Below are 57671 nucleotides of genomic sequence, written 5' to 3'. Positions count from 1 at the left end.
CGACAGGTGATGATAAACATTATGCGCATGGGCGACGTTCGGGCGAAAGCGCTCGATCAGCGCCTTGATGCGGTCGCGCGCTTCCCATGAATAGATGATCTTGCCTGCCTGCGCGACTTTGGTGAGAAGGCCGCTCTCGCGCCCATATTCGATTTCCGACACGAAATAGGACGACCAGTCGGAGGCGAAATTGTCCGGATGCTGCATGGCAAAGGGAGCCGTCTCCCATCCAATCTCGGAAAAGAGCTTGATATGGTCGAGAAAAACCGCTTCGGCCCCGCCGCGACGGTAAAAATAATTATTGATTGCCAGCAGGCGGTGATCCGGATCGGCAGCTTTCATCAGGGAGCACCTTCCTCTGCTCCGATATGAGCCAGCGCATCGCGTATCGACAAAACTTCCGCGCCGCTTTGTGCCGCATGGGAAACCAGCTCTTCGAAGGTTTCCGGCGTGCAACCGAAAGGCGTCGGCCTGTCGCTGATATCATGCGTATAGAAGATCAGCCAGCCGGGATTTGCGACGAGATCGTCGATCCAGCGGGTCAATTGCTCCGCATGCTGCTCCGGCTGCCTTATCTCGACGGCTTCCAGAAAGGCGAGATCAACCGCATCACGATTGATGCGCTCGCCGCCACTGCGGCAGGTGGCGAAGCGGTCGGCAAACAGGCCGCGCGAGCGCATCGACGAGGCGCAATAGGGATAGGCGAAATTGCGCCGCCCGACCCGGTTCGGTTCGAACCCGTGCAGATAAGCGTGGTTGCGGTCAAGATCGGCCGCCAGATCGCGCGCGCCGACCGAAGGCACATTCCAATGTGCGTATGTATGGCAGCCAATGTCGTGCCCGGCCTCGGCCAGCCTGCGGAGCCCGTCTTCGGTGATCAGCCGCCGGTGGGTTTCGACGGAGCCTACCAGACCACCGGCAATATAAAACGTGCCGTGAAAGCCGTGGCGTTCCAATATCTTCGCGCCCGCGCTTTCAGCACTGTCGGGAACATCGTCGAATGTGAAACTGATGATCCGCCGGTCCTTCGGCAGTGGAAAGGGCCGCAACGGAAAACTGCGGCTCAGCGCGTCATGCAGGCGGTTGTTCAGCCGGTCCAGACGTGCCCGCGCCCAGCCCAATCTGTCCTGCTCCCCCAATTTTTCCTGTCCCATTGTCTTTACCAAGCCTTTGCCCCAAAAAGCTTAACTTACAAGTCGCGCCTTCGCCTGAAGGCGCATGCCGAAAACGGCAATCATCAAACAAAACCAGACCGCGCTGCCATTCTGGAAAAACGTGCTTTCCATGCAGGATGCATAGAGGCCGTACAACCACAAACGGCTGAAAAGAAGCGTCAATGCCGGATCGTTCCCCGTCGCTTCGGCTGCTTTGATATAACGTAGCGGCAGGATCATCAGCCAGATCAGCATCAGGATCAGGCCGAAAACGCCCGCATTGATCATCATATCCAGATAGGCATTATGCGCGTTGAAGGCTGCGACTGCCCATGTCGCCCCGCCTCCCCCGGCATAGACCATTTCCGGGGTTTTCCAGAAAGAGTCCAGCCCGTAACCGAATATCGGCTTTTTAGCGACTGCCGAAAAGGCTATGCGCCAAATATCGGCGCGGTTGGTAAATGTCGCGTCAATGCCGATGCTGGTGATCAGCTGGCGGATGGGGTCGGAAACCGCAGCTCCAATGGCGACGAAATTGAACGCCGCCACCCCGCCGATCGAGATCGGAATGCGTGTCCAGCGCCAATGCGTGAAGATCAGCGATATGATGGCAATGAAGGGCAGCATGGCCGTCGATGTCTTGCCGCCCGTGTGCAGCAGGAAGAAGACACAGAGCGCCACGACCAGCCCGCCTGCCTTACGATACCCCATTTGCCAGCCATAAAGGCCGAAGAAGCTGAGCAGCACCAATGCAGCAGCAGCAGCGTTCTTGTGCGGAAAATGTCCGCGCCATGCGCCCGCCAGCATCGGCTCGATGACATTTGTTGCCTGATGGATGGCCCGGCTCGGCATGAAGATAACGCCGAAATAGGCAAAGCCGAGCGTGATGAACGACCCGATCAGCAGGAGCCGCGCCATCTGGGTGGCGGAGCGCGGCAAAAGCAGGAATATGCTGGCATTGAGCGCCATCAATACCGACAGCACCACCTTGCGGCTTGCGATCGAAGGATGCGCCGAGACAAGGGCCGTCACGAACATCCAGATGAACAGCGTTACCAGAAGCGTTCGCGGCTGGAGAATGGTCTGGCGCAAGGGACTGCTCAGGCCGCAAGCGATGAAGCCTGCGGTCAGTCCCAGCGTCAGCAGCTGGTTCAGCAGGTTCGATTGCCCTGCCGAGGCAGCAGTGCCCAGTTCAGCACTGGAACTCGGATAGGGGCTGATCCCCACCCACATGAACAGAAACATGATCAGAAACAGGGCAACGCCCAGCGATGACGATACCGTCGTCAGGTCGCGGGGCGATGCTTTGACTGGGACAGGGGCCGTCACACGCCGATGGGAAGCGAGGTCAGACACGGCTCTCCCGATTTCTCCGCCAGGCGCCAAGATAACCCAGCGCAAGCGCCAGCGCCACGCCGAGACCGAGCCCCACGAAACCACCGGCTGCACCGAGCAACACGGTGCGCGGCGGCCAGCTGCGGCTGACGGGCGGGATCGCCGTTGAGATCACGCGGATATTGGTGGCGTCGAGTTGCTGGCGCTGATGCGTTTCCGTCGAGCGCGTCAGGAAGGTGTTGTAGATGGACACTTTGGCGGTCATGTCGCGTTCGAGATCGGACAGCTGCACCTGCGCATCATTGTCCAGCGCTACCGCAGAGCGCGCCGTCGCGGCCTGCGCATTGAGCGCATTGACAACCGCATTGGCCTGATCGAGATCGACCTTTGCCGATTGCAGGATGCGCGAGCGTTCATTGGCGATCTGCTGTTCCAGCCCGTCGAGCTGGCGCTGCGTGTTGATAAGCTCGGGATAGCGCGGGCCATAGGTCATGGTCAGCGCATCGTAACGCTGCTTCAGCGTCGCATACTGGCTGCGCAGATTGGTCATGGTCGGCGATTGCAGCGTGCTTGCCGGGCCAACCGGGCTACCCGTATCACGGGTCAGCTCGTTATAGCGGGTGCTGGCGTCGGTCTGGCGCGCCTTGGCATCGACCAGCTTCGTGTTGATCTGCGCCATGGACTGCGCGCTAACCAGTTCGCCTCCGGTGGTTTGAAGACCATGTGCGCGGCGAAAAGCGGCGACTTTCTCTTCCGCATCGGTGGCGGCTTTCTGCAAGGAAGTCAGGCGTTCCGACAAGGCCGCAGCAGCGCGACCTGCGCCATCGGCATCCGCCTCGGCCACTTCTTCCTGAAACGACTGCGCCAGAGTATCGGCAACCTTGACCGATTTTTCGGGATTATCAGTCCAGACACCGATGGTCACGAGATAGGACCGCTCCGGCCGGCTCACGACAATGCGTTGCGACAAGGCGCGCACCGCCGTCAGCTTGTCGTCGGATGCACCCTTCGGTTTGCCAAGTCCAACCAGCGCGCGCAGATCGAAACTGGCAGGCGGCGGTACGAATTCCGGATCGCTTTGCAGGTTGAGATCCTGCACGACACGACGCAGCACATTGCCCGAGACCAGCATTTTCATCTTGCTTTCGATGTCGAGAATCTGGCTGTCAGCCTGAAGGCTCTGAGCATAGATATCGTTGGGCAAAAGCTGCAAGCCGGATGGCGGCACCAGCATATCCGTATAGGCCGTATAGCGCGGCTTGGCCGTCATGCCATAGGCAAGGCCCGCCAGTGCACCGGCAAGCGCGAGAATGACGATCCATATCCAGCGGGCGCGCACCCATTCAAGTGCCGCCCAGAGATCGATTTCCGGCAGCATGAGCCCGCCGCCGTAAGACCCCGTCTCCTGCTCCACCGGACGGGATGCAGGTGCATCGGAAACGGACGCTGGCCTTGGATATGACGGCGCATGGTTCTGCGCCAAAGCCTGGTTCCATTGCTCGAGCGTCTCTGCACCGCGCTTTTGAGCAGCCGGTTGCTGAGCCTTCGAAGCAAGGTCACGCAAGGTGTACATTGATCGATCCTATGGTTGGGCCTTTGATCGCCCTCGTGTTGCCCCGTCGCGCAAAAAGCGCCTTTGCCTTGTTTATATGAGAAGATTAAAAAAATTGGTTAATCACAACTATCGGGCAGCAATACGCGATAAAACTGGAAAATACATGACCTGTTCAGTTAGGGTTCATATTTCAACGCTACATGTGCAATAAGCACAATAACCGCAGATCAAGACAATATTGAGTAAGTCGGGAGAGGGAAACAACCTTTCCGCAAAAGCCATGCCGGGCTGGACCGAGGCGCAAAGCCGACATCGGCAGACAATGCCCGACACAGATTACCCCCTAAATCCGCAGTAAGAAATGTTGAAACGCTACTGGCCCACCTTGTTGTCCTATGCCGCATCGAGTGGCAGTCTGTTTGCAGCCAATGTGGCGCAGCTGCTGACTTTTGCCATTCTGGCACGGTATCTCGGATCACACGAGTTCGGGCTTTTCGTGACCGTCATGGCGATCACGGCCATAGCGAATTACATTTGCGGACTTGGCGGAGCCGAATGTCTCGTGCGGCGCGTGGCCCAAAACCGGGCCATCTATCCCGCCATGCTCGGGCACAATATCATCCTGATCGTCACAAGCGGCGTCGTGCTGGTGGTGATCGGCATGATCCTGCTGCCGTTCTGGCTTGAATCCGTCCCGGAATTCGCCAGCAATTATCTCGGCATGTTTTTCCTGCTCGTCACGAATATCGTGCTTGTCCGCGCCATTCTTCTCGTCGAACAGATCTATATCGCCCATACCGACTTCGTATCGGCCAACCTGTCGGTGGTCGGTTTTGCGGTGGCGCGCACGCTGGCCGCAGTCATTGCCTGCCTCGTCTTCGATATTTCAACCGTGGTGCAGTGGGCCTACTGGCAGTTCGGCTGCCATGTGCTGGTGCTGGCGATCTATGTGTGGTTTTTGCGCCGGCTCGGCGCGCCGCAATATCGAATCGTGCGCGAGGAAATCCGGCTCGGCATCATGTTCGCCTCGCAGTTCATTTTTCGCGCTATTCGCCAAAATGCCGACCTTCTCATCCTCGGCGCGCTTGTCGCACCCAGCATCGTCGGCAGCTATGGCGTAACCCGCCGTATCGTGGACAGCAGCATGCTGACCATCGAGGCTATGAACCGTCTCGTCTATCCGCGCCTGTCGCAAGCCAGCGCCAACGGCATTCACCACGCATTGCCGATCACGCTGCGTCTGCTCGGTGCTTCGCTTCTGATCGGAACGCTGACCTCGCTGGTCATCTTCATCGCCGCGCCCTATCTCCCTCTTCTGTTCGGCCAGGAATATACGACGCTGATCGCCTTCTGCCGCACACTGTGCTGGATCACGATCTTCGTCGCTCTGTGGTCGATTGCAGTGGATTTGCTCGGTGCTGCCAGCCAGCACGCCTATCGCACGGCGGTGCTGAATGTCAGTAATATTCTGGGTGCGCCGCTTCTGGCGGCAGCCACCTGGTACGCCCCGATCACCGGCACGTTCACCGCCATTTACTTTATTGAAATATGTATCGTGTTGGCTTCGTGGTGCTGCGTCTTCTATCTCGTCAAAAGAAGCCGCGAGGCTGCTGCAAGGAAAGAGGTTCAAGTTTAAGCCCGGTCCGCCCGGGCAGAGGGGCAGGGTATAGTGGGGTTCACATCTGTCGCGGATACAAGGACACATCGGGTCCGGTCCATGCGTGTCGACGACATACCAGCGGTGCGCGACCTGTTCAGACAGGTCTTCCGACCCGAAGCCACCTCGAACGACGAGAGTTTCGACCGCTATTTCCAGCAAGTTTTCTTCGAAAACCCCTATTACGATGCCGATCTGTGCAGCATCGTGCATGAGGACAGTAAGGGCGAGATCGACAGTACGCTTTGCGTGTTGCCCATCCCCTATCATGTCGACGGCAAGATCGTCATGGGAAGGCTGCTCTGCGCCTATATGATGCGCCCCGGCAGCTCACCACGCGGCGCAGCGGAACTGACGCTGACCTTGCGCTCCCGGCCCAATGATTTCTCCTTCAGCGACAGTGCAGCACCCGTCAGCACCCGCCATTTCAGCGCGGTCGGTGGCATCACGCTCGATACCCATGGCCTTGCCTGGACCCGGATTTTCCGCGCTGCCAGTTATGTGGCCCAGTTCGTCGCCGAACGCCGCGCCGCCTTGCGCGGCTGGCCTGCGGCAAAGGTCGGCCAGCTTCTGGACCCTCTCGTTCCACTGCCCAAATTGCGCAATTCCACCAATGGCAAGCTGGCGGTGCAGGACATTGAGCAAAGCGACGCCATCGGCCTGATCCGTCACTTCCTGCCGACCTATGACGCCTATCCGGCATGGACGGAACAGGACCTGCACTGGGTCTTGAACCTTGCCCGCGACAACCGCGCCGCCGGTGCGCTCCGTTCCTGCTCGGTTTCCGGCACGAGCGGCGAGCCGGTGGGTTTCTTCTGCTATTATGCCCGGCCAAACGGGATTGCCGAAGTGCTCAGCATTCTGGCGCCGAAAAACCGCGAGCAAGCCGTGGTCGAAGTCATGCTGTCCCACTTGCAGGAGGCCGGGCATATCGCGGCGCAAGGCCGTGCAGACCCGCACTTTCTCGGCGCGCTGTCGCAGCAATCGGTGATGTTCTTCCGCCTGAAAGCCAATGTCTGTGTGGTGACCGCCAATCCAGATGTGCTGAACGCCCTCGACCACAACGATATCTTTGTCGGCGGACTCGCGGGAGAAAGCTGGAGCAGGCTTGTAACCGATTTCCAGTGAGGTTCTAGCTAGAGCAGTTCCAGCAAAAGTGCGAAGCGGTTTTGCGCAGGATAATGCGTAAAAACAAATAGATAGATCGGCTCCACGATTCCATTTTAACCGGAAATGCTCTAGCGGCTGAACCGGCGTTCGAGCAGGAAGAATGTCGTCGGCCCATTGGCGCTGGCGCCGTTATCGAGACGAAACTCCACTGCGCCCTCGCCGGTCGCAACGGGCGCATGAAGCTTGCCGTCAAGGCCGATGGCGGACAGTTTCCAGACCGATGCGGCGCCTGCAAGCCGGATATCGACGCGGTTGCGCAGCAGTGTAACGGGCAGACGCCCCCAATCCTCGATCACCTTTTGCGCGCTGTCGCGAAAACGCATATCCGTGTTGCGCGCATCGGTGGCAAAAATCACCAGCATCTTTTCGCTGGTCGCGAGGGGTTGTTCATCGAGCGCCGACACGGAAACGAGGCCGCGCTCTTCGGCATTGCCAAGTGTCACAACCCCGAGCGTCAGACTGTCCTTCAGATCGGCAAAGGCCAGAGCTTCGGTGCGGGGTGTCACCACCCGCATGCGGCTGCGGTCACGTTCCAGAAGGAGTTCCCCGGTCGCGCTGGCGAAGATGCCACGATAGGGATCGGTCGGATTGTCCTGCGAAAGCAAGCCTGCCTGTTTCAAACGCCCCAGAACATTATCCAGCGCGACATTGCGATAATTGATCTCGATGCCCCGCGTTACGGTTTCCGGCCATTGCAGACCGGAGGCGAAAAGTCCGATACCGCCGACCAGCGCCAGCGGTTTCAGCCTTTCCGGCTCACGCGCCTCAAGCGAATCTCCCAAGCTGGTTTCGCCCTGTATCATGAAGGGAACGGTAAAAGGCGCCGTTTTGACATCGCCACGCCGGAACAACAGCGAGGCCAGCGTTTCGCCCGCCCGCGCCACCGGATCGACCGCAAATGTATAGGGCACGATGCGCTGGCGAAGCGGCTCCGCCTCGTCGAAACCAAGCGTGACCGGCCCCTGCCCGTGGCGGCAAATGCCGTCCCAGCCCTGCAAGGCGGCATAGGCCGGAAAGACCAGCCCGGCTTCGTAGCGATAGCGGTTCCAGAACAGATGTTCATATTCGGTAACGAAGAACGGACGCCCGATCCAGCGCCCCGCCGCAAGCTCGCTTACATAGAAAGCGGCCTCACCGATGGAGCTGTTCTGCTTCATCGTCGTTCCCTGTTCCATTGAGCCGGTCCAGTCGTGATAGCTGTTGGCGCTGACCGCTTGTTGCGGCATGCGCGACAGCGCGGTCTGGACCGTGAACCAGTTATTATAGGGTGCGATCAGCCCCTTATAACCCAGCTTCCGATAGGCAGCCTCAAAGCGCGCGGCCAGCGCCTGTTCCCGCTCGACGGCGAAAGCCTGAAAATCATGCAGCCGCCGACCGCCGCCGGAGCGGCTTTGTGGCAGTTGCACCGTTCCCGCTTCAAGGCTTTCGCCAGCGGCAAGACCGCCCCAGGCGCGCGACAATGCAGCCGTGCCGGTATAACGTTTTTTCAAAAACGCATTGAAAGCCGGGGCAAATCCCGGCCAGAACGGCCCGCTCGCTGGCCTGCCATGCAGGAAACTCGTGAATTCAATGCCATTCTCATTGAAGGGAACAATCAGCGCCAGCGCCGGGTCGTGCAGCGGGGCCAGCCCCGTATAGGGATTGACCGTCGCATAGACTTCCTTTTGAAACCGCAACCAGTGGTCGAACGCGGTGTCGTCCACATAGATGCGGCGTTTCAGATTGCCTTCCGGCCCCCAGCGGTTGATATCCTTGCCGCCGAGCGCGCCGCTTTCCGCCGTCAGCCCGTCGATGGTCAAGTAGATGCCTTCGCGTTTCAACGCCGCCATCAGATAGCGAATGCGGTCCAGCGCCTGTGGGTCGAAGTTGAAGTCACCATCCCGACCCAGCATCAGGTCGGTGTCGAGGAAATGCAGCCGCGCAATATTGTAGCCATGGAGACGCAGCTGCCGCACATAACGGTCGATGAAGGCGTGGTCAATTTTCCCGGCTGACGGCAATCGCCAGGAGAGCGACGCGCAAAACAGGCGCTGAGGCTCATCCGGCTTTGCAGCCCGGACCAGACGCCCGGCGGCATTGGCGACGATGCGACCTTGCTCATCGATCGCAGGGTTGGGCAGAAAGGACGAGAAGTCCAGCGGGCTGCCCGGTGCCATTTCCAGCCGGGTTTCGGTGACCGGCATCCACTCTTCCGCGCCAGCCGTTACCGGCCAGCACGCCAAAGCGCCGAGACCGGCAAGGCAGGTTAGGAAAGCGGCGCGCGGCTTTCTCATGTCGTCTCTTTGAGAGGCTCTTTCGATATTTCTTTCACAACTCGGCTTTCGATCCAGTCCTGCGGCTTTCGGCGCGACTGGAAGAAGCCGAGCGGCATGGCGGCTGCGTGGAAAATCCACGCAACAACCGCGTAGACGCCAAGCGAAACGCTGCGCTCGCGGATCGACATCAGCACGAAAGGCAACAGCGCGAAAACGAGGGCTGCGACAGGCCCCCAAGGCGTGACGAAACCCAGCAATAGCGCGGCGAACACCAACAGCCACCAGACATAGACCGCGCCCCAGAGCCGCAATTCCGGCAGTTCTTTTATAACGTTCTTCCAGTGCGGCTGCCCGACTGCCGCGCGCAGCACCTCGCCCGTGCCGCGCAGATATTTGCTTTTCCAGCGGCGTGTCAGAAGCTTGTAGGCATTCATCGAATAGCCGAAATGCTGCACGAATGGCCGGTCGAGACGGTGCAATTTCCAGCCATGGGTACGCAGCCGCACGCCCGCGTCAAACTCCTCATGGCCATGCAGGTTGCGGTCGGAGAAATAGCCTGCCTGTTCGATTGCGGCACGACGGTAGAGCCCGCCGCCATTCATCCGGTCGATGTTACCAGCCTGCTTTTCGGGCGTATGCCTGCGGGCTCGCCGCTGAAATTCAAGGCTTTCCAGAATCTGGTCCACCACATGGCCGGTGACGCCACCGGCTTCGGGGTGGTCGGCCATATATTGCAGGGCTGCCGGAAAAAAATCCGGTTCGATGATCATGTCCCCGTCAATCAGGCCGACGAAAGGTTGCGTGGAATATTGAAAGCCCAGTTGCGGCCCCAGACCGCAGCTCGCCCGCGCAGGCGCTTCGATCTGCACCACCCGCACCGGATAGGCGCTGGCAATCTCCACCGTGCGATCTGTCGAACCGCTATCGGAGACGATGACTTCGACCTGTTCGTCCGGCAAGGCTGCAAGCGCGCTTTCAATCGCGGCGGCGATGCGCTGTTCTTCATTCAAAGTCTTGATGATGATCGAAACTGACATTACCCCGCCTTGCCCGCTACCGGTTGGTTATCGACAGTCATCGCTTGAAGCACATACACTTCTTGGATGTTTTCCAAAGTTTCATAGTTCCGTTTAGTTTCAAATAAACTAAACACCGCTATGCCAATATCGAATCGTCAGTGCATATTGGCGGATAAGCTTATCAACCGGCAAAGCAAACAGATATTTCAAGGCTACTGATGTCGAATGCCAATTTTCAAATAGAAGTACACAGTCGCGTTGATGATATATCCGAAGACTGGCCCGATGCAAATGACAGCAGCGGCAGCGCATTGTTCGTCTTTCAGTCGAAAACGTTTTTGCGCGCCTGGGAAGCGAGTTATGGCCAAGCCCGCAAGGCCCAGCTTTGTCTGGTCGAGGTGCGCGACCAGGACCGGCGCCCGGTCCTTTTTGTCCCCCTTTACATCCAGCAGCAACATGGCGCGCGCGTCCTCGCCTTCACCGATGACGGTGTGGCCGATTACAATGCGCCGATCCTTTTCGACCATGGGCAGACATGGGATGCCGCAAGTGCGGAGGCGCTGCTGCAATCCATTATCGCCGCTCTGCCGCCCTTCGACATAGCGGCTTTCGACAAGATGCCGGAAAGCATCGAGGGCCGCCCCAATCCGTTCTGGTATATTTCCAACCGCGATTGCGATGAGGCAACGCAATGGATCACGCTCGACCGGGCACAGCCCGATATCGAAGCATCGATCCGCGGCCTGCGCACCTTGAAAAAGCGCGCCAAGGCGCTGCGTCAGGCAGGCCGCTATCGCTTTCTCGTCACGCGCACGCCGGAAGAACGCGCCACCATTCTCGACGCCATGTTGCGGCAGAAGCAGCGGCGCTTCGTGGAAACCCGCGTGCCGGGCTTCGACGCTCATCCCGAAAAGCGCCAGTTCTTCGAGCTGGTGACGGAACCGCTCGCCGCCCGCAACGCCCTGCATTTCTCCGCCCTGACCATGGACGACGAGGTGGTCGCCACCATGTGGAGCGTCACGCGCAACGGGCATTATTGTGCAATGATCACCACTTTCGAAGATGGTGTCTGGAACAAATATTCGCCTGGCAAGGTGCTGATCCTGCGCCTGATCGAAGCGCTGAAAACCGACAATTACGCCTGTTTCGATCTCGGCTTCGGCAATGAGCCGTGGAAGCAGGATTTCGCAGATCGCACGATCCCCTTGCGCGATTATGTTGCCGCCCGGACAGCGCGCGGGAAACTGTCTCTGGCAAGCCAGCAACTGTTACGATCGCTGCGCTCCACCCGACTTTATCAGCGGCTTCGCCCGCTCAAATGGGAATTGCTGCGCCGGTTCTCGCGCTGAACGCTCAGCCCTCGCGCTTCGGCAGGCGCACCATGAAGGTGGAGCCTTCGCCAAGCTGCGAGCGGACGACGAGGCGTCCGCGATGGCGGGCCAGAATATGCTTGACGATGGCAAGCCCCAACCCGGTGCCCTTCTGCGCCCGGCTGGTTTCCACATCGATGCGGTAGAACCGCTCGGTCAGACGCGGCAGATGTTCGGCAGAGATGCCCGGCCCAAAATCCTGCACCGAAGCCACGACTTCCGGCGCGCTCCCGGTTTCATCCGTCTCCAGCTTGACGATGACTTTCTTGCCGCCCTGCCCATATTTGCAGGCATTTTCGACAAGGTTCTGGAACACCTGTATCAACTCGTCGCGGGCACCCGTGACCAGCACCGGACGATCCGGCAGATTGCGTTCGATGGCCACGCCCAGATTGGCGGCAAGCGGGGTCAGCGTGTCGGTGACATGGTTGATAACAGCCGTCAGGTCGACGCTTTCATTGACCGCCAGATGCGCCCGCATTTCCAGCCGGGACAGAGACAGGAGATCGTCAATCAGACGCGACATGCGCTCGGCCTGCTTCTGCATGATATCGAGAAAGCGGTCGCGGGCGGCAACGTCATTGCGCGCCGGACCCTGCAAGGTTTCGATGAAACCGCGCAAGGAGGCGAGCGGCGTGCGCAATTCATGGCTGGCATTGGCGATAAAGTCGGACCGCATGCGGTCGATGCGGCGCGTCTCGCTCTGATCGCGGAAGATGAGCACGAAGAGTTCGGGCCGCCCGTCCATATCCGGCAGCGCCTTGACCATGGCCTTGTACCAGCGGTCGATTGGCACACGCTCGAAATATTCGATGCTGCGGGGCTCGCCATCGGCAATAACGCCCTGAATGAGCGCATGCATTTCCGGGGCGCGGAAGCGCAGATAGAGCGCCGTTCCGCTTTCCAGCGATTGAAAGGCTTCAAGCGCCGCCGCGTTGGCGAACAGCACCGTGCCGCCATGGTCGAAAACGATCATCGGATCAGTAAGCAGATCGGCCAGCCGCTCGCCGGAAACACCGGCCATTTCGCTGTGGTCTTCGTCCTTGACCGGAGCCGCTTCGGGTTCACCACTACCGACTTCATTCGCGACCCACACCGCCCCCAGCACCACCAGAGCCAGAAGCGCAGCCCGGAACCAGAATGGCAGTTCCAGAGCCATGACGCAGACCGCCAGAACCATGCTGACGATGAGAACGCCTTTTACCCTGCCTAGCGGCGCAAAAATCGACGATTCCTGAACCTGCGCCGTCTGGGCGGTCTTGGCATCCTCGGTATGGCGGTTGTTTTCACTCATTCTTGTCCCTCAGGCGTGCCGAAGATCTGCCCCAAAATCCACAGCGACGTCTTTACGCAACTTCTTATCTGCCCATATCATGGATTGATATAAACGAAAGGGAATTGCCGTGGGTGACAGTTCGAAGACAGCTAACAAAAAGAACGACAAGAAAAGCGATATCCCAGCTATTGATAAGCCGCTGAAGCTGAAAATCGGCGGCGAAACCCGCAAGTTCGATATCAACGATCCCAAGCTTCCCAACTGGATTGACGATCAGGCGCTGCAGTCCGGTGGCTATCCCTATTCATCCCGCATGAAGAGCGATGAATATGAGGCGACGCTCGAACGCCTGCAGATCGAGCTGGTCAAACTGCAATACTGGCTGCAATCGACCGGCGGACGCGTCATCAGCGTCTTTGAAGGGCGCGATGCGGCTGGCAAGGGCGGCACCATCTTCACCATCCGCGAATTCATGAACCCGCGTACCGCGCGCAACGTCGCCCTGCCAAAACCCACCCCCACCGAAAGCGGGCAGTGGTATTTCCAGCGCTATGTGGCGCATTTCCCCACGGCGGGCGAATTCGTCACCTTCGACCGCTCCTGGTATAACCGGGCTGGCGTGGAAGCGGTGATGGGCTTCTGCACTCCTGCGCAGCTTGAAATCTTCCTCACCGAAACGCCCGATTTCGAACGGATGATCGTGACGGACGGCATTCACCTGTTCAAATTCTGGCTCGATATCGGGCAGGAAATGCAGCTGAAACGCTTTCACGAGCGCCGCCACAGCCCGCTCAAGAGCTGGAAATTCTCGCCGATGGATGTGGCCGGTATTTCGCGCTGGGATGATTATTCCGCAGCACTCCACACCATGCTGGAACGCACCGACAGCGGCTATGCGCCATGGACCATCGTGCGCTCCAACGACAAGCGGCGCGCACGACTGGCCGCCATCCGGCGTATCCTTTTGACCCTCCCCTATGACGGACGAGACCTCGACGCCATCGGCCCGGAAGATCAGTCCATTATCGGGCGCGGTTCGGCATTCATCACGCAGTCGACGGCATCCAAGTAAAAAATACTCGGCCTGTGCGGCGTTTTCTCCCAAAGATGTGGTTTGCGCACCAGCTGCCACAGCGCCCGCCAGGCCGAGAGCGAAATCAGCACCCAATAAATCGGTATTCCCGGCAGATAGGCATAACCGCCGCGTTCTGTCGGCTCCATGGTTTTTGCGCCGAGCAGATAGAAGCTGAGATAGGCCAGCAGAATATTCACCACATCCAGTACCAGCAGCCAGAGACTGGCGGGCGTCAGCGGCTGCGCGAGCAGCTTTACGACCAGGACGATCAGCGTCACCAGCATGAACGGATGCAGCAGCGCCGAAGCAATAATGCCAAGCGTATAAATCTGGTTGATCGCAAAGCGCCAGCCGCCAAGCTGGTGCAAGGCCGTGTAAGGGTCGCGGGCATGCACCAGCCATGTCTGTATCCAGCCCTTGATCCAGCGCGTGCGCTGCTTGCGCCAGACAGCGTAATCCTCAGGCGCATCCTCGATGGTGCCTCGACTGATTATGCCGATACTGTAGCCATAGCGCGCCAGACGAATGCCCAGATCGGCATCTTCGGTTACGTTGAAAGCATCCCAGCCGCCGACCTCTTCGAGACACGACCGGCGGAAATGATTGGACGTGCCGCCAAGCGGAATGACCAACCCCCGGCTGGCCAGCCATGGCAGAAGCCCGCGAAACAGTGCCGCATATTCAAAGGCGAACATGCGCGTCAAAAGATTATGCCGGAAATTGCCGATGATCAGCGGCGCCTGCACGCAGGCAAGCTGCCCGCCGTCGCGCCGGAAAGCCTGCCATGCCTCGCGTAACTGGTCGGGATGCGGGCGGTCCTCGGCGTCGAACACCGCAACAATCTCGCCGCGCACAAATTGCAATGCATAGTTCAGTGCATTCGGCTTGGTGCGCGGCCCACCCGGCGGCACGGTAATGACCTCGAAATTCGCAGGCAGAGTGTGGCGCTCTATCGCGGCGCGGGTTTCGACATCGTCTTCTTCGCAGACGAGCTTGATTTCCAGCTTGCTGCGTGGCCAGTGGATCCCGTTGAGCGCGGCAATCAGCTGGCCGATTACCTCTTTTTCCCGATAAAGCGGCACGAGCACGGAATAGACCGGCAACTCACTTTTCTTCAGCGGGAAGAGTTCCACAAAGCACAGACGCCCGCCGCTCGTCACCGCGAACAGCCGGATCAGCACGCAGCCGAAGAAGAACAGCGTCATCAGGACATGGATGGCAAGAAAAGTCTGGAGCGGCCAGTTGATGAGGGCGGCGATCAGCAGATAAAGCGCCATCGCAATGACGAAGGCTTGCCAACTATGCAAGACGCGGGCTGCCGAAAGGGTTTGCGGCGTCATCTGCCGCGCCCGTTCAATCAGCCGCGCGCGGTATCGCCGTCGCAAGATCTGCCTGAGAAGTGTAGGCGTGCAGATGCGGATACGCCTGCGCAGCGACGGATTTGCACGCACATGCTCAAGCAGGCTCCTGATCCGATGCTCCGCCGGCGCAATATAGAGATATGTCGTGCCATCCGGCCCGATGGTCGTGACCTGCGCGACATCGGTGAGCCGCAGCAAGCCCTCTTCATCCGACATGAACACGCGAGACGGCAATATTGCCTGCGTGAACTCCAGCCCCAACAGGTCTGCAATCGCTTCGAAAACCGCAATTTCCGTCATGCCGGGCTGCTGAACAAGTTCGGCGCAGAATGTGGTCCCGTTGCGCACGGCTTCGCTATAAGCCCCGATAAGCGAACATCGTGCAACTCCGCGCCGCTGCAATCTGGCAGATATGGCGCCGCATATCTCCAGATCGAAGCCAATCGATCCGTTATTCATAACGCCCCCCGACGTTCGACAAATATAAATCAGATATATTTATTTTATTGATTTATAATAGTAGAATATAATTATGCACTACTACCTTTCTCTTCGCCTTTTATTGAAATTTTAAAGTAAAAAAATATTATAAAAATGCAACCATTATTTTAAGCGCCATTCACTATGCAACTCTTGCAAGGTGCGCGTTAACGCGAAATTATGCCGAAGCTGATAGGAAGCCTGCCCATGAAACGGTGTCTTTCAAGCTTGATGATTTTAGCTGGCGCGCTGGCGGCGAGCCCAACCGCGTTTGCGCAGACGGCACCGGCTGCTCCGGATTTCCTCAACCAGAGGGAACGCCTGCCGCTGCCTTCGTTGCAAAGGCTCACGCGGCTGCGTTTCATTACCACAGTGGATTTTCCGCCGTTCAACACGCTCAACAATCAGGGGCAACTCTCCGGCTATAATGTCGATCTGGCCAAAGCGCTTTGCCGCCAGCTCGGCATCGAGGATATCTGCCAGATCGAAGCAGTACCCTGGAACGAGCTGGAAGACCGTGTCCTGAAAGGTGATGCGGAGGCGATTATCGGCGGCTGGCAACCCACCGAAGCGCGTCGTAAGGATTTCGTGTTTTCGCGCAGCTATATGCGCCTGCCCGCCCGCTTCGCGACGCAAAAAAGCAAGAGCTTTAACCAGCCCGCCTCGCTGGCAACCCGCGGCAAATCGGTTGGCGTTGTTGCGGGCACCGCGCATGAGCAATTGCTCAAGAGCTATTTCCCACAGGCGCTGGCAAAACCCTATCCGGATCGCGCAGCCATGCTGGCCGACCTGAAAGGTGGCAAGCTCGATAGCGTGTTCGACGACGGCATGGCGCTGTCCTTCTGGCTCAATGATGCCGAAAGCGGCAATTGCTGCGCCCTGACCGATGGCCCCTATCTCGCGCCGCAATATCTGGGAACCGGCCTCAGCATCGCCGTGACTGGCGAGAACGCCGCCATCGCCAGCGCCATCAACAATGCGCTGCAAGCCTTGCAGCAAAAGGGCGTCCTGACCGAGCTTTACCTGCGCTATTTCCCGACAAGCTTTTACTGAGCCCGGGTGGAATCAGCCGAATGACACTTTTCGGCCCGCCCACGCCCAAATGCGCATTTCAAATGACGGCATTTGCTGCACACGCGCCCCACAGGGGGCCAAACATGCGTGCCATTTTGACGCAGAGTAAAGACTCAACGATTTCGGATTTCACAAATTTTTGAAACTTCCGACAAAACAATATTTACAGTAATAAAGTAAAAATGTTTACTATCAAGCACTTTTGGGAAATTTCAGCCGCTAAAAGGTCGATAAAGCGACCCATATCAAGCAGTTACGCGCCGCTTTTACCACAAAAATAAGTTTAAATACATCGATTTATTTTGACTTGAAGAAACAACCGCCTGATCCCTAATCTGTCGAGGGGAGAAGGAGGATTTATACGATGTTTGATGGCGTTCCTGCACAATGGCACAAAACTCCGGAACAAACCAAACGCTCGCCGAATGAAGCGGCATATGTCTTTCTGGGGATCATGCTGGCAGCATTGACCGTACCGGCGGCATTTCTCGGCTGGGCACTGTTCCAGAGCATCGGCTCGCTGCTGCACTGAGCGGTTTTCGGGTCAAAACGCAATTCACCCGGTTTGAGGAGACTGGGACTGCTGTGGCGTGATCTGTAAACCATTGGGGACATCCCGGTGAGGATGTTCGTGAAACAAGATTTTGAGCAAATGAAAAGCCCCGCCGGATAGCGGGGCTTTTGCTTTTTTGGTTTCAGGGCTGACGGTCAGAGACCGCCGGCCGAGCCATTCGGCGCATCATGGGATGGCGTCTGCTCGATTGCATCATCCTCGTCCTCAGGCTTCTTCGGCGGCTTGCGCGCGATGATGCTGTAGAACATCGGGATGAAGAGCGTCGCAACGAAGGTTGCAACCAGCATACCGCCGATAACGCCCGTACCGATGGAGTGACGGCTGGCCGAGCCTGCGCCCGAGCTGATTGCCAGCGGCACCACCCCGAGAATGAAGGCCAGCGAGGTCATCACGATCGGGCGGAAACGCAGGCGTGCCGCAGACAATGCCGCATCGAAGGCGGATTTACCCGTCTCGCGTTCCAGCACGGCAAATTCCACGATCAGGATCGCATTCTTTGCCGCAAGACCGATGAGTGTCACCAGACCGATCTGGAAATAGACGTCATTGGTCAGTCCGCGCAGATGGGTGGCCAGAAGCGCGCCGAAGATCGCGAAAGGCACCGCCGTGATAACGGCAAGCGGCAGGCTCCAGCGCTCATACTGGGCAGCCAGGATGAGGAACACCATCAACAGACCGAAAATCATGGCCTGCGTGCCGGTGCCGCTGGTCGTGACTTCCTGATAGGCGGAACCCGTCCACGCGATCTGGAAGCCCTGCGGCAACACTTCCGCCGCCACTTCCTGCATCGCCTTGATGGCGTCGCCCGAGGTGTAGCCCGGCGCCGGATTGCCGGTGACCTTTGCAGCGTTGAACGCGTTGAAACGTTCGAGCTGGTCGGGACCGACGATGCGCTTGACGGTCACAAGGGCGCTCAGCGGAATCATGCTGCCGGAGTCGGCGCGCACGAACACGTGTTTCAGATCGCTCGGATCGCGGCGGAACTCCGCCTCGGATTGCAGGTTGACCTGATAGTTACGACCAAACAGCGTGAAGTCGTTGACATAGACACTGCCGAAGGTCGCCTGCATGGCGGTGAACACCGAGTTGATCGGCACGCCCATCGCCTTGGCCTTTTCGCGGTCAAGCTGGATGTCGTATTGCGGAACATTCGGATCGAATGTCGTGCGTACACCTGCAAGCTCGGGCCGCTTGGCGGCTGCATCAGTGAGCAGCTTCGTGGCATTGGTCAGCGATTCCACACCACCGCCGGTACGGTCCTGAACATAAAGTTCGAAACCGCCGGTCGTGCTGAGGCCGAGGATCGGCGGCGGGTTGAAGGCCAGCACAAGGCCGTCCTTGATCCCCGCATTCATGCCCATGATGGCGCCCGGCAGGTTGCGCGCATCGAGATCCGGCGTCGTGCGTTCCTTCCAGTCCTTAAGCATGATGAACATGGTGCCCGCACTGGTCTTCAGACCGCCCGACAAGAGGTCGAAACCCGAAACGGCAAACACGTTTTCCACGGCTGGATGCTTGCGGATGTTTTCGCTCGCCTGATTGAGAACCGCCGTCGTGCGTTCCAGCGAGGCGGCCGGAGGCAGGATGGCGACACTGAACAGGAAGCCCTGATCTTCATCCGGCAGAAGCGAACTTGGGACCTTCTGGAACAGGAAATATGTGCTGCCCAGAAGACCTGCAAAGATCAAAAGGCCGATGGCAACGCGCTTGAGGAAGAAGCGAACGCCCGCCGTATAACCTTCCGTAACCCGGTCGAAGAATCGGTTGAAGATGCGGAACGGCAGGATCGGCTCATGATGTCCCGGCTTCAGGATCAGCGCGCAGAGCGCCGGTGTCAGGGTCAGCGCCACAGTACCGGACAGCACCACCGAGATCGCGATGGTGACGGCGAACTGCTTGTACATTTCACCGACGAGACCGCCCATGAAGGCAACCGGAATGAACACCGCGCAAAGCACGAGAACAATCGCGATAACCGGCCCCGTCACTTCGCCCATGGCCTTGATGGCGGCCTTGCGCGGCGAGAGCTTCTCGGTTGTCATGATACGTTCGACGTTTTCAAGCACCACGATGGCGTCGTCCACAACGATACCGATGGCAAGAACCAGACCGAACAGGGTCAGAAGGTTGATCGAGAAGCCCAGCACATACATGCCCGCAAATGTACCGATGATCGAGATCGGCACCGCGATAACGGGAATAAGCGTTGCGCGCCAGTTTTGCAGGAAGATGAACACCACGAGGACAACGAGGATGATAGCCTCGATGAAGGTGTGGATGACTTCCTCGACCGAAACCTTGATGAACTTGGTCGTGTCGAACGGGATGGAATAATTGATGCCCGCCGGGAAGCTGGCCTTCAGCTCCTCCATACGGTTCTGGATGAGTTCCATCGTGTTGAGCGCGTTGGCGCCCGGCTGCAGATAGATCGCAATCGGAACGGCGGGCGTTCCATTGAGATTACTATCGACGAGATAGCTTTCGGTGCCAAGTTCCACGCGCGCCACGTCTTTCAGACGCAGCGTCGCCGCATTGGGACTGGACCGCAGAATGATGTTTTCGAAGGCCTTTGTATCCGGCAGACGGCCCTGCGTCGTCGCCGTATAGGTGAACGGACCGGCCTGCGGATCAGGCTGATCGCCGAAGCGACCCGCAGCAAACTGCGCGTTCTGTTCCTGAATGGCGGTCTGAACGTCGGATGGTGTCAGATTATACTGCGCGAGCTTGTCCGGGCGCAGCCAGATACGCATCGAATAATCGATATTGCCGAGCAGCTGCACATCGCCCACGCCCGACAGACGCTTGAGATCGTCGATGACGTTCAAAAGCGCATAGTTACCGACATAGGTACGGTCATAGCGTCCCTCTTCCGCGAACATGGCGACCATGCCCAGAATGGTGGTGGAACGCTTGTCCACGGTCACGCCGAGACGCTGCACTTCCTGCGGAAGCGAAGACGTCGCGCGCTGAACGCGGTTGTTGACGTTGATTGTGGCCTGATCCGGGTCGGTGCCCAGCGCAAAGGTCACAGTCAGCTGCATGGTGCCGCTGCCAAGGCTCGAGGACTGCATGTAAAGCATGTTCTCGACGCCGTTGATCTGCTGCTCAAGCGGCGCGGCGACGGTTTGCGTCACCGTTTCCGCGCTTGCACCCGGATAGGTCGCGGTGACCACCACCTGCGGCGGCGTCAGCTCCGGATATTGGGCGATCGGCAGGATGCGGATGCAGATAAGCCCCGCAAGCACAAGCACAATGGATATGACCGCCGCGAAAACGGGGCGGTCTACGAAAAACTTATTCATTTGTTGCCTGCCGCCTGTTCCTTGCCAGCTTCAGCCGACGATGCTTCCTTGTTGCCGGCAGCCGCCGCCTCGACAGGCTGCACCTTGCCACCCGGACGAGCTTTAATGACGCCTTCGGTCACAATGCGGTCGCCTTCCTTGAGGCCATCGGAAATCAGCCATTCGTCGGCGAGTTCACGCGCGACCGTGACCGGGCGCACTTCCACGACATCGTCCTTGTTCACGACATAGACGAATTGCAGCTGCGGACCCTGCATCAGGGCAGCCTTCGGGATCGTCACGGCGTTTTTCACCTGAATGCCGAGAATGACGGCGCGCACGAACTGACCGGGGATCAGGCGGCGATCCGGGTTCTGGACAACGGCGCGTGCACCGAGTGTTCCGGTTTCCGTATCGAGCGACGACGAGGTGAAGTCGATCGTGCCTTCGTGGTCATAAGCCTGTCCGTCACCGAACAGGATCTTGATCTTGAGACGGTCGGCATCCTCGCCCGTCGCGCCGCGTTCGGCGCGCAGCCGCTGGATTTCAGCGGCTTCCGTGTCGGTGAACGAGAAGTTCACATAGACCGGATCAAGCTGCGTGATCGAGGTCAAAAGGCTCGATGTCGCGTCGGTGCCGATAAGGCTGCCCTCGGACACCTGTTCCTGGCTGGTGATCCCGCTGATCGGCGCGGTCACCTTGGTATAGCTCAGATTGAGTTCGGCGGTGCGCAACTGCGCCTGCGCGGCGGCGACAGCGGCCTTGTTCAGATCGCGGGTCGCGAAGGCCGTATCGCGGACTGCCGTGCTCTGTACCTTCTGCTGGACCAGCTGTTCGGCGCGCTCGGCATCGCGGATGGACTGCTGGTACTGCGCCTGCGCCTGCGCAACCTGAGCCTGTGCTTTTTCAAGCTCGGCCTGATAGGGCGCCGGATCGATTTCGAACAGCACTTCGCCGGCCTTCACCTCGGTGCCTTCGACGAAGTTGCGGTGCAGGAGAATGCCGCCGACGCGGGCGCGAACCTGCACGTTACGATAGGCGCTGATGCGCGCTGCATATTCATAGGTAACGGGCACGTCGTGCGGTCTGATCGTCACGACAGAAACCTGCGCAGGCGGTGCGCCTGCGGGTGCCTGTGCAAAAACAGGCTGCCCTGCAAAAACAAGAAAAGCGGCTCCCGCCGCAAAAAGCCGGATAGAACGATGGATGGTCATGATGGGTGTTGCCCTTGTTGTCGCCCCGGTGGTGCCCATGAGGTGCGGCCAATTAAACATACATATCTGTTTGTAAACACGATTTGCGATGCTATAGTCAATAAGCTCAAAGGTAGATCACGAATGATTTATCCACGGTACAGCCGAAAAAGCAAGGAAATCCAGTCTTTTCCGGCAGATTGAGACAAATATGCGCCGAACCAAAGCCGAAGCCGCCGAAACGCGGGAAGCCATACTGATCGCTGCCGAGCAGATGTTTCTGGAACGCGGAGTTAATCAGTCATCGCTGATGGAAATCGCGTCCCATGCAGGCGTGACCCGTGGCGCGATCTATTTCCACTTTCACGACAAGCTGGACATATTTCAGGCCATCATCGGACAGGCGCGCTTTCCACAAGAAGAGATCATGCTGCAGGCGGCGAGCGTCAATCATCCGAACCCGCTCAATGTGCTCGAACAATCCATTGTTTCGGCGCTGGAACTGTTCGTGACGAATGAGCGCCAGCAGGTCATTTTCACCATCATCAACCAGCGCTGCGAATATGTGGGCGAAATGGCCCCGGTGGTAGAGCGCATCAAGGAAGCCCGCGACAACGTGCTGTCGCTTTTCACCGGACTTCTGGACGTTGCGGAACGGCGCGGCGAGCTTTCGCCGGAATGGACCGCCAGCACCGCGGCTCCGATCCTGCTCGCCATTGTCAGCGGACTGCTGAACGAATGGCTGCGCAGCGAAAAGAATTTCGATCTGGTGGCGGGCGGCAGCAGGGCTGTGAGGACACATATCCAGTCGCTTCGCCGGAACGACTGAGATCGGTCAGACGCGGTAAAGCTACGCTCCGGTTCTCAAAATTTGCATTTCCGCCAGCACCGCCCGCATCCCCTGACACCGAGATCAGGCCATTATACAGTGTTTGCTAAAGTTTTTCAGGAAGACTCGACAGCTTATTATTTTACGTTTACGTCAATGTAAGCCTTGCGAAGAAGTGGAAACTCGACCACATTATTCTGGAGGGAGCTGACCGGGAGGACGGGCCAGCTTGGGAGATGGGCGGATGACGTTCCGCTGGAAGACATTCCGAAAACTGTGAAATGGCTTTCGGATGCGATGTGCACGAACAAACGATCAGAGCGCCGGTCCGGTGATGGGATCGCAGGCGCTCCAGCTGCAACGGACGGAGCGATCCGGGGAGAAAAAATGGCGAAAAAAGCGACAGGGCAAAGTGCATCTGCAACCGAAACCGTCATGGCGCAGCAGGCCAAGCCTGCACCCGGACAGTTGAACCGCTACTGGCTGCAATCCTATCCGGCTGGCGTTCCCCATGAGTTCGAGCTGAACCGCGCCATGTCCATTGGTGACATGATCGCTACCGCCTGCCGTCAGTTTCCCGGCAATCCTGCCTTCACCTGCATGGGCAAGGACCTGACCTTTAAAGAGCTCGACGAGAATGCGCGGGCGCTCGCCGCATTCCTGCAATCGCGCGGACTGGTCAAGGGCGACCGTGTCGCCATCATGATGCCGAATGTGCTGCAATATCCCATCGCGATCGCCGCCGTCCTGCGCGCGGGCTTCGTCGTGGTGAATGTCAATCCGCTCTATACGCCGCGCGAATTGGAACACCAGCTCAATGATTCCGGCGCCAAGGCGCTGATCGTGCTGGAGAATTTCGCTGCGACCGTTGAAAAGACCCTGCCCGCCGTCAAGCTGTCGACCATCATCGTGGCCTCCATGGGCGATATGCTGGGGCTCAAGGGCCACATCGTCAATCTGGTGGTGCGCAAGGTCAAGAAGATGGTTCCGGCCTGGAACCTTCCCGGCCATGTCAGCTTCAAGGATGCTCTGGCGCAAGGCAGGTCGAAGTCGTTCAATCCGGTTCCCGTCGAAGGTTCGGACCTCGCCTTTCTGCAATATACCGGCGGCACGACCGGCATTTCCAAGGGGGCGATGCTCACCCACAGCAATATTCTCGCCAATGTCGAGCAGATGGAACTGTGGAATGAGGTGGCCTTCCGCATCAAGGGCAGGCCGAAAGCGCTGAACTTTGTCTGCGCGCTGCCGCTCTATCACATCTTCGCGCTGACCGTGAATGCGATTTACGGCATGAAACTTGGCGCGCGCAACATCCTGATCCCCAATCCGCGTGACATTCCGGGCTTCGTTAAGGAACTGAAGAAATATCCGTTCCATATCTTCCCCGGCCTCAACACGCTGTTCAACGGGCTGATGAACAATCCCGATTTCCAGACGCTGGATTTCAAGCCGATGATCCTGACGCTTGGCGGCGGCATGGCCGTGCAGCGCCCGGTGGCCGAACGCTGGCATGACATGACCGGTTGCCTGATCACCGAAGGCTATGGCCTGTCGGAAACCTCGCCGGTCGCCAGCGCCAACGCGCTGGACGCGACCGAATTCAGCGGCACCATCGGCCTGCCGATGCCTTCGACCGAAATTGCCATCCGCGACGATGACGGCAATGATCTTCCGCTCGGCGAAGTCGGCGAAATCTGCGTGCGCGGCCCGCAGGTCATGAAAGGCTACTGGAACCGTCCCGACGAAACCGCCCGCGCCATCATGCCGGACGGATTTTTCCGCACCGGCGACATGGGCTTCATGGACGAGCGCGGCTATACGAAGATTGTCGACCGCAAGAAGGACATGATCCTCGTCTCCGGCTTCAACGTCTATCCGAACGAGATCGAGGAAGTCGCAGCAGGCCATCCGAGCATTGTGGAATCAGCCGCCATCGGCGTTCCCAACGAGCATTCCGGCGAAGTGGTGAAGCTTTATGTGGTGCGCCGCGATCCGAACCTGACGGCAGACGAGGTCAAGGCCTTCTGTGCCGAACGGCTGACCAATTACAAGCGCCCGCGCGAAATCGAGTTCCGCGAAAGCCTGCCGAAGAGCAATGTGGGTAAAATCCTGCGCCGCGAATTGCGCGACTGATCGCAAAAATCAACAGCCGGGGTTTTCTCCCCGGCTTTTCTCTTTAGAGAGGTCCCGGGTAAAATGGAATCGGGCAACCGCTATCTATTTGTTTTTACGCATTATCCCACGCTAAAGCGCTACGCACTTTTGCTGGAAATGCTCTAGATCAGGCCGATGGCGGGGCAAGCGGCTGCACGATTTCCTGAAAAGGTGCGAGCGCCTCGCAGCGCCCGGCGAGTGTCGCCAGCGCCGGATATTTCTCGACGTCGACGAGATGCCCATGGGCCTCGCCAACAAACCGCAGCGCACAGGCAACCGCGATATCCGCGTGCCCGATATCGTTACCGAACCAGAACGGCGAACCGCGCGCGGAAAAGTCCTGCTCCAGAACGTCGAGCACACGCCCGATCTGTGTTTCGCACCGCTCCACCCAGACTGGTGACTGTTCCTTGCGCAAAAGCCCCTCATAGAGAAGGCTCACCGCCTTGTCGGCAAGCCCCGTGGCCAGCGCGCAAATCTTTAACGCCTGACGCCGTTCAATGCCGTGACCAGCGATCAGCGGTTTTCCCGCCTCGGCAATCTCATCGAGATAATCGAGGATCGCCGCACTTTCGATCAGCACATCGCCATCGTCGAGCAACAAGGTCGGCACACGGCTGAGCGGATTATAATCCGCCAGTCGGTCACGGTCGCCAAATGTAGACCACGGCCAATGCTCGAATGGCAGGCCATACAGGCGCATGGCGATTGCAACACGTCGGACGAAGGGTGAATCATATTGGCCGATAAGGATCATGGACTTAAGCTCGGATGAGGTTGTAATCCGGCCATGCTACCGCAGGACCCCGCTTCCGCAAGGGTCACTGCGATGAATTCTTCTGAACGAAAGATCAGAAAACGGAAAGCTTTACGGTATGGCTTTCAGCAGTTGCGGCAGACCGGCAATGGACTGAAGCACCACATCGGCATGCGGTTCCAGCGCCTCACGCGGGCTGTTGCCCGACAGGACGCCGATGGCCAGTCCCGCATCCGCCGCATGCGCTGTTTCGAGATCGTGCAGATTATCGCCCACCATGGCGATTTCACGCGGCTGAAGCCCCAGCTTCTCTGCGAAATGCAGCAATGGATCGGGAAAGGGTTTTGGGCGCGCTGCCGTGTCATAACCGATGATCACTTCAAAGAAGCCCTCAATGCCGAGCGCCCTGGCCGTCGCATGGGCGCCCGCCTCGGAATCATTCGTCGCAATGCCAAGCCGATAGCCCATGGCGCGCAGCGCTTCCAGCGTTTCGCGCAGGCCTTCGATGGCGACCGCCGAACGCGCGCCCTCCGCCACCGCATAGCGGTCATATTCGCCGATCAGGCTGCGCCGGTCAGCGTCGTCCAGTTCCGGATGCCAGAGCGAGACGATGTCTTCCACCGTTCCCGCAGCAATCACCGAATTGGCGCGAAAACGCTTTGCCGTCCAGTCATAGCCACCGGCATCAAGCAGGGAGCGCGCATGCGGCTCGTCGCCCTTTCCCAAACACTGGGCAGAACGCTGCGCCAGTGTCCACGAAACCGAAAACCATGTGCGGTCGAAATCGATCAGTGTGCCGTCCTTATCGAAAAGAACGGCACGGATGTTTTTCAGGCGGTCGGCAAAGGGCGTCGCACTCATGCTTCGAGTGCGCCCGCACGCTTCTTGACGGAAGACGGCTTGGCACCGAGCAGTTTCAGGAGATCGTCGCCACGGCGCACATAACGCAGCGAGCGGCGCGTCAGGATGCGACCGGCCTGCGGCGCGGTCATGACGATGTCGTGTTCCGGTTCGCCCGGCACGGTGACAATCGTGACGAGCTTCGCGCCTGCTTCCACCTGATCGCCCGGCTCGACATGGAAGAACACCATGCCGCCTTGCGGTGCGCGGACCATTTCGACGTTCGAAAGCGGCGATATGAGGCCCTTATAGTCGAGGTCGAGCTTGACGCTCTCGTCGCGGATGACGCCGCGATGCACGAGAAACTTATAAAGACCTTCCGCATCGCCCTTGCCCATATCGGCGTAAACATCGGTCAGGCCGCGGAATTCCACCGTGGTCACGGCGCGGCGCTTCATATCGCGCTTGTCTTTCGGCAGTTGCAGAACGGGATGCGCGCAGGCTTCCTCAAAAGCAGCGTCAGCTGTGGTGTCCCATGCAAGGATCGCTGTGGAATTGAGCGCGACCGCCAGATCCTTCATGTCCTCCACGAATTCCTCCGCGATATAGACATAATTTTCGCTCTCGTCGTCGCAATGCAGGTCAAGCACGATATCGTTCGGCAATGCGAGCTTGAGAAGCGTCGCCTTGAGCCGCTTGGCCAAAGCTTCCGGCGCATCGGGACCGGGCAGTTCCGAGGTATCGAAATCCGGCAGCAGCGGGAATGCGCGATTGAAGTTCACCGCCGAGAACATCTCGAAACGGCCCTGATGCTGATAGGCCAGCCACTGGTTGGAACCCACCGGATTGGCCTGTGGCACCACGGTGATGTTGCCCAGAATGCGGCCTTCTTCGCCAGCCTTTTTCAGCATCGGGATGAGAAAATGAAGTGCGGCCTGACCCGGCAGCTCCGAACCATGCAGCGAGGATTGCAGATAGGCTGTCGGCGCATCGCCACCCTTGCCTGCAAAGCGCAGCACACGCAGTTCGATGGCATTGCCCGGTACGTCGCCCGCAAATTCGATGATCTCAGTCTTCATTTCACATCCCATTTCATTTTCATACGAATGAAGCCGGGTCTGGTACAACAAACCCGGCTCCACATTATTTCTATTACGCAGGATTATGCCGTCAAGCTTTGCGTCGTGCGTGCAGATGCGCGACAAGACCTTGCGTGGAGGCGTCGCGGGTGCCTGCCGTCTCCTTGCCGGAAACCACCGGCAGCAATTCGGTGGCCAGTTCCTTGCCCAGTTCCACGCCCCACTGATCGAAGGCATTGATGCCGAAAATCTGCGCTTCCACGAACACACGGTGTTCATAAAGCGCGACGAGGCGACCCAGCGCATAAGGATCGAGCTTGTCGTGCACCAGCGTCAGCGACGGGCGGTTACCGGAGAAAACACGGTGCGGCGCGATCCGCTCGACTTCGCTTTCCGGCAGCTTCTTCGCCTGCAACTGGGCGCGGGCTTCGTCGAGCGTGCGACCCTTCATCAGTGCTTCCGACTGCGCAAGGCAGTTGGCCAAAAGCATTTCATGCTGATGATCGAGTTCCGGTTCGTGCCCTTTGGCGGCCACGATGAATTCCAGCGGGATCGTATCGGTGCCCTGATGCAGAAGCTGGAAGAAAGCGTGCTGGCCGTTGGTGCCGGGCTCGCCCCAGACAACCGGACCGGTCGGGCCGGAAACCGGCTTGCCGTCCACAGTCACACTCTTGCCGTTCGATTCCATGTCGAGCTGCTGGAAATAGGCCGCAAGGCGCGAAAGGCGCTGATCGTAGGGGATGATCGCGCGGCTGCCATAGCCGCAAATCGCTCGGTGCCAGTAGCCGATCAGGCCGAGCCACAGGGGCAGGTTCTTGTCCATCGGCGCATCGCGGAAATGCACATCCATGGCATGGGCACCGGCGAGGAACTTGCGGAAATTTTCGGGACCGACAGCGATCATCACCGGCAGACCAATCGCCGACCATACCGAATAGCGACCGCCGACCCAGTCCCAGAAACCGAAGACGCGCTCTTCGGCAATGCCGAAGGCCGCAACCTTGTCGAGCGCCGTCGACACGGCAGCGAAATGCGCGCCGACCGCCGCCTCGCCCAGCGCATCGGCTATCCATTTGCGCGCCGTCTGCGCATTGGTCATGGTTTCGATGGTGGTGAAGGTCTTCGAGGCGATGATGATCAGCGTCGTCGCCGGATCGAGCGGAGCCAGCGTGTCGGCAATATGTGCGCCATCGATGTTGGACACGAAATGAGCGCGCGGACCATCGTGATAAGGCGCCAGCGCCAGCGTCGCCATGACCGGGCCGAGATCGGAACCGCCAATGCCGATATTGACGATATCGGTGATCTTCTTGCCCGTCGAACCCTTTAGCGCGCCGGAACGGATGCCGTCAGCAAAGGCCGCCATGCGATCCAGAACCTGCTTCACATCCGGCAGCACATTGTGGCCGTCAACGAGCACTTCCTTCGACGATGTGTCGCGCAAGGCCACATGCAGCACGGCGCGGTCTTCGGTATTGTTGATATGTTCGCCTGCGAACATGGCAGCGCGGCGGCCTTCCACGTCTGCGGCCAGCGCCAGCTCTTTCAGAAGCCCAATGGTCTCGTCATTGACCCGACATTTCGACCAGTCGAACAAGAGATCGTCCAGCGACAGCGAATAACGCTCGAACCGGCCCGGATCGGATTGAAATGCCGCGCGCATGTCGTGCGGGGCTTTCTCCGTCCAGTGCTTTTTCAGCTTAGCGACCGTTGCTTCAAGCTTCGTCGCGTCTCTTGCCATGATGCTACTCCCGAATCAAATCGATTTAATTCCGCATATTAGGGCAGTTTAAGAAAGTTTGTGGCAATTAAATCACCGAAACTTCCTATTTGGATAGATTGCCATATACATCTTATCAATCAAATTACATTGATAGCAGCACGCGTCTGGAGCAAAGCATGGACCTGACAGGTGAAGAACGCATAGCAGCGCCAAGACAGGCGGTTTGGGATGCGCTGAACGACATCGAGACGCTGAAAGACTGCATTCCCGGCTGCGAGGATATCGAGCGTCTGTCGCCAACCGAAATCCGCGCTGCGTTGAAAGTCAATCTCGGCATTGTCAAAGTCCGGTTCCACGGCATGCTGGAATTGTCCAACATGAACCCGCCAGCCTCCTATACGATTTCCGGCCATGGCGAGGGTTCTATTGCCGGTTTTGCGCATGGCGTGACCGACGTGATGCTGACCGAAGATGGCGACGAAACAATCCTGTCTTATACCATACGCGGCGATGCGGGCGGCAAGATTGCCCAGCTCGGCACCAAGCTGCTCGGTTCTGTCGCGCGCAAAGTGGCCGACCGCTTCTTCGCCAATATTGCCGAAGCTGCATCCGAAGCCTCTGCGAGAACAGCATAATTTCAAACCATCTATCTGCCTTGAAAAGCGGTGCCTCGCATCGCCTATTTCTTGACAGTTTTTGAGCGCCGCATTTCCGAACGCAAAACCGTTTCACACTTTTGCTGGCAATGCTCGGGAATCATAAATTGACCAGATGATAAAAAATTTGACCTTCCGAAAAAATCTGTCATCCTAACCATAACCGGAGCAAGCAACAGCAAGATTGCAGCCTGGACATGAGCGGCATTGCGCAAAGGGAACCCGCATGTCGCATGGAGCACCAAGGCGTCCGCAAGGGCGCACAAAGGTCGCTCCGAAGCATTTCTACGCATCGTGATTTCCAAAGGTCGATCCGGACTTTTGGGCCAATACTGTAGATAAAAATGGGAGATGCGATCCATGAATCCTTCCACGAGGGGATCCGCAGGCAGTTCATCCATTGATGCAGAAACGGGCCACACGCCTGACATTCACGGCGCGCGCCTTGCCGCCGGTGAATATGCGCATGTGTTCGACGATCTGCATCCGCCGCTGACGCGGCACGAAGCCATTGTCGAATCCGACCGCTGCTATTTCTGCTATGACGCGCCCTGCATGAATGCCTGCCCGACGGGCATCGACATTCCGCTGTTCATCCGGCAGATCAATGCGGGCAATCCGGTCGGTGCGGCCAAGACAATCCTGAGCGAAAACATTCTGGGCGGCATGTGCGCCCGCGTCTGCCCGACGGAGACGCTCTGCGAAGAAGTCTGCGTGCGCGAAACGGCAGAGGGCAAGCCGGTCAAGATCGGCAATCTGCAACGCTATGCCACCGATGTTCTGATGGCCGAAGGCAAGCAGCCCTTCAAGCGTGGAGCGGAAACCGGCAAGCATATTGCCGTGGTGGGCGCTGGTCCCGCCGGTCTTTCGGCAGCGCATCGTCTGGCCATGAAGGGCCATCAGGTCACCGTGTTCGAGGCGCGGCCGAAGGGCGGCGGTCTCAACGAATATGGTATTGCGGCCTATAAGACCGTCAATAATTTCGCCCAGCGCGAACTGGAATTCGTGCTGGAAATCGGCGGCATCACGATCGAATACAACCAGACGCTCGGTCAGGACATCACCATCGAAGCGCTGAAAGCGGGCCATGATGCGGTGTTCCTCGGCATGGGGCTGCCAGGCGTGAACGATCTTGGCCTTGCCGGCGAAGATGCGCCCAATGTGCTCGACGCGGTCGATTACATCGCCAATCTGCGTCAGGCCAAGGACCTCTCCGCCCTCCCCGTCGGGCGCAATGTGGTCGTCATCGGCGGCGGCATGACGGCCATCGACGTCGCCATCCAGACCAAGAAGCTCGGCGCGGAAAATGTTACCGTCGTCTATCGGCGCGGTCAGGAAAGCATGAATGCCAGCGCCTACGAGCAGGAACTGGCGCAGATCCATGGCGTCGTCATCCGGCACTGGCTGCGACCCCATGCGCTGGAACGCAGCGGCGACGGCACCGTCCATGCCGTGACCTTTGAATATACCGGCAATCAGGACGGCAAGCTGGTCGGCATGGGCGAATATTTGACGCTGGAAGCTGATCAGGTCTTCAAGGCTATCGGCCAGACATTCGATCCAGAACCGCTGCGCGGCTCCGGTATCGGCATGGCCAAGGGCCGGATCAACGCAGATGCGGAAGGCCGAACCACGGTTGAAGGCATATGGGCGGGGGGCGACTGCGTTGCAGGCGGCAAGGACCTGACGGTCGCATCGGTCGAGGCGGGCAAGATTGCCGCTGAATCGATCCATGCCACGCTGACGCGGCGTCCGCAGGCCGTGGAAGGCTTTGCGGAAGCCGTGCTTTCCGGCGGCGCGCACCACACGGCTGCTCCCTCGCGGGACCGCAACGTCCCATCCGATCATTGGGCAACGACCCAGCTTGGCAACGAGCAAGGCTGAGGAGGTTCAGGACATGGCTGATCTTTCAACGAATTTTCTCGGAATCAAATCGCCCAATCCGTTCTGGCTGGCTTCCGCCCCGCCGACCGACAAGGCCTATAATGTCGAGCGCGCCTTCAAGGCGGGCTGGGGCGGCGTTGTCTGGAAGACGCTGGGCGCGGAAGGCCCGCCGGTAGTCAATGTCAACGGCCCGCGTTACGGCGCGATCCACGGCGCCGACCGGCGGCTGCTCGGCCTCAACAATATCGAGCTGATCACCGACCGTCCGCTGGAGGTCAATCTGCGCGAGATGAAAGAGGTAAAGATGCGCTGGCCGGACCGCGCGCTGATCGCCTCGATCATGGTGCCTTGCGAGGAGGAAGCCTGGAAGGCGATCCTGCCTCTGGTCGAGGAAACCGGCGCCGATGGCATCGAACTGAATTTCGGTTGCCCGCATGGCATGAGCGAACGCGGCATGGGTGCCGCCGTCGGCCAGGTGCCGGAATATGTCGCCATGGTCGTCAAATGGTGCAAGCAATATAGCCGCATGCCGGTGATCACCAAGCTGACGCCCAATATCACCGATATTCGAAAGCCCGCGCGCGGCGCGCATGCGGCGGGTACGGATGCCGTGTCGCTGATCAACACGATCAACTCCATCGTCTCGGTCGATCTCGACCGCATGTCGCCGGTGCCCTCCATTGACGGTCGCGGCAGCCATGGCGGCTATTGCGGCCCGGCGGTAAAGCCCATTGCGCTCAACATGGTGGCGGAAATCGCCCGAGATCCCGAAACCCACGGCCTGCCGATTTCAGGCATTGGCGGCATCACGACATGGCGCGACGCAGCCGAGTTCATCGCGCTCGGCTGCGGCACGGTGCAGGTCTGCACGGCGGCCATGACCTACGGCTTCAAGGTCGTGCAGGAAATGATCGACGGCCTGTCGGACTGGATGGATTCGAAAGGCTATGAAACGCTCGACGATTTCCGCGGCATGGCCGTACCGCAGGTTACCGACTGGCAGTATCTGAACCTGAACTATGTCACCAAGGCGCGCATCGATCAGGATCTCTGCATCAAATGTGGTCGCTGTCACATCGCCTGCGAGGACACCTCGCATCAGGCGATCACCAATCTCGTCAATGGCGCGCGCCATTTCGAGGTGATCGACGAGGAATGCGTCGGCTGCAATCTCTGCGTCAATGTCTGCCCGGTCGAGAACTGCATCACCATGGAGCAGATCGGCGGCGTCGATCCACGCACCAAGGCGCCGATCATGCCTGATTACGCCAACTGGACCACCCATCCGAACAATCCGATGGCGGTCAAGGAAGCGGCTGAATAAACGCTATCCAGCAAAGACAAAGCGCCGGGCAAAACCCGACGCTTTGCAAGCTAGAGCATTTCCAGCAAAAGTGCGTAGCGCCTACGCGGGGAAATCAGTCCACTGGACTGATTTCTGGTCCCGCTTCGATGCGTAGGATAATGCGTAAAAACAAATAGATAGAGCGGTTCCACGATTCCGTTTTAACAGGAACCGCTCGCGTCACGAATCCTTGAAACGCGCCTGAATGCTCTGTGACAGCAGTGCCACCGGGCGGGTCTGATCGCCGGGCGGGTTCCACAGCAGTTCCTCAATCTCGCTGGAAGCGACCGGCACCTGACCGTCCTTCAGCGTGAGATGGAAAAGCTCTGCTTCCACGGTGGCGTCCACCTCATTGGCGGCTGGGGCCGACATCTTCGCCGCATAGCGCAATTGGCTGGCGTCGATGCGAATGCCAAGTTCTTCCTCGATCTCGCGAATAAGCGCGATTTCCGGCTGTTCGTCCGCATCGATCTTGCCGCCGGGCTGGAAGAATATCGCGCTGCCGCGCTTGCGCACGAGCAGGAACCGGCCTGCCTCGTCGCGAATGATGGCTGCTGAAATGCGAATCGTTTTCATGATGCGGCAACTTCTTCCCGTGGGCGGATTCCGTCAAGGATGACGGCGCTGACAGCGGCTGCCGTTTCGTCGTAAAAGCCGGGCTTCTGGGTCCGGTCACCGAGAATGGCGGAAACCTGCACCGAGAAATCGGAATAATGCTGCGTCACCGCCCATATCGTGAAAATCAGATGATAAGGATCAACCGGCGCGATGCGCTTTTCGGCGATCCAGCGGTGGATGACCGCCGCCTTTTCATCGACAAGCTGCTTCAGATGCCCTTTCAGAAAATCGGAAATGGCGGGAGCACCGTGTAGAATTTCATTGGCGAACAGGCGCGAGGCTTCTGGCTTTTTGGCCGATATTTCCAGCTTCACCGCAATATAGCGGCGCAATTCATCCAACGGGTCGCCCTCCGGGTCGATATTCTCGAAAGGCTCCAGCCATGTGGCCAGCGTATCTTCCAGCACGGTGACATAGATGTTCTGCTTGCGCGGAAAATAATAGAGCAGGTTCGGCTTCGACATGCCCGCCTTCTCGGCGATCTGGTCGATGGTCGAGCCGCGAAATCCATAGTTTGAAAACACTTCCAGCGCCGCGTCGAGAATGAGCCGGCGATTGATGCCCTGAATACGCGTCGCACCTTCCGTCTTTTCGGGCGCGGTTGGGTCCGCAGATGGGGGTGCTGAAGGGGCTGTGGCCATTTGACACCTTTCGGCAGTGTAGAATTTTTCAAAAGCGCTTGACCGTCTTCGAACGCTCTTCTAGCCTGCATTTTGACCAACTAGTCAAGTTTTTGCAATTCAGGCAAGAATATTGTGGCCAAAGAGCCGGGTCGCGGGAACTTATAAGCGAGTGGATACGAGCCTTAGGCAGATTTGGCGCGGCGTCCAACGCATCCATACAATGAGGAGGTCGAGCGCATGGTGCTCACCAGCAATCTCAGAGTCAATGGCGACCGCCTGTGGGACAGCCTGATGGACATGGCCAGGATTGGCCCTGGTCTGCGCGGCGGCAATAACCGTCAGACGCTGACCGATGAAGACGGCGAAGGCCGCAAGCTTTTCCAGTCCTGGTGCGAAAAGGCCGGACTGTCGATGACCGTCGATACCATGGGCAACATGTTTTTCTTGCGCCCCGGCGAAGACGCCGATGCCGACCCCGTCTATATGGGCAGCCATCTCGACACGCAGCCGACCGGCGGCAAATATGACGGCGTTCTGGGCGTTCTGGGCGGGCTCGAAGTCATGCGCACGCTCAACGACATGAACATCCGCACCAAGCGCCCCATCGTGGTCACCAACTGGACTAATGAGGAAGGCACCCGCTTCGCGCCTGCCATGCTGGCTTCCGGCGTATTTGCAGGCGTGCTGGATCAGGACTGGGCCTATCAGCGCACTGACGCCAAGGGCAAAAAATTCGGCGATGAGTTGGAGCGCATCGGCTGGAAAGGCGACGAGCCGGTCGGCAAACGGAAAATTCACGCCATGTTCGAACTGCATATCGAACAGGGGCCGATCCTTGAGGCTGAAAACAAGGATATCGGCGTTGTCAGCCATGGTCAGGGCCTGTGGTGGCTGCAAGTGACGCTGACCGGCAAGGAAGCGCATACCGGCTCGACGCCGATGAAGATGCGCAAGAATGCCAGCCTCGGCCTTGGCAAGATGCTGCAACTCGTCAACGAAATCGCCATGGCGCATCAGCCGGATGCGGTTGGCGGCGTCGGCCATATCGATGTTTCGCCGAATTCGCGCAATGTCCTGCCGGGCACGGTCGTGTTCACGGTGGATTTCCGCTCGCCCAATCAGGATGTGCTGGACGGCATGAAGGCGCGTTTCGAAAAGGAAGCGCCGAAGATTGCCGAGGAACTGGGCATCGGCATCGAAATCGAAGTGGCTGGCCATTTTGATCCCGTCACCTTCGACAAGGGCTGTGTGGAAGCTATCCGCAATGCCGCCGAACGGCTTGGCTACAGCCATCGCGATCTTGTTTCCGGCGCTGGCCACGACGCCTGCTGGGTCAATCGCGTTGCACCGACGGCAATGGTCATGTGCCCCTGCGTCGACGGGTTGAGCCACAATGAGGATGAGGAAATTTCGAAGGAATGGGCGTCGGCGGGAACCGACGTGCTTCTGCATGCCGTATTGGAGACTGCTGAAATTGTAAGCTGATTTCACTGCCATCCAATACAGCACCTGTGTTCATACAAAACCAAAAAGGGGAACGAACAGTGGCTAAGACTGGAGCATCCAAGGTCATCAAAGGCGGCACCGTCATTACCGCCGACCGCACCTTTAAAGCCGACGTTCTCATCGAAGGCGAGAAGATTGCTGCCGTTGGCGACAATCTGACCGGCGATGAAATTATCGACGCGACCGGCTGTTATATCATGCCCGGCGGCATCGATCCGCATACCCATCTGCAAATGCCCTTCATGGGCACCTATTCGTCCGACGATTTCGACACCGGCACGGCGGCGGCCCTTGCGGGCGGCACGACCATGGTGGTCGATTTCGTGCTGCCGGATTCCGAAGGCAACCTCCTCGACGCGCTTCAGGAATGGTTCCAGAAGGCGGGCAAGGCGCGCACCGATTATTCGTTCCACATGGCGATTACCGGTTGGAACGAGCGCACCTTCAACGAGATGGCCGAAGTGGTGAAGCGCGGCATCAACACCTTCAAGCATTTCATGGCCTATAAGGGCGCGCTGATGGTGAATGACGACGAGATGTTCGCCTCGTTCCAGCGCTGCGCGGAATTGGGCGCCATGCCGCTCGTTCATGCCGAGAACGGCGATGTTGTCGCCCATTTGCAGGCCAAGCTGATGGCCGAAGGCAATAACGGGCCGGAAGCCCATGCCTATTCCCGCCCGCCGGAAGTGGAAGGCGAAGCCACCAACCGCGCCATCATGATCGCCGATCAGGCAGGCGTACCGCTTTATGTCGTGCATGTTTCCTGCGAGCAGAGCCACGAAGCAATCCGCCGCGCCCGACAGAAGGGTATGCGCGTGTTTGGCGAACCGCTGATCCAGCATCTGACGCTGGATGAAAGCGAATATCATAACAAGGACTGGGATTATGCGGCGCGCCGCGTGATGTCGCCGCCGTTCCGTGACAAGGTCAATCAGGATAGCCTGTGGGCGGGTCTTGCTGCGGGCAGCCTCCAATGCGTGGCGACCGACCATTGCGCCTTCACCACCGAGCAGAAGCGCTATGGCATCGGCAATTTCACCAAAATTCCGAACGGCACCGGCGGTCTGGAAGAGCGCCTTCCGGTTTTGTGGACGCGTGGTGTTCGCACCGGTCGTCTGACGCCGAACGAATTCGTGGCGGTGACTTCGACCAATATTGCGAAGATCCTCAACATCTACCCGCAAAAGGGTGCTGTCCTGCCGGGGGCCGATGCCGATCTGGTGATCTGGGACCCGGAAGCCACCAAAAAGGTTTCGGCCAGGACACAGCACTCCTCCATCGACTACAATGTGTTCGAAGGTTTTGAGCTGAAGGGCCTGCCGGTCGTGACGCTCTCTCGCGGTCGCGTTGCCTATAACAAGGGCAAGGTTACCGCCGAGCCGGGCGATGGTCGCTTCATCGAACGCGAGCCGAACGGCGCGGTGAACAAGGCGCTGTCGCAGTGGAAGGAAATCGTCGCTCCGCGTAAGGTGGAACGCAGCGCAGAACATATGCCGATAGGGGTCTGACACATGGCTCTAGCTCAGCTTCGGGAACCGCGCATGAATGTGAATGACAGCATGGCCCCGGAGAGGGGCTTGGAGAATGCGCAGACGGTAATCGACATCAAGGATCTGTCATTGGTTTTCGAGACCAATGACGGGCCGGTCCATGCGCTGTCCAATATCAACCTCGCGATCCAGCGCGGCGAGTTCGTTTCCTTTATCGGTCCTTCGGGTTGCGGCAAGACCACGCTGATGCGTGTGGTCGCCGATCTCGAACAGCCGACGTCCGGCTCGGTCACGGTCAACGGCATGACGCCCGAACAGGCACGGCTTGACCGCTCCTATGGCTATGTGTTTCAGGCAGCAGCCCTGTTTCCATGGCGCACGATCGAGGACAATATCAGCCTGCCGCTGGAAATCATGGGCTATTCCAGGGCGGAGCGTCAGGCGCGGATCGAGAAGAACCTCGCGCTCGTCAATCTGACCGGCTTTGGCAAGAAGTTTCCATGGCAGCTTTCCGGCGGCATGCAGCAGCGCGCTTCCATCGCGCGCGCCCTGTCGTTTGACCCCGACATGCTTTTGATGGACGAACCCTTTGGCGCGCTCGATGAAATCGTGCGCGACCACCTCAACGAACAGCTTCTGAAACTCTGGGCCGCGACGCGCAAAACCGTCATCTTCGTGACCCACTCGATCCCGGAAGCCGTGTTTCTTTCCACCAAGATCGTGGTGATGAGCCCGCGTCCGGGCCGCATTCATGAAATCATCGACTGCGACCTCGGACCGGATCGGACGCTGGATATTCGTGAATCGGAGGCTTTCCTGAAAATCGCCCATCGCGTGCGCGAAGGCCTGCGGCTGGGGCATATTCATGAGTAGAGCTTTCGGCCTATATGCAGGAGGCCGCAAATGAAAGCCTTCCTGCACGACAAATTCATTCCCGTGACGACGGTTCTCGCCGTGTTCGTCGCGCTCTGGTATGGGCTGGCCGTTTTTCTCAATGCGCCATTCGAGCGCGATCAGGCAGAGCGCGCCGGGACCGAGGTTTCGTTTTCCACGCTCGTCGCCAATACGATGAACCAGGAGCGCCCGGTTCTGCCAGCACCGCATCAGGTGGCGCAGGAAATCTGGAAGACCGTTTTCGACGTCAAGCCCACATCCAAGCGCAGCCTCGTCTATCATGGATGGGTCACGCTGTCCTCTACGCTGCTGGGCTTCGCGCTGGGTTCGCTTCTTGGCATCGCGCTTGCGGTCGGCATCGTCCATTCGCGCACGCTCGACAAGAGCCTGATGCCGTGGATCATCACCTCGCAGACGATCCCGATCCTCGCCATTGCGCCAATGATTATCGTTGTTCTGAATGCCATCGGCATATCGGGCCTGCTGCCGAAAGCCTTCATTTCGACCTATCTTTCCTTCTTCCCCGTTGCCGTTGGTATGGTGAAGGGGCTGCGGTCGCCGGATGTCATGCATCTCGACCTCATGCGAACCTATAATGCGTCCCGCGCACAGGTGTTCTGGAAGCTGCGATGGCCTGCGGCCATGCCGTTCCTGTTCACATCGATGCAAATTGCCGTTGCCATCAGTCTCGTTGGCGCAATCGTCGGCGAATTGCCGACCGGCGCCGTGGCCGGACTTGGCGCGCGTTTGCTCGCTGGCTCTTATTACGGGCAGACGGTGCAGATCTGGGCGGCGCTCATCGCCGCCGCATTGATGGCGGGTGTGCTGGTCGCACTGGTCGGGCTGGTAGCGCGCATCGTCAACAGCCGCATGGGTGCGAAACCGGAAAGGGCTGCTGCATGATGACCGGCATTCTCTCCGTTATCACCATCATTGTGGTATCGTGGGTGATTGTGGGCTGGGTTTCCAGCCTCAAGGCCCGCACCCCGCAGGGCCAGAAACTTCTCAACATCGCGGTCCCTGCCCTGTTCGGCATCGCCATGCTGGTGCTGTGGGAAGCAGCCGTCCGGCTGTTCGCCATACCGCAAGTGCTGCTACCTGCACCTTCCGCCATCTGGGCGCGGATTGTCGATTCCGTGCCGATCCTCTGGGCGGATTTCCGCCAGACCTTCATGAAGGCGGTCATCATCGGTTATGTCGCCGGTTGCGGGCTTGGCTTCATCACGGCCATCATCGCAGATCGCATCCCTTTCCTGCGCAAGGGCCTGTTGCCGCTCGGCAATCTGGCGGCGGCGCTGCCCATCGTCGGCGTCGCGCCGATCATGGTGATGTGGTTCGGTTTCGACTGGGAGTCGAAGGCTGCCGTCGTCATCATCATGACCTTCTTCCCCATGCTGGTGAATACGGTTGCAGGCCTTGCCAGCACCGGATCGATGGAGCGCGACCTGATGGAGACCTATGGCTCCAATTACTGGCAGACGCTGGTGAAGCTGCGCCTGCCCGCCGCCATGCCGTTCATCTTCAACGCGCTGAAGATCAACTCAACGCTTGCGCTGATTGGCGCTATCGTGGCCGAATTCTTCGGTACGCCGATTGTCGGCATGGGCTTCCGCATTTCGGCTGAGATCGGCCGCATGAATGTGGACATGGTCTGGGCCGAAATTTTCGTGGCCGCCCTGGCGGGATCGCTCTCTTACGGGCTGATCGCGCTGATCGAGCGCAAAGTGACATTCTGGCACCCTTCTTACAGGCGGGGGTGAAGCCTTTCCGGCGAAAGCGCGAAGTGCTTTTGCAGGAAAGACGCAGATGTAAGCAGATCCGGTATCCGCCACCATAAGGCGGGACCGTTAACCAGAGGAGAACCAAGCATGAAGAAGGCACTATCCATAGGCCTTGCAACAGCCGGACTTGCATTGGCACTCATGAGCACGACCGCCATGGCCGCCGACAAGCTGACCTTGCAGCTCAAATGGGTTACGCAGGGCCAGTTCGCAGGCTATTACGTGGCCAAGGACAAGGGTTTCTACGAAGAAGAAAAGCTCGACGTCGAGATCAAGCCGGGCGGTCCGGACGTGGCCCCGCCACAGGTGATCGCCGGTGGCGGTGCGGATGTGGTGGTGGACTGGATGCCGTCGGCGCTCGCCACCCGCGAAAAGGGCGTGCCGCTGGTCAACATCGCGCAGCCTTTCAAGAAGTCGGGCATGATGCTGACCTGCCGCAAGGAAACGGGCATCACCAAGCCGGAAGATTTCAAGGGCCGCACGTTGGGCGTCTGGTTCGGCGGCAATGAATATCCGTTCCTGTCCTGGATGAACCATCTGAAAATCCCGACCACGGGCGGCAAGGATGGGGTCACTGTTCTCAAGCAGGGCTTCAATGTCGATCCGCTGATCCAGAAGCAGGCCGACTGCATTTCCACTATGACCTATAATGAATATTGGCAGGTTATTGATGCCGGTATTCCTGCCGACCAGCTCGTCGTCTTCCCCTATGAAGAACAGGGCGTCGCGACGCTGGAAGACGGGCTTTATGTGCTCGAAAAGAGCCTCGATGACCCAGCCATGGTCGACAAGCTGGCACGCTTTGTCCGCGCTTCGATGAAGGGCTGGCAATATGCGTCCGAACACCCGGATGAAGCCGCCGAAATCATTCTCGACAATGATTCTTCCGGTGCGCAGAAGCAGGAAGTTCAGGAACGCATGGTCAAGGAAATCGGCAAGCTGATCGACGGCTCGGACGGCACGCTCGATGTTGCCGCTGCCGACCGCACGGTCGAAACGCTGCTTGGTGGCGGCTCCGATCCGGTCATCACCAAGAAGCCGGAAGGCGCCTGGACCACAAAGGTCACTGATGCGATGAAGAAATAATCATTGCCATCTCAAAAAGAAAAAACCCGGAAGCGTGCTTCCGGGTTTTTGTTTGCATAGCCAGTATTTTTACTTCAGCTTCTCTTCCAGAGCCACGGCCCGAACAAGCTCGCGTTGCAGACGCGCTTCTTCCTCGACCTTCGGCTTGGTGAAGCGTCCGAGCAGCAGATAGGCCACCGGCGTCACATAAAGCGTCGCAATGGTTGCAAGGCCAAGACCGCCGACGATCACCCAGCCGAGCGCCACGCGGGCTTCCGCGCCCGCTCCGCTTGCTAGCACCAGCGGCACGCCACCCAACACGGCGCAAATCATGGTCATGCAGACCGGACGCAGGCGGATATTGGATGCTTCCTCGACCGCCTCGCGTACGCTCAGCCCCTTGTCGCGCAGCTGATCGGCGAATTCGACGATCAGAATGCCGTTCTTGGCCATGATGCCGACCAGCAGCACAAGGCCGATCTGGCTATAGACATTGAGGCTGGTGCCGGTCAGCATCATCGCGACAACCGCACAGCCCAGACCGAGCGGCACCGTCGCCATGACGATCAGCGCGCTGACAAAGCTTTCGAACTGCGCGGCCAGCACCAGCAGAATGATGATGATGGCAAAGCCGAATACCATGGCAAGGCCGGTGGAGGTTTCGCTGAGCGTCGAGGCTTCGGCCAGCGGAATGATATGGCTGCCCGGCGGCAATAGCGGCGCGGCGATTTCCTGTGCTGCCGTGAAGGCATTGCCGAGCGCGAAATCGGCGCGCAGGCCAGTGGTGATGGCCACCGAACGCTGGCGCGTTTCTCGGTCGAGCTGCGGCGGCACCGCCTTTTCAACAACGGTTGCAATGGACGACATCGGCACATAGCGACCGTCCGCCGCTTTCATGAAGATGTTTTCCAAATCCGTCGGATCGTTGATCGGATTGGTTGTCGCGACAAACTTCACGTCGAAGCTGCGGTCGCCGACATAGACAGAGCCGATCTTGCGCCCGTCCAGTACCGACTGCACGGCATTGGCAAGGCCGGTAATGTCGATGCCAAGATCGGAGGCGCGCTCACGGTTGATCTCGACGGAAAGCTGCGGCTGCGTCGGCTCCACCGACAGGCGCGGCTGCACAAAGCGCGGATCTTTTTCCAGCGCCGCAACCACGGCCTGCGCGGCAGGCTGAAGCTTGGCGTAGTCGCTGCCGACAATGGCGAATTGCAGTCCGTTACCCGCGCCGCGAATGCCAAGACTGTTCGGCTGCGTCGAGAAAATACGCACGGCGGTGATGTTCTGCACCCGCTTCGTGATATCCGCCATGATCTCCTGCTGGCTGCGGTGACGCTCCTTCCATGGCGCGAGCGTCAGCACCATGAAACCATTGTTGGAGGAGCCACCGGAACCCGCAATGGCATAGGTGGTGACAATCTCGCCATCGTCGCGCAAGGGTTGGATGGCTTCCTCGATCTTGTTGAGCTGCGATTGCAGGAAATCAACACTGATGCCTTGCGGGCCATTGATGCGCAGCAGCGCCACCGCGCGGTCTTCCGACGGCGTCAGTTCCTGACGGATCGTGCCAAAGACCACGACCGACGCGCCACCGAAAAGCAGCGCCACCAGCACGACCACCCATGGCGCGGCCAGACAGGCATGGAGCGTCTTGCGATAGAAACCGGCGAGCGCGCCGCCAATCCGGCGCAGGAACAGCGGTCCATGCGCACCTTCCGTCTCGCCGCTTCCCTCTTTCAGAAAGCGCGAGGCCAGCATCGGACACAGCGTCAGCGCGACGACCGACGACAGCAGAACCGCAATGGCCAGCACGAAGCCGAACTCACGAAACAGGCCGCCCGCCTGCCCCGGCAAAAACGAAATCGGCACAAACACGGCGGCAAGTGTCAGGGTGGTCGCGATGACGGCAAAGAACACTTCCTGCGTGCCCAACACGGCAGCAGCACGCGGCCCCATGCCCTGATTGCGTCGACGCACGACATTTTCCAGCACCACGATGGCGTCATCGACCACAAGGCCGGTGGCAAGCACCAGCGCCAGCAATGTCAGGATGTTGATGGAAAAGCCCGCAAGATAAATCGCTGCGACGGTGCCGATCAGCGCCACCGGCATGGAGAGCGCCGGAATGAGCGTGGCGCGAATATCCCACAAAAACATGAAGATGATCGCTACCACGATGATCACCGAAGCGATCAGCGCAATCTCGACTTCGTGGATGGCGCCATTGATGAAGCTTGCATCATCGCTGGTGACGGCGATGTTCACGCCCGGCGGCAATGTCGTTTGAAGATTGGCAACGGCGGCGCGCACGCCTTGCGAAATATCGAGCGTGTTGGACTGCGCCTGACGCACGATGCCAAGGCCGATTGCCATTTTGCCGTTGGAACGCACGGCAGAACTTTCCACATCGGGGCCGAGCGTGACAGTGGCGATATCTCGGACCTGTGTACGGCCCTTGATATAGACATTCTCGAAATCTTCGGGCTTTTCCAGATTGGCCGTCGCGCGCACCACGATGGCCTGATCGGAGCTGCGCAGCGATCCGGCTGGCGCATCCAGCCCCATGGAATTGAGCGCGGTCGCGACATCGGCCAGCGTCAGCCCGTAGCTTGCAAGGCGCGCCTGATTGATATCGATGCGAAAAATCTTGGCGCGGTCGCCATTGATCTGCACATCGGCCACGCCCGGCACTGCCGACAGCACATCCTGAATCTGATCTTCGATCAGCACGGTCATGTCGTCGACCGACATGGAGTCCGACGTCACGGCCAGTCGCATCACGGGATCGGCGTTCGAATCCGCCTTGATGATGCGGGATGGATCGGCCTCTTCCGGCACCGTGTTGGCGACGCGTGAAATCGCATCGCGCATATCGGCAGCGGCAACGTTGAGATCGACACCGTCATTGAACTCAACCGTCACGCGGCTGCGCTCGAAGGACGAGGTGGAGGAAATCGACTTGACGCCGGAAACACGCGCAACGGCGTTTTCCAGAACCTGCGTCAGCTGGCGGTCGATGGTTTCGGCGGACGCGCCGCTGAAATCCGTGCTGATCGTAACCACCGGACGATCCACATCGGGCAATTCACGAATATCGACGCCGGTAAAAGCGGCAAGGCCCGCAACGACGATCAGAACATTGACGACAAAGGCGAAGACCGGACGACGAATGAAAAGCGCCGTCGAACCGCCCCGCTCGGCGGATGGTGATTTATGGTTGCTCACCGGCGCGCCCTCAACCGGCAACGCGCTTGGTAGGCGCAGGCTCGGCGCGGGCGGTGCCCTGCTCCTCCATCACGCGCACGGGCGCTTCATCGCGCACGGTCTGCACCCCTTGCGTGACGATCATGTCGCCCTGCTTGACCGGACCGTCCAGAAGAATGCTCGTCGCATTGCGCTGCACGACACGCACGGCGACCTTTTTTGCCAAACCCTGCTCGATGCGCCAGATATAAGAGCCGTCCGCGCCCCACTGGATCGCCAGCGGATCGACAGACGGAAACCGGCTGCCGGGGAAAAGCACGGTGACGTAGAACGACATGCCGGCGCGCAGGCGATCTTCGGAATTATCGACCTCGGCCCGCACATGCATCGTGCGGCTCGCCTCATCGATCATATTGTCCACGGCGTTGATTTCGCCCTTGTGGGTTTCCCCCGGAAAGGCCGTCGTTTCCGCCGTCAGCGGCTGGCCAACCTTGATCTGCGGCGCAAAACGCTCAGGCACCCAGATATCGACCAGCATCTTCGAGCGGTCGTCAATGCGCGCAATGGAGGTCTGCGCGGTGACATAGTTGCCAGCATTGACGGGCAGAATGCCCACCACACCCGAAATCGGCGAGCGCACCGTGCGGCGGTTCAAGGCAAGTTGCGCGTCCTTCAGTGCAAGTTGCGCATTGGCGACGGCCAGTTCGGCTTCGACCGCCTGAACACCGGTTGCGGTGTTGGTGGCGCGCAGCCGCTCAATACGCTGCCGGGTCGTCTCAGCATCTTTCAGGGCCGTTTCAGCCTTGGCGACGGCAATTGTCTCGGTATCCGAATCGAGTTCTGCAATCGGGTCGCCAACCTTGACGCGGTCGCCCGCCTTGACGAAAAGTTTGTTCATATAACCGCTGGAATAAGGCGTGATCGAAACAGTGCTAAGCGCACGTGCAGAACCAATGACGGTCAGGCGATTGTTGATCGTTTCCTCGCTGGCCGGTTCGACGACGACCAGCGGCGCCCTCGCGCCGGATCGGGCAGCGGATTGCTGAGTGCGGGGCGTGTCAGCGCCTGCGGCGGCGTTTTCCGGCGCAGCGTTCTTCTGTTTATAGGCGTACCAGCCGCCCGCAGCGGCCAGAACAATAAGCAGGCAGAGTGCAATCTGCTTCCACGATTTCATTCAGCTCTCCGGCAGGCCCCGTCCCGTCGCTGCCCGACGGGCCTGTCTTTTCAAAAATATACTTTTTTGCACGACACGTCGAATGCCCGACCATTCGCGACAACCTATCGGCAAGATGGTTACCGCCTGCCCATGACAGGGATTCGATGGAGAAATAGCTAACACATCCCCATATTGCTTTTTTGCATCGCCTCCCAAGAAGGTCGAATTAAATTTCGGTAATCCTTGCACCCAACAAGTGACGACCACATTTAAATCGATACAATAAAGCCTGTTGGAAATCTCCCCCGCCACCATATATAGGAAGCTATATTTATTGCAGTATCGAGACTCATAGACATATCGGACGCGCTGCACCGGCCAACAGCCCCAGTCGCCGTCTATTTGGAATCAGGTTATGGCGGTTGTTGAAAAGACCATAGTTCCGGGCGTTGCTCCGATAGAAACCGCTGCGCCGGACGGAAGCGCCGAGGATCGCACCTCGCCGGCGCAATTTACGCGGCTGCGCTGGCAGAACCGCCTTTCCAGCAAATTGCTTCTGCTTATCGTTCTCGCCGTTCTGGTAGCGGAAGTTCTGATTTTCGTGCCGTCCATCGCCAATATGCGCCTGCGCTGGCTGACATCGCGCCTCGATACGGTGGGCGCAGTCAGCGAAGTGCTGGCGGCAAGCGCCAATATGGACGTGCCGCGCGCCATTCAGGACAAGGTGCTGCTCGTTACCGGCACCAAGGCGATTGCACTGCGCGAAGCTGGCGCGTCACGCCTTCTCGCCATGTCGGAAGTGCCTGGCAAGATCGATCAGGTGATCGACCTCGACAATGTCAGCGAAGCGGCGTCCATCTGGGACGCCTTCAGCACGCTTTTTCACGGTGGCGACCGGACATTGCGCATCTACGGTTCCGTTTCGCCCACCACGTCGCCGGGGCGCGTGATTGAAATCGTCACCTCCGATGCGCCCATGCGCCGCGCCATGTTGCTCTATGCCCGTAACGTGGCCGTCATTTCGCTGATTATTTCGGTGATCGCCGCCAGCCTGATCTATCTCATCATCCATGAAATGCTGCTGCGCCCGGTGCGCATCATGCATCGCAACATGATCGATTTCGCAACGACGCCCGACAATCCAGCGCTCATTCTCGTGCCGGAAAACCGCAAGGACGAGTTCGGCATTGCCCAACGACAGATTGCCCACATCCAGAGCGATCTGCAACGCACGCTGAAGGAACAGAAGCATCTGGCCGATCTCGGCCTCGCCGTATCGAAGATCAATCACGACATGCGCAATATTCTGGCTTCCGCGCAATTGATGTCGGACCATCTGTCTGACGCCAAGGACCCGATGGTGAAGCGCTTCGCGCCGAAGCTGATCCGCACACTCAGCCGCGCCATCAGCTATTCGGAAAGCGTCATCGCCTATGGGCGCTCGCAGGAAGCGCCGCCGACGCCGCGCCGTGTCAACCTGCACGCCATCGTCACGGATGTGCAGGAAAGCCTCAATCTGGAAAGCGAAAGCGGCATCGAGTTCGACAATCGCATTCCTGACGACTTCGAACTGAATGTCGATTCGGAACAGCTGTTCCGCGTGCTGAGCAATCTTTGCCGCAATTCCGTGCAGGCCATGGAGCGCGACGCTACCGGCGGTGCCGCCGCGGTGAAGCGCCTGACGCTCTCATCTGGACGAATCGGCACCACGGCGATCATCGGCGTTGAGGATACGGGGCCCGGCCTGCCGCAAAAGGCGCGCGACAATCTCTTCACGGCGTTCAAGGGTTCGACCCGCAGCGACGGCACCGGACTGGGCCTTGCCATCGCGCAGGAGCTTATTCGCGCCCATGGCGGCAGTATCGAGCTTCGCGAAGACCGCCCGATCGGCGCGCATTTCGAGATTCGTCTGCCTGATTTGCCTGCACAGCGCGAAAGAGAACAAGCGCGGCGCGAAGAAACCGTGTGACTGGGGAAAAACCCCAGGGAAAACAACGGTGAAAAAGCCCGGAAATCCGGGCTTTGACAAGAAATCTTCACAGAACGGCATTTTTTTCTCACAAGACGCTTGCATTTAGCAATGGGTCCGATTATCAACCGCCCATCGCCGCAGCGAGCGGCGCCAAGGCAAGCACCCGTAGCTCAGCTGGATAGAGCACCAGACTACGAATCTGGGGGTCAGAGGTTCGAATCCTTTCGGGTGCGCCATTTCTTTTCAAGCATTTAGCGAAGATTTCACGACAGACTGATCGACAGGTCTGACTTCGCTTTTTTGCTTATTCCATTGCAAAACGGATTGCCGGCGTCGTCTCTGCAAAACGCAGCGACGGTGAGGCGGCCCCCGCCCTATTCCACCGAATCCATAACGCATTGATATGTGACGCCCTGCGACGTGATGGCGATTTTGGACAAGGTCTCGAATGCAATTTCATAGCCCTCGCCCGCAAATTTGCTGCCGGAGCTGGAGGGCACCTTCTCAAGAAGACGGTCGCGGCTGAAAGCGCTCAACCGGATATGGTTGGGGTCGTCGGTCGAGGTGAAGACATCGATGACATTGTCGTGGTCGCATACATAGGAGATGCGGTCCTGATCGGCTTCAGCATGGGCCAGAGACGGCATCAGGATCAAAACAGCACCGAACAGCCAACGCATGGACAAACCCCTCCTGAGACCCGCAACGCGCTTCTGTCGGAATGAAGCAGACAGGCGTTGACGGCTTCCTTTAGGTGCATCCGAATGAAACGCCGTCCCAATCGGCTGCACGACACTCCCACATAACGAATTGTCGGCAATCCGCGCAAGAGATCATGCAATCAACCGCTGTGAAAAGCGGCAACACGCAAACATTGTCGCTTAAAATGCAGCATTCTTTCTTGGAGAAGAAGTGGTGCCCGGAGGCGGATTCGAACCACCGACACGCGGATTTTCAATCCCAATTTCAATAAAATAAATCAATACCTTAGTGCATTCTTTCGCGTCAAACCGACTTCTGGAAATCAAATACTTAGCTGGAGTTTGTCAAACCCAAAACGGTATTCTTTTCAATTTAAAGATGCTGCGGGTAAATTCTTAGCCCTTATCTCTACCGCTCTTGTTATTGCGTACGAGCCATCCTGATGAGTGCTGCATACTCATTTCGAGAGGTGAAGCTACAATGGCTTCAGCAGTTGAGCTGCGACAGGGATTTGAGCGACAATGCAAAGTGCGTGGCGCTCTATATCGTCACCACGCATTTGAACGGCCACACCGAGAAGGCGTGGCCGTCCTATAAAACGATTGCCGATGCGACCGGCAAAAGCGTGAAGACAGTTCAGCGCGCAATAAAAGACCTTGAGCTTTCGGGATGGTTCGAGGTCGTGCGCGGAAATGGCGTCGGGCATAATACGGAATATCGTCCCTCAGCAGAAACGATTCTACGCGCATCTCAAGCTCGCGAAAAGACGGACAAGATTGTCACCCTTTATCCGGCCAAAGGCGGTCAAAATCGTCCGGCAATGCGGTCAGATTCGTCCGTTGAAGGGGGACAAATATGTCCACCGAATCCAGAAAAAGAAAAAATAAATAAACCTAACGCGCGTGAGCGTGAAGCGTCACAGGCTTGCGGCTATCCGCCGATTGCACTGGTTTTTGTTTCTGATCATCAGGCCGTCCAGCTCGGTCATTGGCGTGACTGGTTGCAACAACATGGGTTCGCGACACTTGAAGAACTCGGCACGAGGTCGGTGAAATCCGGGCGATCTGGATATGCTTTGCCGGGATATTGGCCCCCGGCTTCTGGCGGCGAGCACGAAGCTGGATCACTCGATTTCTTCCGGCGGCGAAGTGCTCACTTGGCGCAGGGTAATCCGGTTGCGGATCATGGCCGGAGGGTGTCATGACAGGCGACGAATTGCAGAGAGCAAGGCGACCCCTGTCATACGGCAAGCCGTCAGACAGGGAGCCTTGTGAGGGGATGCAAGCCTCCCCTTCAAACCCCACCAAGAAACGAGGCAGATCGCTGAAGAGCGAACTTGATGCCGTTGTTGTTTTCCGCTGCACGGCGGCGGAAAAGCAAGCGCTCATCGAACGTGCCGCAATGGCTGGATTGCCATTCGCCACCTTGTTGCGAGAAGCGCTTGGTCTGGCTGAGACGCGCCGCCGCCGCCCAGTTCCGAAAGTGGACCCGGAACTGATCCGGGCCATTGCTCGGATCGGCAGCAATCTCAACCAGATTGCCCGCTGGCTGAATACGGCCCAACGTCAGGGCAACGTTTCAGCCATCGACGCTATGGCTGTTTCAGCCCGGCTTATTTCCCTTGATCGCGGTTTGGCAGAAACGCTTGATGCATTTCGTGTGCGGGAGCACGGGCAATGCTGATCAAGTTCTTCCGCAATGGTCAGGGTGGTGGCGCGGGTCCGGTCGATTATCTCATCGCCCGCGAAGTCGTGTCCTATGACCAGAACCGCAATGCCGTTCGTGATGAACGCGGCAATGTGATGCTGTTTTCCCGTGAGCCGCTGCCGGAGATTGTGCAAGGCGATGCAGACCGAATGCGCAATCTTATTGATGCCTGTCCGCATCAATGGACTTACCGGGCTGGCGTCATCGCCTTCACGGCAGAAGACGCACCAACACCTGATCAGCAGCGGCATGTGATGGATCGGTTTGAAGAACTGGCCTTTGCCGGTCTCGAACCCGATCAGCGTGATATTCTGTGGGTGCGCCATACACATGAGGGTCGTGTCGAGTTGCATTTCGTCACGCCGCGCATGGAACTGGAAAGTGGACGCAGCCTCAATATCGCTCCTCCCGGTTATCAGAAGCACTACGACAATCTGCGTGACGTTCTGAACAAGGAACATGGCTGGAATGATCCGCTTGCGCCTGAGCGGTCCCGCGAGACTGTCAGCCTGATTGAAAGCGTCCGGCGTGGAGAAGCACGAGAGATCATCCATGACTGGATTCTTGAGCGCATCGAGACAGGCGAAATCCACGACCGGCAATCGATGACAGCAGCTTTGCAAGCGGCTGGTTTCGAGATTCCCCGAACGGGCAAAAACTATCTCACCGTACACGACCCCGAAAGTGATGAACGCTGGCGGCTGAAAGGAGAGCTGTTTCGTGAAGACTGGACCCGAGAGAATACCCTTGAGCGAGCGCTTGAAAGAACAGCTATCCAGCCCAGCCGCTCAGGAAGCCGTCTCGATGCCGCCCGCATCGAAGAGCTTCGAGAACGATTGCAGCGAAGCATTGAAGGACGCACACAATATCATCGAGCGCGATATGCGCGCGTTCATGACCGAGAACCAACAGCAATTGAACGAAGCCTTGGCAGTGACCGAGCGGAACATCGCTCGCCTGCGCCAGATGGTCCAGCCCTTCTTTCTAACCATGAGCGCATTCACCCTTCTGATCATAGCGACGAGTTTCGCCGCGAGTTGGTATTGGGCGGGTTTGATGATCGACCGAGCCCAGAGCGCGAGCCTTTGGCAAATGGGGTTTCAGATCAATCAGACCAACAAAGGCAGAATCCTCACATGGGACGCCCGGCGACTGCATCTGATCAGCTGCCAGAGCGGCAAGGGCCAGATGCCTTGCTTGCAGATCGTCGAGAAGGAATAGGCCATGACCAGCACGAGGGAAATGGACAACGGCCTTCCAGAGCGGCTTTCGCCGCTGGAAATCGAATTGCTGACATACGTCGAAGAATTGGTGAGGGCATTGGAGCACTCACGCGAACAATTCAATCGGCTGGAGAAACGCTCGACAGAACAGATCGAACAGCGGTTACAGGCCTTGGAAGGCTCAGTGAAATTGCTGGCCGCATCACAGGCATCGTTTCTGAGCGGCTATCCCGGCTCAGGGACGCATTCCAGCGAAACGATAACGAGCGAGCTGATCGAGATGCTTTCAGCTCTGCAGGACATAGCGCAGGCCAACGAAACGAAGCCACTGACACGCTGATCAAGCGAAGTCCGGCCCTTGGCCGTGACCGGTCGTAATGCCGTTGCTCAAAGGACGATTTTCTTGAATCTAATCATTCCCATTTATCGCATGCTTTTGACCCTTGCTATCCTGATCGGCGGCTTGCTTATCATACAGACCGGCATTGAGTTCGGCTTCCTGCAATCCAGAACCACAAGGATTGCAGGGTTCCTGCTCATTCTGGCTCTGGCGATAAAAATCCTTATGGCGGACACGCAAGGCCGCATTCGCACTACGTCGGGCTTAGCTATGATGGCTGCCCTCCTCGGTGCGTCTGCTACCGCACTGATCGAACCGGTCAATGTTGCAATGCATGTCGCCGATATATTCTGTATCTGGAAGAATGCGGGCCATGGCATTATCGGCAGCGCCAAGGCGGCTCTTTCAACCTTTGACCGCCTGCCGGATGCGCAGATACAAACGCTCATCGTCAGTCTGGTTCTCGGCCTTCTACCCATTGCCGGATTGGCAATCTGGGCTTTAGCTCGGTTTGCACCGCAAGGACGACCACGCATTGCAAAAAACGGACCATGGCGCGCCCGCTGGATGAACCGGCGCGAAATCCTTCAGCTTCGGCACAACGCGAAAGGCCTGCCCTTGGGAATGGTCGATGGAGCGATCTTGCGCTATCGCCCCAACCGCAAACAGGGATGGAGAGAGGGGCATCACGTTGCCATTGCCGGGACACGTGCCGGGAAAGGCGTCTCTGTCGTGATCCCGGCGATTATCGACCACGATGGGCCGGTAGCCGTGCTTGATATCAAGGGCGAGAATTTTACCGCAACGCAGCGCTACCGGCATTCCCTTGGCCGCAATGTCTATGTCCTCAATCCCTTTGGCGTTCATGAGCCCTCAAAGTCGCGCTTTAATCCGCTTTCTTTCATCCGCACAGAACACCTTGTCCGCGATATTGATGTGATCGCGGAGGGACTGGTACGACCGGAAAGCGGAAACGGCGCGCATTTTGCCGATATGGCGAAAACGATTGTTGCCGCTGTCATCGAGTATGTCATGACGCAGAAGCCGCAGTCCGGGCGTGGCATCATTGAAGTTATGGACCTGATCTTCTCGGCGGATTTTGAGAAGTCGCTTTCGATATGGGCAAATGACCCCGAAACCTATGGTCGGCGGGTATCAGGTGCCGCAGCGACTTACCTCTCAGCCGGTGAAAATGAGCGCGGCGCGATCAGGACCACCATGAAGAAAGCCTTTGACTGGGCGCGTTCGGATGAAATGCGGACCTTTCTCACCGGCTCTACGAATGCCTTTGCCGATCTCTTCAACGACAAAGGCGATCTGTTCATCGTCATCCCACTCGATCAGGTTGAAGCGCAATCCGTCTTCATGCGCCTGATCACCAATATCATTCTAGCAATGTCGGTGCGTTTTGATGGTGGACGAAAGCCTGAAAAGAATGTTCTTCTGGTTCTGGATGAATTCGTTCGACTTGGGCGGATGGAAAAGCTTCTCAACATTGCCAATGTCGCGGCGGGCTGTGGGATTGAAGCTCTGTTCATCACCCAAGACAAAGGCCAGATTGAAAGTGTCTATGGCAAGGGTGACACGGCCAGCATTCTCGGCTCTTGCGTCACCGCCCGGATATTCGGGCTGGGCCGTGCAGAATATGAAACAGCCAAATGGGCCGAAAACGCGCTTGGTGAGCAGACAATCCTTACCACGACCAGACAGGCGGCGAGCAGGCTTGGCGATAGGCCGACAACATCAATCACCGAACAACGCCAGAAGCTCATGACTGCCGATCAGATACTTGAAATGAAGGCTGGAAAAATGTTGCTTTTGGCCGGGTCAAAGCCGCCGATCATTCTGGACGCAATTGTTTCATACAGACATGTGTCATATCAGCGGAGCTTGGATTAGTCTTAGGTATCGTCCGCAATGTTGTAGAAGTCGTAGAATAAATTGAATCACATTCGCTTTAATTAAGTGACGTTCAACCCTTGGGTTCTTTATATACATTGATGAAGACCCGTACAGCTTCACGGAGCACCGCATGCGCCTCGATCACGAGTGTTGCGTCGCGCTCGAACTGCCCCTCTGGTCCTCCAACAAATTTCTCGCCGTGTAGATAGCTGTTTCGTACACGACAGACGCCATTGACAATGAGCTGCGTCACATTCGTGAGAGGCTGGGTTTTCTCAGGAGACCATTCCATGTTCGCGAGCAAGCGTCTTGGTGGATTGCCTACAAGTGTAATGGCGATCCCACTGGTTACGATATGCTGGAAAAAATCTGGTCCGAGTGTCTTGGCGAACTCGTCCCAATCGGCTTCAGCTATGTCCTTATTCTTGCGCAAGTAACCACACCTTTTGAGCGTATACTCAGTCTGCCCGAAGGCTTGAGCGAAGTCTTGTGCTTCCCTATATGGATTTGCCATTGCAGCAGCTTTCTTCATGAGGCATGGCTTGTTTGGGCCAAACTGGTCGCGACAATTGCGCACGCCTATGACGTTCGTTGACATAACCGTCTTGATTTCCTTAAAATCGTCGCACTTCTTCGGAAATTGAGTGGTCCAATAGGCAGTAGTAATCTTGCTCTACACACAACGGACGTGTAACTTCCTCAAGCATATTTAACACGTCGAGGTTTAATGGACTCCTACCTTGAGATAGCTCAGCGGGTTCTTAGAGCGTCCCGGCGCCCCATGACCGCTGCCGGTATTCTCGAAGCGGCATACGTGGCCTCGATTGTTCCAAAGCACCTCTATGGAAAGACACAGGTAAAGACCCTCAGGGCCCGACTGAGCGAGGACGTGCTAAGGAGTCAACATTCTGCATTCTTCCGCACAGAACCCGGTTACTTCTTCCTCAATGAGCTCGTAAGCGATCCTACCATCCCAACCAAGTATAAGGAAAAATTTGAGGCGCGGCGGCGGGCGCGCGACCTGCATATCGCGCCTTTTCTGGCTGTCGATGCGGACTATGTTGCTGGATGCGGCCAGAGGTTGCTGTCCGACTGGTACGATTTTGTCAAGACTGCTGAGTCATGTGACGCCATCCACTACCTGCAATCGCGCAAGCACACTGACAAATCGCTCATCGTATGGACCTTCTCCGTAGTTCGGCGAGGCACTAAAGTACTTTCGTACAGGACGGGACGTTACCGCAGTGACGCGGAAACCTTCGCAAATAAGCGCACAATCGGGTTTCCGGGCGTCGTAAGTTTCTTTGACTGCACGCTCTTTTCGGATGGGGATTATGGAGCCAAGGATAACGCGCTTGGAGCTATTTTGTCCGACCTCGACATATCCGCCGTCGCCGTTCACGGCGAGAAGCTTTCAGACCCTGAGCCACGTTTTGCAATGCGAGCGCAGCAAGATGACGGGCAGGAGATTCTTTTAATTGTCATGGATTGGACTTGCCCGTCTTGGTTCGAGCCAACAACGCGCCGACTGTCGCTCAATGATCCTCGCTGGCTAGATTTGAGAGTCCCACCGAACGACATCGATGACTTCGAGCCGTGGACGAGGGCGACATTAGAAGCTATCGAAGAGGTCTACGTTCCTTAGTGGCGATCATTTCTCCGGGCCAGACTGCCTTCCTTAAGTTTGAAATCGAAAACGGTGACGCAAGGCGGCGGAAAGTCGCGCTTCAGGACCTTTCGCGCAGGTATCGTCAAGGTGACAAACTGAACTCTGAAGGCAGGAGCTCGTTCGAGAAGACCATTAACGGCATTGTTCTAAGCGATGGTGACCGCAAGGTCGTGCGATGGTGCCTGAATGCACTTGCGAGGCTGGGAACAAGGCAGGGCAGTAGCACGTACGTCGCCGCGGTGATGAAGCAGCACGAAGAGGATCCGGAGATCGTCGCTGCTGCAGTCGCTGCTCTTTCCCATCTGTACCATGGTAATCTTGAGGCCGTACCTGGACTGTCGGTCTTGGATCCATCTGTACGTCTACTCGCTGCGATGCAGACTACCGACGCTCACAAGTTGGACCTTTCGCGGCTTACAATCGACATCGACAAGGCCGACAAAGAAATACTGAAGCTCGCCTTGCTGGTCATTGGGCTAAACAAAGACATCCAGAATCTACTCCACCCCCGTCACTCAAATGGGACCATCGTTAAGCAGTTGGGACAACACGACGATCCCATCGTGCGACAATATAGCGTTTGGTCGGTTATGGAGAACAGGCACCTGACCTTAGCCGACCTTGGTATACCCTTCGACACGATAGGCTCCCAGCCAGCCAATGTGCAGGCAAAACTTCTGCAACTCGCCGCAGAACGTGAAAACGATCTGAAGTTGCGTCACCAGATTATCCATGAAGGCACGTTCAACGATATACCTGAAGCTAGACTTGGTTTGGCAAAAGGCCTCCTTCACAGCTATTATGACGGTCTCGAGGACCTTACGATCAGATGGTTTGATGTAGAGGAAAATCCCGACGTTCTTGCTCTGGTCGCCGAACATTTCGCCCGTTTCTCGGACGAGTGCGGTCCTTACTTTGAGAAGGCACTAGAGATCGTTGAGGCGACGCCCAAGCTCACAGAGCGTATCCTTCTAGGTGCTGAGGGTCGCAGCCTATACGTGAAAATCAAAGGTTCGAACCGCGCGAACGCCATAGCTGACTTATTTGGCATCCCGTCTGACCTCGCTGCCATGTTCCAGCAAACAACACCAACATTAGGAAAGAAATTGTCTATGAAGGTCCTGTTTCTTGCAGCGGCCCCTTTGGACGAGGGGCGTCTGAAGATCGACAAAGAGGCGAGCGACCTCAAAGAACAACTTGCTCAAGTACGTGACGCTAAAATTATGTTAAATGTGGAAAATGCGTGGGCTATTCGCACCGACCAACTCCAACGCGAGGTCCTAAACACAAAGCCAGATATTTTACACTTTAGTGGACACGGCGACAAAGGCATGCTGATATTTGAGGATGCAGGTGGAAATGCCGTCGAAGTTTCCGGTGAGGCCCTAGCCGGCCTCATCGAGTTGATGCCGATGATCAAATGCGTGGTACTCAACGCCTGCTTTTCGGACTCCGTATCTAAACTCGTCGCGCCACATGTAGAAGCAGTAATCGGATGCGACAAATCGATTAGTGACACCGCCGCGATCCTTTTTACCCGGGCATTTTATCGAGCCCTAGCGCACGGACAGCCATTCCAACGATCATTCGAAATGGCGAAGAACGACCTAAACTTAAACGGACTAGCAAAAGAAGGAGAAAAGTACAAAATTTATACAAACTGAGTGCGCTTAAAGGTAACCGGTGTTCCAATCCCACATTGATCTAGCCGCCCTGATCTGTGATCGGTTTTCCATGGAAGAGCAACTGGAGTTTCTCCATGGAGAGTACATTGGAGGTTCTCACGACCAGGAAGTCTGGACGTGAGCCGCATCGGCATTGGCCGGACGACGTCAAGGCCCAGATCGTTTCCGAGAGTCTTCGGCCCGGAGCGCAGGTAAATGAAGTCGCAGAACGGCATGGCCTGAAGCCGAACCACCTGTCCACCTGGCGAACGATGGCGCGGCAGGGTAAACTGGTTCTGCCTGCGCCCGAGGATGCGGTAGAGTTCGCAGCGGTAATCGTCGATCCACCCGTTGTGGAACCGCCCATCAAGAAAGCCAGCCGTCCCGAGATCATCGTCGGGTCCGTCACCATTCGGCTGGAAGAAGGCGCATCTGCCGCCCGCATAGCCGCTGTCGCGCGTGCCTGCGCGGTCCCGGCATGATCTTTCCATCGAACCGCGTTCGGATCATTGTGGCGACAAAGCCCGTCGATTTCCGCAAAGGCCACGATGGACTGGCGGCGCTGGTCAAGAACGAGCTGCACAAGGACCCTTTTACAGGGACGGTCTTCGTATTCCGGTCCCGCAAGGCCGACCGATTGAAGCTGATCTACTGGGATGGCAGCGGTCTAGTAATGGCCTACAAGCGGCTCGAAGAACACACCTTCATCTGGCCGGGCATCAAGGATGGCCTAATGAAGCTGGGCCACGCACAATTCGAGGCGCTGTTTGCGGGGCTCGACTGGCGTCGCGTCCGTTCCGTAGAGGCGAGATCGCCGGACGCTATCGAATAGATGCGGCACGATGACTCGGGCGGCAAATTCCAACGGCGAAGCGACGCTGATTTTGATAGACTTCGATCATGTTGGACGCCGCCGATCTTCCCGACGATATTGCTGCGCTGAAGGCGATGCTGATCGCGGCGCAAGCGCGTGAAGTTCGTATGCGCCGTCTCTGCCCCATTGATTTTGGGTTTGCGCTTGAACTTTTGCGGTTTCGCTCATTCGATGAATGAGCG

The 57671-nt window shown here is 58.1% G+C and carries 47 protein-coding genes and 1 tRNA gene (1 of these 48 running past the window's edge); 28 read left to right on the top strand and 20 right to left on the bottom strand.

Features of this window, described 5'->3' with window-relative positions:
- The 4 genes in view from HWD97_RS11620 to HWD97_RS11605 are tightly spaced (at most 30 nt apart) and all read right to left on the bottom strand, a layout consistent with a single transcriptional unit that may run on beyond the window.
- Window positions 1–342, bottom strand: the beginning of a protein-coding gene (locus tag HWD97_RS11620) for a glycosyltransferase family 4 protein (RefSeq protein ID WP_121537236.1). It extends 900 nt beyond the left edge of the window; 342 of the gene's 1242 nt are visible here — the first part of the coding sequence; the start codon lies at window positions 340–342; its stop codon lies beyond the left edge, outside the window.
- Window positions 342–1154 (bottom strand): polysaccharide deacetylase family protein, encoded by an 813-nt coding sequence (locus HWD97_RS11615; protein WP_371835035.1) that lies wholly within the window; start codon window positions 1152–1154, stop codon window positions 342–344. The genes HWD97_RS11620 and HWD97_RS11615 overlap by 1 nt, the downstream gene beginning before the upstream one ends.
- A gap of 30 nt (window positions 1155–1184) precedes the next feature.
- Window positions 1185–2510: an O-antigen ligase family protein gene (locus tag HWD97_RS11610; RefSeq protein ID WP_371835034.1), complete on the bottom strand. Its 1326-nt coding sequence runs from the start codon at window positions 2508–2510 to the stop codon at window positions 1185–1187.
- A complete protein-coding gene (locus tag HWD97_RS11605; protein ID WP_371835033.1) occupies window positions 2503–4062 on the bottom strand; it encodes a GumC family protein in 1560 nt (519 codons plus the stop codon). Before HWD97_RS11605 ends, HWD97_RS11610 begins: the two co-directional genes overlap by 8 nt.
- 343 nt (window positions 4063–4405) lie before the next feature.
- Between HWD97_RS11605 and HWD97_RS11600 the strand changes: the two genes are divergently transcribed.
- Window positions 4406–5680: a lipopolysaccharide biosynthesis protein gene (locus HWD97_RS11600; protein ID WP_371835032.1), complete on the top strand. Its 1275-nt coding sequence runs from the start codon at window positions 4406–4408 to the stop codon at window positions 5678–5680.
- Between the two features lie 81 nt (window positions 5681–5761).
- Window positions 5762–6829: a hypothetical protein gene (locus HWD97_RS11595; protein WP_109368338.1), complete on the top strand. Its 1068-nt coding sequence runs from the start codon at window positions 5762–5764 to the stop codon at window positions 6827–6829.
- Between the two features lie 110 nt (window positions 6830–6939).
- Here HWD97_RS11595 and HWD97_RS11590 read toward each other — a convergent pair whose 3' ends face one another.
- Window positions 6940–9144, bottom strand: coding sequence for a glycoside hydrolase (locus tag HWD97_RS11590; RefSeq protein ID WP_235858903.1), 2205 nt, complete (start codon window positions 9142–9144; stop codon window positions 6940–6942).
- Window positions 9141–10163, bottom strand: a complete 1023-nt coding sequence (locus HWD97_RS11585; RefSeq protein ID WP_109368337.1) for a glycosyltransferase family 2 protein — start codon at window positions 10161–10163, stop codon at window positions 9141–9143. Before HWD97_RS11585 ends, HWD97_RS11590 begins: the two co-directional genes overlap by 4 nt.
- A gap of 200 nt (window positions 10164–10363) precedes the next feature.
- Here HWD97_RS11585 and HWD97_RS11580 point away from each other — a divergent pair, with 200 nt between their 5' ends.
- Window positions 10364–11494 carry a GNAT family N-acetyltransferase gene (locus tag HWD97_RS11580; protein WP_109368336.1) on the top strand — a complete coding sequence of 377 codons (1131 nt, stop codon included), beginning with the start codon at window positions 10364–10366 and terminating at the stop codon, window positions 11492–11494.
- 4 nt (window positions 11495–11498) lie between these two features.
- Here HWD97_RS11580 and HWD97_RS11575 read toward each other — a convergent pair whose 3' ends face one another.
- Entirely contained in the window at window positions 11499–12809 is a 1311-nt protein-coding gene (locus tag HWD97_RS11575) for an ATP-binding protein (protein WP_109368335.1), read from the bottom strand.
- Window positions 12810–12918: 109 nt separating this feature from the next.
- Here HWD97_RS11575 and ppk2 point away from each other — a divergent pair, with 109 nt between their 5' ends.
- A complete protein-coding gene (gene ppk2 / locus HWD97_RS11570) occupies window positions 12919–13863 on the top strand; it encodes a polyphosphate kinase 2 (RefSeq protein ID WP_109368334.1) in 945 nt (314 codons plus the stop codon).
- Here ppk2 and HWD97_RS11565 read toward each other — a convergent pair.
- Window positions 13806–15686, bottom strand: coding sequence for a glycosyltransferase (locus HWD97_RS11565; protein ID WP_109368333.1), 1881 nt, complete (start codon window positions 15684–15686; stop codon window positions 13806–13808). The two genes, ppk2 and HWD97_RS11565, sit on opposite strands and share 58 nt — an antisense overlap.
- A 228-nt stretch (window positions 15687–15914) precedes the next feature.
- Between HWD97_RS11565 and HWD97_RS11560 the strand changes: the two genes are divergently transcribed.
- Together HWD97_RS11560 and HWD97_RS11555 are read left to right on the top strand one after the other, a co-directional pair.
- The gene (locus HWD97_RS11560; RefSeq protein ID WP_371835031.1) at window positions 15915–16760 is read left to right on the top strand and encodes a transporter substrate-binding domain-containing protein; all 846 of its coding nucleotides are present in this window, start codon (window positions 15915–15917) and stop codon (window positions 16758–16760) included.
- A 385-nt stretch (window positions 16761–17145) separates the two neighbouring features.
- Window positions 17146–17313, top strand: coding sequence for a hypothetical protein (locus HWD97_RS11555; protein ID WP_167836049.1), 168 nt, complete (start codon window positions 17146–17148; stop codon window positions 17311–17313).
- Window positions 17314–17489: 176 nt separating this feature from the next.
- Here the strand turns inward: HWD97_RS11555 and HWD97_RS11550 are convergent, their stop codons facing one another.
- Together HWD97_RS11550 and HWD97_RS11545 are read right to left on the bottom strand one after the other, a co-directional pair.
- On the bottom strand, window positions 17490–20657 hold the full coding sequence (locus HWD97_RS11550) for an efflux RND transporter permease subunit (RefSeq protein WP_371835030.1): 3168 nt from the start codon (window positions 20655–20657) through the stop codon (window positions 17490–17492).
- Window positions 20654–21850, bottom strand: coding sequence for an efflux RND transporter periplasmic adaptor subunit (locus HWD97_RS11545; RefSeq protein ID WP_371835029.1), 1197 nt, complete (start codon window positions 21848–21850; stop codon window positions 20654–20656). Before HWD97_RS11545 ends, HWD97_RS11550 begins: the two co-directional genes overlap by 4 nt.
- Before the next feature lie 190 nt (window positions 21851–22040).
- On the opposite strand from HWD97_RS11545, the gene HWD97_RS11540 reads away from it, so the two are divergent.
- Window positions 22041–22658 carry a TetR family transcriptional regulator gene (locus HWD97_RS11540; RefSeq protein ID WP_109368329.1) on the top strand — a complete coding sequence of 206 codons (618 nt, stop codon included), beginning with the start codon at window positions 22041–22043 and terminating at the stop codon, window positions 22656–22658.
- A 387-nt stretch (window positions 22659–23045) separates the two neighbouring features.
- A complete protein-coding gene (locus tag HWD97_RS11535; RefSeq protein ID WP_109368328.1) occupies window positions 23046–24791 on the top strand; it encodes a long-chain fatty acid--CoA ligase in 1746 nt (581 codons plus the stop codon).
- 148 nt (window positions 24792–24939) lie between these two features.
- On the opposite strand, the gene HWD97_RS11530 is transcribed toward HWD97_RS11535, so the two are convergent.
- The 4 genes from HWD97_RS11530 to pgi form a co-directional block, all read right to left on the bottom strand.
- The gene (locus HWD97_RS11530) at window positions 24940–25569 is read right to left on the bottom strand and encodes a glutathione S-transferase family protein (RefSeq protein ID WP_109368327.1); all 630 of its coding nucleotides are present in this window, start codon (window positions 25567–25569) and stop codon (window positions 24940–24942) included.
- Window positions 25570–25680: 111 nt separating this feature from the next.
- A complete protein-coding gene (locus HWD97_RS11525; RefSeq protein WP_109368326.1) occupies window positions 25681–26430 on the bottom strand; it encodes an HAD family hydrolase in 750 nt (249 codons plus the stop codon).
- Complete coding sequence (locus HWD97_RS11520; protein WP_109370161.1) at window positions 26427–27488, bottom strand: succinylglutamate desuccinylase/aspartoacylase family protein; 1062 nt, start codon at window positions 27486–27488, stop codon at window positions 26427–26429. Before HWD97_RS11520 ends, HWD97_RS11525 begins: the two co-directional genes overlap by 4 nt.
- 91 nt (window positions 27489–27579) lie before the next feature.
- A complete protein-coding gene (pgi, locus tag HWD97_RS11515; protein ID WP_109368325.1) occupies window positions 27580–29229 on the bottom strand; it encodes a glucose-6-phosphate isomerase in 1650 nt (549 codons plus the stop codon).
- A 158-nt stretch (window positions 29230–29387) separates the two neighbouring features.
- On the opposite strand from pgi, the gene HWD97_RS11510 reads away from it, so the two are divergent.
- From HWD97_RS11510 to preA, 3 genes are all read left to right on the top strand, one after another.
- Window positions 29388–29846 (top strand): carbon monoxide dehydrogenase subunit G, encoded by a 459-nt coding sequence (locus HWD97_RS11510; RefSeq protein ID WP_109368324.1) that lies wholly within the window; start codon window positions 29388–29390, stop codon window positions 29844–29846.
- Window positions 29847–30227: 381 nt separating this feature from the next.
- The gene (locus HWD97_RS11505) at window positions 30228–31751 is read left to right on the top strand and encodes an NAD(P)-dependent oxidoreductase (RefSeq protein ID WP_371830797.1); all 1524 of its coding nucleotides are present in this window, start codon (window positions 30228–30230) and stop codon (window positions 31749–31751) included.
- 13 nt (window positions 31752–31764) lie between these two features.
- The gene (gene preA / locus HWD97_RS11500; RefSeq protein WP_109368322.1) at window positions 31765–33075 is read left to right on the top strand and encodes an NAD-dependent dihydropyrimidine dehydrogenase subunit PreA; all 1311 of its coding nucleotides are present in this window, start codon (window positions 31765–31767) and stop codon (window positions 33073–33075) included.
- Window positions 33076–33276: 201 nt separating this feature from the next.
- On the opposite strand, the gene HWD97_RS11495 is transcribed toward preA, so the two are convergent.
- Both HWD97_RS11495 and HWD97_RS11490 read right to left on the bottom strand, forming a co-directional pair.
- On the bottom strand, window positions 33277–33672 hold the full coding sequence (locus HWD97_RS11495) for an NUDIX domain-containing protein (RefSeq protein WP_121537226.1): 396 nt from the start codon (window positions 33670–33672) through the stop codon (window positions 33277–33279).
- Window positions 33669–34355 (bottom strand): TetR family transcriptional regulator C-terminal domain-containing protein, encoded by a 687-nt coding sequence (locus HWD97_RS11490; RefSeq protein ID WP_121537224.1) that lies wholly within the window; start codon window positions 34353–34355, stop codon window positions 33669–33671. Before HWD97_RS11490 ends, HWD97_RS11495 begins: the two co-directional genes overlap by 4 nt.
- A 219-nt stretch (window positions 34356–34574) precedes the next feature.
- Here HWD97_RS11490 and HWD97_RS11485 point away from each other — a divergent pair, with 219 nt between their 5' ends.
- The 6 genes from HWD97_RS11485 to HWD97_RS11460 all read left to right on the top strand — a co-directional run bounded on the left by HWD97_RS11485 (window position 34575) and on the right by HWD97_RS11460 (window position 41094).
- Entirely contained in the window at window positions 34575–35822 is a 1248-nt protein-coding gene (locus tag HWD97_RS11485) for a Zn-dependent hydrolase (protein WP_121537222.1), read from the top strand.
- Between the two features lie 59 nt (window positions 35823–35881).
- Window positions 35882–37351, top strand: a complete 1470-nt coding sequence (gene hydA, locus HWD97_RS11480; protein WP_121537220.1) for a dihydropyrimidinase — start codon at window positions 35882–35884, stop codon at window positions 37349–37351.
- Window positions 37352–37354: 3 nt separating this feature from the next.
- Window positions 37355–38206, top strand: coding sequence for an ABC transporter ATP-binding protein (locus HWD97_RS11475; RefSeq protein ID WP_371830796.1), 852 nt, complete (start codon window positions 37355–37357; stop codon window positions 38204–38206).
- 30 nt (window positions 38207–38236) lie between these two features.
- Window positions 38237–39130, top strand: a complete 894-nt coding sequence (locus HWD97_RS11470) for an ABC transporter permease (RefSeq protein WP_121537216.1) — start codon at window positions 38237–38239, stop codon at window positions 39128–39130.
- Window positions 39127–39987, top strand: a complete 861-nt coding sequence (locus tag HWD97_RS11465; protein ID WP_121537214.1) for an ABC transporter permease — start codon at window positions 39127–39129, stop codon at window positions 39985–39987. Before HWD97_RS11470 ends, HWD97_RS11465 begins: the two co-directional genes overlap by 4 nt.
- A gap of 108 nt (window positions 39988–40095) precedes the next feature.
- Complete coding sequence (locus HWD97_RS11460; RefSeq protein ID WP_109368314.1) at window positions 40096–41094, top strand: ABC transporter substrate-binding protein; 999 nt, start codon at window positions 40096–40098, stop codon at window positions 41092–41094.
- Between the two features lie 69 nt (window positions 41095–41163).
- On the opposite strand, the gene HWD97_RS11455 is transcribed toward HWD97_RS11460, so the two are convergent.
- Together HWD97_RS11455 and HWD97_RS11450 are read right to left on the bottom strand one after the other, a co-directional pair.
- Window positions 41164–44301, bottom strand: coding sequence for an efflux RND transporter permease subunit (locus tag HWD97_RS11455; RefSeq protein WP_109370160.1), 3138 nt, complete (start codon window positions 44299–44301; stop codon window positions 41164–41166).
- A 10-nt stretch (window positions 44302–44311) separates the two neighbouring features.
- Complete coding sequence (locus HWD97_RS11450) at window positions 44312–45454, bottom strand: efflux RND transporter periplasmic adaptor subunit (protein WP_121537212.1); 1143 nt, start codon at window positions 45452–45454, stop codon at window positions 44312–44314.
- 397 nt (window positions 45455–45851) lie between these two features.
- On the opposite strand from HWD97_RS11450, the gene HWD97_RS11445 reads away from it, so the two are divergent.
- Together HWD97_RS11445 and HWD97_RS11440 are read left to right on the top strand one after the other, a co-directional pair.
- Window positions 45852–47405 carry a HAMP domain-containing sensor histidine kinase gene (locus tag HWD97_RS11445; protein ID WP_109368312.1) on the top strand — a complete coding sequence of 518 codons (1554 nt, stop codon included), beginning with the start codon at window positions 45852–45854 and terminating at the stop codon, window positions 47403–47405.
- A 162-nt stretch (window positions 47406–47567) separates the two neighbouring features.
- Window positions 47568–47644, top strand: a tRNA-Arg gene (locus HWD97_RS11440).
- Between the two features lie 138 nt (window positions 47645–47782).
- Here HWD97_RS11440 and HWD97_RS11435 read toward each other — a convergent pair.
- On the bottom strand, window positions 47783–48088 hold the full coding sequence (locus tag HWD97_RS11435) for a hypothetical protein (protein WP_109368260.1): 306 nt from the start codon (window positions 48086–48088) through the stop codon (window positions 47783–47785).
- Between the two features lie 464 nt (window positions 48089–48552).
- Between HWD97_RS11435 and HWD97_RS11430 the strand changes: the two genes are divergently transcribed.
- From HWD97_RS11430 to HWD97_RS11415, 4 genes are all read left to right on the top strand, one after another.
- Window positions 48553–49314, top strand: coding sequence for a helix-turn-helix domain-containing protein (locus tag HWD97_RS11430; RefSeq protein ID WP_371835028.1), 762 nt, complete (start codon window positions 48553–48555; stop codon window positions 49312–49314).
- A gap of 74 nt (window positions 49315–49388) precedes the next feature.
- Window positions 49389–49793, top strand: coding sequence for a plasmid mobilization relaxosome protein MobC (mobC, locus tag HWD97_RS11425; protein ID WP_371835027.1), 405 nt, complete (start codon window positions 49389–49391; stop codon window positions 49791–49793).
- A 68-nt stretch (window positions 49794–49861) separates the two neighbouring features.
- Complete coding sequence (locus tag HWD97_RS11420; RefSeq protein ID WP_371835026.1) at window positions 49862–51418, top strand: relaxase/mobilization nuclease domain-containing protein; 1557 nt, start codon at window positions 49862–49864, stop codon at window positions 51416–51418.
- A 25-nt stretch (window positions 51419–51443) separates the two neighbouring features.
- A complete protein-coding gene (locus tag HWD97_RS11415; protein WP_371835025.1) occupies window positions 51444–53279 on the top strand; it encodes a type IV secretory system conjugative DNA transfer family protein in 1836 nt (611 codons plus the stop codon).
- A 73-nt stretch (window positions 53280–53352) separates the two neighbouring features.
- On the opposite strand, the gene HWD97_RS11410 is transcribed toward HWD97_RS11415, so the two are convergent.
- The gene (locus HWD97_RS11410; protein WP_371835024.1) at window positions 53353–53880 is read right to left on the bottom strand and encodes a hypothetical protein; all 528 of its coding nucleotides are present in this window, start codon (window positions 53878–53880) and stop codon (window positions 53353–53355) included.
- Between the two features lie 129 nt (window positions 53881–54009).
- Here HWD97_RS11410 and HWD97_RS11405 point away from each other — a divergent pair, with 129 nt between their 5' ends.
- The 5 genes from HWD97_RS11405 (at window position 54010) to HWD97_RS11385 (ending at window position 57668) form a co-directional block, all read left to right on the top strand.
- Window positions 54010–54927 carry an HTH domain-containing protein gene (locus tag HWD97_RS11405; RefSeq protein ID WP_371835023.1) on the top strand — a complete coding sequence of 306 codons (918 nt, stop codon included), beginning with the start codon at window positions 54010–54012 and terminating at the stop codon, window positions 54925–54927.
- The gene (locus HWD97_RS11400; protein WP_371835022.1) at window positions 54927–56615 is read left to right on the top strand and encodes a CHAT domain-containing protein; all 1689 of its coding nucleotides are present in this window, start codon (window positions 54927–54929) and stop codon (window positions 56613–56615) included. The genes HWD97_RS11405 and HWD97_RS11400 overlap by 1 nt, the downstream gene beginning before the upstream one ends.
- Before the next feature lie 95 nt (window positions 56616–56710).
- On the top strand, window positions 56711–57097 hold the full coding sequence (locus tag HWD97_RS11395; protein ID WP_151558787.1) for a transposase: 387 nt from the start codon (window positions 56711–56713) through the stop codon (window positions 57095–57097).
- Window positions 57094–57447: an IS66 family insertion sequence element accessory protein TnpB gene (gene tnpB, locus HWD97_RS11390; RefSeq protein WP_371835021.1), complete on the top strand. Its 354-nt coding sequence runs from the start codon at window positions 57094–57096 to the stop codon at window positions 57445–57447. The genes HWD97_RS11395 and tnpB overlap by 4 nt, the downstream gene beginning before the upstream one ends.
- Window positions 57448–57515: 68 nt before the next feature.
- Entirely contained in the window at window positions 57516–57668 is a 153-nt protein-coding gene (locus HWD97_RS11385) for a hypothetical protein (RefSeq protein ID WP_371835060.1), read from the top strand.
- The last annotated feature ends 3 nt before the right edge of the window (window positions 57669–57671 follow it).

Source organism: Ochrobactrum sp. C6C9 (genome assembly GCF_022627935.1).
Taxonomy (GTDB): Bacteria; Pseudomonadota; Alphaproteobacteria; order Rhizobiales; family Rhizobiaceae; genus Brucella; species Brucella teleogrylli.
The sequence above is the reverse complement of the archived record's forward strand: the minus strand, read 5'-3'. Positions and strand labels throughout refer to the sequence as shown.

Coding starts and splice junctions, on each gene's coding strand:
- HWD97_RS11615 (WP_371835035.1), bottom strand. CDS start 1,154: ATGGGACAGGAAAAATTGGGGGAGCAGGACAGATTGGGCTGGGCGCGG.
- HWD97_RS11605 (WP_371835033.1), bottom strand. CDS start 4,062: ATGTACACCTTGCGTGACCTTGCTTCGAAGGCTCAGCAACCGGCTGCT.
- HWD97_RS11600 (WP_371835032.1), top strand. CDS start 4,406: ATGTTGAAACGCTACTGGCCCACCTTGTTGTCCTATGCCGCATCGAGT.
- HWD97_RS11595 (WP_109368338.1), top strand. CDS start 5,762: ATGCGTGTCGACGACATACCAGCGGTGCGCGACCTGTTCAGACAGGTC.
- HWD97_RS11590 (WP_235858903.1), bottom strand. CDS start 9,144: ATGAGAAAGCCGCGCGCCGCTTTCCTAACCTGCCTTGCCGGTCTCGGC.
- HWD97_RS11585 (WP_109368337.1), bottom strand. CDS start 10,163: ATGTCAGTTTCGATCATCATCAAGACTTTGAATGAAGAACAGCGCATC.
- HWD97_RS11580 (WP_109368336.1), top strand. CDS start 10,364: ATGTCGAATGCCAATTTTCAAATAGAAGTACACAGTCGCGTTGATGAT.
- HWD97_RS11575 (WP_109368335.1), bottom strand. CDS start 12,809: ATGAGTGAAAACAACCGCCATACCGAGGATGCCAAGACCGCCCAGACG.
- HWD97_RS11565 (WP_109368333.1), bottom strand. CDS start 15,686: ATGAATAACGGATCGATTGGCTTCGATCTGGAGATATGCGGCGCCATA.
- HWD97_RS11560 (WP_371835031.1), top strand. CDS start 15,915: ATGAAACGGTGTCTTTCAAGCTTGATGATTTTAGCTGGCGCGCTGGCG.
- HWD97_RS11555 (WP_167836049.1), top strand. CDS start 17,146: ATGTTTGATGGCGTTCCTGCACAATGGCACAAAACTCCGGAACAAACC.
- HWD97_RS11550 (WP_371835030.1), bottom strand. CDS start 20,657: ATGAATAAGTTTTTCGTAGACCGCCCCGTTTTCGCGGCGGTCATATCC.
- HWD97_RS11545 (WP_371835029.1), bottom strand. CDS start 21,850: ATGACCATCCATCGTTCTATCCGGCTTTTTGCGGCGGGAGCCGCTTTT.
- HWD97_RS11540 (WP_109368329.1), top strand. CDS start 22,041: ATGCGCCGAACCAAAGCCGAAGCCGCCGAAACGCGGGAAGCCATACTG.
- HWD97_RS11535 (WP_109368328.1), top strand. CDS start 23,046: ATGGCGAAAAAAGCGACAGGGCAAAGTGCATCTGCAACCGAAACCGTC.
- HWD97_RS11530 (WP_109368327.1), bottom strand. CDS start 25,569: ATGATCCTTATCGGCCAATATGATTCACCCTTCGTCCGACGTGTTGCA.
- HWD97_RS11525 (WP_109368326.1), bottom strand. CDS start 26,430: ATGAGTGCGACGCCCTTTGCCGACCGCCTGAAAAACATCCGTGCCGTT.
- HWD97_RS11520 (WP_109370161.1), bottom strand. CDS start 27,488: ATGAAGACTGAGATCATCGAATTTGCGGGCGACGTACCGGGCAATGCC.
- pgi (WP_109368325.1), bottom strand. CDS start 29,229: ATGGCAAGAGACGCGACGAAGCTTGAAGCAACGGTCGCTAAGCTGAAA.
- HWD97_RS11510 (WP_109368324.1), top strand. CDS start 29,388: ATGGACCTGACAGGTGAAGAACGCATAGCAGCGCCAAGACAGGCGGTT.
- HWD97_RS11505 (WP_371830797.1), top strand. CDS start 30,228: ATGAATCCTTCCACGAGGGGATCCGCAGGCAGTTCATCCATTGATGCA.
- preA (WP_109368322.1), top strand. CDS start 31,765: ATGGCTGATCTTTCAACGAATTTTCTCGGAATCAAATCGCCCAATCCG.
- HWD97_RS11495 (WP_121537226.1), bottom strand. CDS start 33,672: ATGAAAACGATTCGCATTTCAGCAGCCATCATTCGCGACGAGGCAGGC.
- HWD97_RS11490 (WP_121537224.1), bottom strand. CDS start 34,355: ATGGCCACAGCCCCTTCAGCACCCCCATCTGCGGACCCAACCGCGCCC.
- HWD97_RS11485 (WP_121537222.1), top strand. CDS start 34,575: ATGGTGCTCACCAGCAATCTCAGAGTCAATGGCGACCGCCTGTGGGAC.
- HWD97_RS11475 (WP_371830796.1), top strand. CDS start 37,355: ATGGCTCTAGCTCAGCTTCGGGAACCGCGCATGAATGTGAATGACAGC.
- HWD97_RS11470 (WP_121537216.1), top strand. CDS start 38,237: ATGAAAGCCTTCCTGCACGACAAATTCATTCCCGTGACGACGGTTCTC.
- HWD97_RS11465 (WP_121537214.1), top strand. CDS start 39,127: ATGATGACCGGCATTCTCTCCGTTATCACCATCATTGTGGTATCGTGG.
- HWD97_RS11460 (WP_109368314.1), top strand. CDS start 40,096: ATGAAGAAGGCACTATCCATAGGCCTTGCAACAGCCGGACTTGCATTG.
- HWD97_RS11450 (WP_121537212.1), bottom strand. CDS start 45,454: ATGAAATCGTGGAAGCAGATTGCACTCTGCCTGCTTATTGTTCTGGCC.
- HWD97_RS11445 (WP_109368312.1), top strand. CDS start 45,852: ATGGCGGTTGTTGAAAAGACCATAGTTCCGGGCGTTGCTCCGATAGAA.
- HWD97_RS11435 (WP_109368260.1), bottom strand. CDS start 48,088: ATGCGTTGGCTGTTCGGTGCTGTTTTGATCCTGATGCCGTCTCTGGCC.
- HWD97_RS11430 (WP_371835028.1), top strand. CDS start 48,553: ATGAGTGCTGCATACTCATTTCGAGAGGTGAAGCTACAATGGCTTCAG.
- mobC (WP_371835027.1), top strand. CDS start 49,389: ATGCAAGCCTCCCCTTCAAACCCCACCAAGAAACGAGGCAGATCGCTG.
- HWD97_RS11410 (WP_371835024.1), bottom strand. CDS start 53,880: ATGTCAACGAACGTCATAGGCGTGCGCAATTGTCGCGACCAGTTTGGC.
- HWD97_RS11405 (WP_371835023.1), top strand. CDS start 54,010: ATGGACTCCTACCTTGAGATAGCTCAGCGGGTTCTTAGAGCGTCCCGG.
- HWD97_RS11395 (WP_151558787.1), top strand. CDS start 56,711: ATGGAGAGTACATTGGAGGTTCTCACGACCAGGAAGTCTGGACGTGAG.
- tnpB (WP_371835021.1), top strand. CDS start 57,094: ATGATCTTTCCATCGAACCGCGTTCGGATCATTGTGGCGACAAAGCCC.
- HWD97_RS11385 (WP_371835060.1), top strand. CDS start 57,516: ATGTTGGACGCCGCCGATCTTCCCGACGATATTGCTGCGCTGAAGGCG.